Here is a 55,721-nt window from a genome sequence, read left to right on the forward strand (position 1 = left end):
AAGTCCTTTGCCGAACCGCTGACGGTGCATGCCAACCGCGACCAGATCGCACACCGCTTCGACGCCATCGCGGTGGACAACGCCGGGCGCGTCTTCGTCAGCTGGATCGACAAGCGCGACGTGGTTGCCGCCGAGGCGCGCAAGCAGCCGTACGCCGGCGCCGCGGTCTACTACGCGGTCTCGGCCGACCAGGGCAAGACCTTCCAGGCCGACTACAAGATCGCCGACCAGTCGTGCGAATGCTGCCGCATCGCGCTGTCGCCCACGCCTGACGGCAAGATGCTGGCGCTGTGGCGCCATGTATTCCCGCCCAACGCGCGCGACCACGCGCTGGCGCTGCTGGGCACCGACGGCAGGGCCACGCCGATGCAGCGCGCCACCTTCGACGACTGGCGCATCGACGCCTGCCCGCACCACGGCCCCGGCGCTTCGGTGGCGCCCGATGGCACGGTGCATATGGTCTGGTTCAACGTGCGCGAAGGCAAGCCCACGGTCTCGGTGGGGCGCTGGAAGGACGGCAAGCTGCTGGCACAGCGCCCGCTGGACGACCCGCGCGCGCAGCATGCCGATATCGTCGCGCTGAAGGACAACGAGATCGCGGTGACCTGGAAATCGTTCGACGGCCAGCAGACACGCCTGTCGGCGATGTTGTCGCAAGACGGCGGCAAGACCTGGCAGACGCGCAAGCTTGCCGGCACGGAGCGCGACTCGGACCAGCCGCACTTGCTGCAGCATGCGGGCCGCGCCTACGTGCTGTGGCGTACCGAGGCCGAGGGCTTCCAGGTGTTCCCGCTGGGCAAGGAGGGCGCATGATGCCATCCCGCCGCAAGCTGCTCGCCGCTGCCGTCCTGACCCTGGCGATGACTGCCGCCAATGCCGGCAGTGCGCCGGCCGAGCGCGTCGCCGTGTTCGCATCGGCCAGCGCCACCCAGCTGGCAGCCAGCCAGCAGGGCAAGCCCTTTGTGCTGGTGGTGTGGTCGCTCGACTGCGTCTATTGCAAGCGCAACTTCGACGCCATCGGCAAGCTGCGCGCGCAGCACCGGGACCTGCGCGTCGTCACGCTGGCGACGGACAACCCCGACGCGCTGCCACAGGTGCAGCAACTGCTCCAGCGCGTCAGGCTGACGCGCAACGCGTGGGTGTTCGGGCACGAGCCGCAGGAGCGGTTGCGCTATGCGGTCGATCCGGACTGGATGGGCGAGATGCCGCGCACCTACTTCTATCGCGCCGATGGCCAGCGGCAGGGCGTGTCCGGCGTGATCAGCGACGCCGACTGGGGCAAGCACCTGCGCTGGGCCGGCATCGCCGGCTGAGGCTGCGCCGGGAGCGGCTGCCCGTTCAATCCGGCTTGATCCCCGCGCGCGCAATGATCGGCTTCCAACGCTGCTGTTCCTGCGCGATAAAGCGCGAGAACTCCGCCGGCGTGTCGCCCACCACAATCGCCGCATCCGCGCTCAGGCGCTCGACCGACGACTTGCTCTTCACAGCTTTCACGGTGGCGTCCGCCAGCTTGTCGGCGGCCGCCTGGGGCAGAGACGCCGGTGCCAGCAGGCCATACCATTGCGTCATTTCGAAGCCGGGATAGCCTTGTTCGGCAACCGTCGGCACGTCAGGCAGCTGGGGAATGCGCTGGGTCGTGCCGGTGGCGATGCAGCGCAACTTGCCGGCCTTGATGAACTGGATGATCGCCGGTGCGCCGACGGCGGCCGCGTCCAGCCGCCCCGACAGCAGGTCGGTGATCTGCGGGCCGCTGCCGCGATACGGCACATGGGTGATGAAGGTGCCGGTCGCGGCCTTCAGGTATTCAAAGGCCAGGTGGCCGGCGCTGCCGTTGCCGGCCGAACCGTAGTTCAGCTTGCCGGGTTTGCTCTTGGCTAGCGCCACGAACTCCTTCAGGTTCTTCGCGGGCACGTCGGGGTGGACCACATACAGGCTCGGCACCTTCGACAGCAGCGAGATCGCGCGGAAATCCTTGATGGGGTCGTAGGGCAGCTTCGGGAAGATAAACGGATTGACCGCCAGCGTGCCGATATGGCCGAGGATCAGCGTGTGGTTGTCATCGGCGCGCGCGACTTCGCCCATCGCGATATTGCCGGCCGCGCCGGGCTTGTTCTCGACGAAGACTGACACGCCAAGCAGCTTGGTCAGCTCCGCCGCGGTGGAGCGCGCCACGATCTCCGAGCTGCCGCCCGGCGCGAACGGCACCACCAGCCGGATCGGCTTGGCCGGCCAGGCCTGGGCACGCGCCAGCGTTGGCGCCAGCGCGCACGCGCCCAGCGCGGCGGTGGTCTTGAGCAGATGGCGGCGAAGGGGATTGATCGAGGTCATGTTTTTCTCCTGAAGGTTCTGTAGCTGGGCCGTGGTGGGGCAGGGGCGGTGCTGGCGGGTGCTATTCGGGCTTGATGTTGCCGTCCCGGATGACCTTGGCCCATAGCCGGGTCTGCCCGTCGATGAATTGCCGTGCCTGTGCTGGCGGCGCAGCCACGACCTCGCCGCCCAGCTCGGCCACGCGTTGCCGGATCTCGGGGCTGGTCATGACTTTCTGCAGGGCGTCAGCGAGCTTCGCTGCGATCGGGTCCGGCGTTGCGGCGGGCAGGAAAGCCGCGTTCCATTCATAGACCTCGTAGCTCGCCACGCCGGCTTCCTGCATGGTGGGCACGGACGGCAATGCCTGGGTGCGGGCATGGCTGGTCACTGCCAGCGGCTTGAGCTTGCCGGCCTTGATGTGCTGCAGGCTCGACGCCACGTTGGCAAAGAACAGCGGCACCTGGCCGGCGATGACATCGGTCATGGCGGGGCCGCCGCCCTTGTAGGGCACATGCAGTAGGTCGACTCCCGCGCGCTGCTCGAACAGCACGCCCGCCAGATGCTGCGCCGAGCCATTGCCCGAGGACGCAAAGGCGACCGAGCCTGGCTTTTGCCTGGCCATGGCCATGACGTCGCTGACCTTGCTGGCAGGGAAGCTCGCCGTGGCCACCAGCACATTGGGATAGCGCGCCAGCACGCCGACCGGCCGGAAGGCCTTGTCCGGATCGTAGGGCAGGCGCGGATAGAGGCTGGGATTCACCGCATACGAGGAGGCATCGACCATCATCGTGTAGCCGTCCGGCGCCGCCTTGGCGACATAGGCTGCACCGATCTGCCCACCGGCACCCGGGCGGTTCTCGACGATCACGGTCTGGCCCAGCTCGCGCCCGAGACCCGGGGCGATCAGCCGTGCCATCAGGTCCGCGCCGCCGCCCGGCGGATACGTCACCACGATCGTGATGGGGCGTGCCGGCCAGGCCGCGGCGGTGTCGGCGGCCTGCACCAGCGTGGTGGTGGTGATCATGGCAGCGATCGTGGCGGCGATCGCGTGGCGTGCGTGCATGGGTCTGTCTCCTCGGGTGCGGTCCGTCAGCGGACGTCCGCGGTATAGCGAAAGGCAAAGGCGTCGCCCCGCGTCAGCCGGTATTCGATGCAGCTGCCGCCCAGGTCGAAGGCATGCCGGGTCACGACCGCGCACGGGTGCGCATCCGGCAAGTCCAGCAAGGCGGCCTCGTCTGCTGCTAGCGTGCGGAAGGTCACTTCATCAACGGCGCGATGGACCGTAATGCCGCAGGCGCTGCCCAGCAGCGGGTAGAGCAGGTCGCCCCATTGCACCGGCGGGAGTTGCTGCAGGGCCTCGCAGCGCGGCAGCGGCAGCCAGATCGATTCCAGCAGCCGGGGCGTGTCATCCAGCCAGCGGCGGCGTGAAATTGCCAGCCCGCGTGCACCCGTCGGCAGCCCGAAGCGGGTTGCCATGGCCTTGTCCAGGCGCACGGCGCGGCACGACAGGATTTCCGAGCGCGGCACCGCCGGCGCGCCATCGGCGCCGCCGAAGCGGAAAAACCGCATCAGGCTGGCCCCGCTCAGTCCCTTGCGCACGAAGGTGCCCTTGCCCTGCACGCGCTCCAGCAGGCCCTGCTGGACCAGCACGGCGATGGCCTGCCGGATGGTGCCCAGCGCGATGCCGAACTCCTTGGCCAGCGCGCCTTCCGCAGGAATGGCGCTGCCGGGCGCCCACGCGCCCGAAACGATCCTTGCCTGCAGTTCCGCCGCAATCTGGCCGTAGCGGCTCAGGCCCGCGGCGGTGGTTGTAGTCTGGAGCAGCGCGTTGTCTGGCATGCCGAACCCGTGCTAAATTGATGTCAATGCCGATGTCCTCTAGAGGACTAGAATACTGACGCGGGTTCGGATGCCATATCCGGATATACCCGCGCCACTGAGCCGCGCCACGGAGGGACTGACTGATGAGCAAGCGCGCATTGCCGCTGGTGGATACCCACTTCCACGTCTTCGATGCCGGAGTGGCCGCGCCATCGGCCCGCTACCGGCCGCCCTATGCCGCCGACCTGAAGGGCTGGCACGTCCGGCTTGCAGAACTCGGAGAGCTGTATGGGGTAGTGGTGCAGCCCAGCTTTCTCGGCACCGACAATGCGGCGCTGCTGGCCGCGCTGCAGGCCATGCCCGGGCGCTTGCGCGGCGTCGCGGTGGTCGACCCGGAAGTGACGGACCAGGAACTGGCCACATTGCACGGCGCCGGCGTGCGGGGCATCCGCCTGAACCTGTATGGCGATCCGGACTGGCAGCGCATTGCCACCGCGCCGTGGCGCGGGCTGTTCTCCCGGATCGCCGGGCTGGGCTGGCATGTCGAACTCCATACCAGCAACGGCGATGGCGCCATGGTGCTGGCGCAGCTTGACGCGGCCCTTGGCGATGCCGGCGCGCCGGTCGTGCTTGACCACTTTGGCCGGCCCGGCCCCGCAGGAACCGCGGATGCGATCTTCGACGTGGCCACTGCCGTGCGCGCGCGCCGCCAGGTCTGGGTGAAGATCAGCGCGCCGTACCGGCTTGCATCCCCTCAGGACTGGCACGGGCTTGCGCAGCGATGGCGCGAAGTCGTGGGCGATGACCGCTTGCTGTGGGGCAGCGACTGGCCATGGACCAATCACGAGGCGCCGGCTCGGGTCGACGAGTGCCGGATGCTTGCCGCATGGCCGGGACAAGGGGCGTCCGGTGACAGCGAGGAGGCCGGCGCGGCCTTGTCCGCTGCGCTCCGGTGGCGCAACGCCGCAGCGTTGTACGGGTTTGCGGTGAAGGGATAGCGGGCGACTTGCGCCGCCGGCGTCAGTCCAGCGCGAGCACCCCGGGAATCGCCTCCACCAGCAAATCGATCGTCACCCTCAGCTTGTGCGGCAGGAAACGGGTGCGCGGCCACACCAGGTGCAGCGGGGTCCGGATGACGGAGGCTTGCGGCAGTACGCGCACCAGCGTGCCCTGGTCCAGCGGCTGCCGCACCAGCCACAACGGGACATTGACCAGGCCCGCGCCACGTATGGCTGCGGCGGCGATGGTGTCGATATCGTCAAAGCCGAGACGGTGCGCCAGTTCCGGCCGCGCGATATTGCCGTCGGGACCGGCAAGTGACCAGGGCACGGACTCGCCGCCATGCATGTAGACGAGGCAGCGGTGCGAGGCCAGGTCGGCAATGCTGGCCGGCGTGCCATGCTTGCGCAGGTACCCGGGCGCGGCGCAGAGCACCATCGCCTGCATGCCCAGCGGACGTGCCACCAGCATGTCGCTGTCCGGCAGGCGTCCGCTGCGGATGGCCAGGTCGATGCCGTCGTCAGCAAAGTCGACCAGCCGGTCGGTGAAATTCCCTTCCAGCCGCAACTCCGGATGACGGTCCGCCAGCTCCAGCAGCAGCGGCGCCACATGGTGGCGGCCGAACACCACCGGGGCGCTCACGCGAACCCGGCCGGCCGCTTCCCTGCGCCCGGCTTCGAGCATGAGCTGGGCGGCATCCAGGTCTTCCAGCGCCTGGGCACAGCGTTCATAAAAGGCCTGGCCGTCGTCGGTCAGCGCCAGGCTGCGCGTGGTGCGCACGAACAGGCGCGTGCCGACGCGTGCCTCAAGCCGGGCGATGGCCTTGCCGATGGCCGAGCGCGTCAGCCCCAGGCGCGCCGCGGCCTGGGCAAAGCTGCCGGCCTCCGCGGCGGCCACGAAGGCGGAGATCCCGGCCAGCCGGTCATGGGTAATTGGTTCCATAGGATCTACATGGGAAGGACATCGATTGCCCAATGGATCTGTCAGGGAATCAGTATAGTGGGTTCACCGTTTTCAACAGACCGGAGTACCCCATGACGTCCTCCATGCAACGCTGGCAACTGTCCGCTTTCGGCCGCAACAACCTGCGTCGCGTCGACGCGCCCATTCCCGTGCCCGGTCCCGGCGAGGTGCTCGTGCGGGTCCATGCAGTGGCCCTGAACTACCGCGACCTGCTGATCATCCAGGACGGCATGGGCATGCCCGTGCAGCCGCCGCTGGTTCCCGGGTCGGACATGCGCGGCGAGGTGGTGGCGATTGGCGAAGGTGTAGCCGACTTTGCCCCTGGCGACGCCGTGATCAGCACCTTCTTCACCGGCTGGCTCGATGGCGTTCAGCCGCGCCGCAGCATGCCGCTGGGCGTGCCTGGTCCCGGCATGCTTTCGGAGTACGTGGTGCTGGCAGAAGATTCGCTGATGTCGGCCCCGCGCACGCTCGACGCCGCGCAGGCCAGCACCCTGACCTGCGCCGGCCTGACGGCCTGGCAAGCCCTGGCCGAGGCCACGGTGACGCGGCCCGGCGACACCGTCGTGGTGATCGGCACCGGCGGCGTGGCCCTGTTTGCCGTGCAGATCGCCCGCGCACAGGGTGCGCGCGTGATCGTGGTGTCCGGCAGCGACGACAAGCTGGCGCGCGTGCAGGAGCTGGGCGCGGCGCATGGCGTCCATCGCGGCCGCACCGCTGACTGGCCGGCTGCCGTGCGCGAGCTGACCGGCGGCCGCGGTGCCGACCATATGCTGGAACTGGCTGGCGGAGACAACTTCGGCCGGTCGCTGGCCGCGCTGGCGCAGGGCGGCCGGATCTCGGTGATCGGCAACCTTCAGGGCGATGAGCTGCGCGCCAGCGTCTATCCGGTGCTGCATGGCCGCGTGACCGTGCAGGGGATCGGCGTGTCGCACCGGCGCGCGCTGCAGGACCTGGTGCGTGCCGTGGACTGGCTGGGGCTGCGCCCGGTGATCGAGCGCGAGTATGACTTCGGGGACTTGCCCGCGGCGCTCGACCACCTGGAACGCGGGGCCTTCGGCAAGGTGGTGGTGCGGCTGCGCTGAGGCGCGGGCCGGACTGCTATTTGCGAGCCTTGCCGCGCGCGCTCTTTTTGGCCGCGGCGGCGCGCGCCGCTTCTTTCTCGGCCGCCGCCGCTGCGCCCAACTGCTCCAGCCAGGACATGCCCTCGACATAGGACAGGAAATGCCGCAGGTATTCCGGCGAGGTCTCGCGCATCAGCGACAGCGAACGATGCACGAGATGGTCGGTATTGAGCGGCCCGGCATTCTCCGGCACGCGTTCCAGCGACAGGCGGAAGTGCTGCTCGACGCTGACCCTGGCCCAGGTTTCGCGGAAGTAGTCGGCCAGGGCATCGACCAGCGGCGCGTTGGACTGGGGGGCGTGTGCCGGCACCGGCGCGGGCGACCGTGCATCGTTCGAGGCGACCGCGACGGCGGGCCTGGCGCGCGCGGTGATGTCGTGCACGAGTGCGCCAAGCGCGCTGGCTGTCGGGCTGGACGTTGGCGTGGACGGCGCGCCACCATCGGCAATATCGCTATCGTTGCCTGTGTACCGCTGCACGATGGCTGCATACGCGGCGGCCAGACCTCGCAGGCGCTCATCCAGCAAGCCCCGCACCGCGCCACTGTGTCCGGCGCAGCGACGGGCCAGCGCCTCCATCAGGCGGAAGCGCACGGGATCGGCCTGGTCGGCGCCGCTGGCCTGCCAGGCGTCCAGTTGCGCGCGGATATCGGCTGCCACGTCGAGGCTAGCCATGCGGCTTCACCGTGCCCGCGGTCACGCGCGGCACCGGCGAGATCTCCACGCGCCGGTTCTTCGCGCGGCCCTCGGCATCGGCATTCGGTGTCACAGGCTGCTGCGAACCGAAGGCGGCCGAGAACACCGAGGTGGGCGGGATGCCGGCATCGATCAGGGTGCGGGTCACGGTCAGCGCGCGCTGCGCCGACAGCTCCCAGTTGTCGGCAAAGCGGCGATTGCCTTCGCGCACCTGCTGGTCGTCGGTAAAGCCGCTCACCATCAGGATCTCGTCGCGGCTGCGCAGGTAGGCTGACAACGGTTGCGCCAGGCTTTTCAGCAGATCGCGGCCGTCAGGTTGCAGCTGGTCTGAGTTGAGCGCAAACAGCACGTTGCCGCTGATGCCGATGCGCCCGTTCACCAGCGTCACGCGGCCGGCCGCCAGCGGCCCCGCCAGCGCCTTTTCCAGCGTCTCGCGGCGCTGTGCTTCCTCCTGCCGCTGCTTCACCTCGGCTTCCAGCCTGGCCGACAGTTCCATCTGCACGCCGATGACCCCCAGCAGGACCAGCACGAACGCGCCCAGCAGGACCGACATCAGGTCGCCAAAGACCGCCCACGCGGGAACGGTCGGCTCAACGCCGGCGTCAAGGTCCTCTCTCATGCCGCCTCTGCGCTGGGCGCTTGCTGGCCGGCGCGCTGCTGCAGGTCCTCAAGGATCTGCTTTTGCGACAGCATGCTCAGGTCGACGACTTCGCGCGCCTGCGCCACGTAGTAGGCCAGTTGCTCGTCGCTGCGCGTCATCGACTTGTCCAGCGCGACCTCGATGCGCTGCAGGTGGTCGATCAGCTTGCCGTTGGATTCGCTGAACAGCTGCACCGCCACGCCAAAGGCCTCGCCCAGGCTCGCGACTTCGACCGCGCTGCCGGTGACCTGCGCGGCGATGTCGGTGAGCTTGCCGGTTTCGGATTCGACCTTGTCGGTAAAGCGCGTGCCGACGCGGTCCAGCAGGTCCGCCGTGGTGGCGACCAGGGTGTCGACCACGCTGCGCTGCTCAGTGGAGGCATGATTCACGGCATCGAGCAGCGTGCCCAGCGTTTCCAGCATGCGGCTGCGTTCTTCCAGCATGGCGTTGTCGCGCGCCATGCCGTCGGTGAGCTTCTCGCGCAGTTCCGCGATGACCTCCGCGGCGGCCTTGGGCGCTTCGGATGCGGCCTGCATCAGGTGGGCAACTTCGGCGATGGTGCCGGTGGCCTGGGCCTGCGCCTGGGCTGCCATGTCGCGCGCGGTGACGGCCAGCGTCTCGCAGATTTCCTGCTGGCGGCTGACGGTGTGTGCGCTGGCCTGTTCCCATTCCTGGCGCAGCGATGCGGCCATGGTGCCGAGCGTATCGGTCCAGGCAGCCATGCGTTGCGCGTCCTGCGATGCCAGTTCCGCCTGCAATGTGGTGGCGGCCTTGGGTGCCTCGGCCGCGGCTTGCACCAGGCGGTCGATTTCGGCGAGGGTGGTGCTGGCATGCGCCTGCGTCTCGGTCGAGATCGCGCGCGCGGTCTGCGCCAGCGCCTCGCAGATCTCCTGCTGGCGGGTGGCGGCGTGCGTGCTGGCCTGTTCCCACTGCTGGCGCAGCGTGGCGGCGATGGTGCCGAGCGTATCGGTCCAGCTGGCAAAGCGCTGTTCATCGCGCGCAGCCAGCTCGGCCTGCAGCGCAACGGCCGCCTTCGGGGCGTCCGCTGCAGCCTGCACCAGACGGTCGATCTCAGCGAGGGTGCGACTGGCATGCGCCTGGGTCTGGGTCGAGATGTCGCGCACGCTCTGCGCCAGCGTCGTGCTGATCTCGTCCTGGCGGCTTACCGTATGCGCGTTCAGCTGTTCCCACTCCTGGCGCAACGCGGCCGTCATAGTGCCGAGCGTATCGGTCCAGGCGGCGAAGCGCTGTGCATCGCGCGAAGCCAGTTCCGCCTGCAGCGCGACGGCCGCCTTCGGCGCGTCCGACGCGGCTTGCACCAGGCGGTCGATTTCCGCGAGGGTCTGGCTGGCATGCGCCTGGGTCTGGGCCGAGATCTCGCGCACGCTCTGCGCCAGCGTCGTGCTGATCTCGTCCTGGCGGCTTACCGTATGCGCGTTCAGTTGCTCCCACTCCTGCCGCAACGCGGCCGTCATGGTGCCGAGCGTGTCGGTCCAGGCGGCGAAGCGCTGTGCATCGCGCGAAGCCAGTTCCGCCTGCAGCGCGACGGCCGCCTTCGGCGCGTCCGAAGCGGCTTGCACCAAGCGGTCGATCTCCGCAAGGGTCTGGCTGGCATGCGCCTGGGTCTGGGCCGAGATCTCGCGCACGCTCTGCGCCAGCGTCGTGCTGATCTCGTCCTGGCGGCTTACCGTGTGGGCGTTCAGTTGCTCCAACTCCTGGCGCAAGCCAGCCGTCATGGTGCCGAGAGTATCGGCCCAGGCCGACAGGCGCTGCGCGTCGTGCGCGGCCAGTTGCGTCTGCAGCCCGGCATGCGACTCGCCCACGGTGCGCACCAGTGTCGCAGCCTGTTCGCCGATCGCGACCGCGGCGGCCGTCAGGGCCTGCTGGTTGTCGCTGGCGAGCTTCTCGCCGGTACGCTCCTGGCGCGACAGCGCCTCGCGCCATGCGTCGGCAGCGCTGGCGGCAGCCGTGTCGAGACGGGTGGCGACACCGTCCAGCAGCCCGGCCGAACGTTGTTCGAAGGTCTGGGCAAAGCCCTCGAGGGACGTGCGCAGGTCCGCTGCCAGTGCCTCGCTCGCGCGTTGATGCCCGGCCAGCGCCTGGTTCCACGTATCCGCGACGCCCGCGGTGGCGCTCTCGAAGCGGCTCGATACCCCATCCAGATGCTGTTGCACGGCGTGGGTCACGGTGTCGCGCAAGGCCGTGGTTTCGCGTGCCAGGCCCGCCATGGTCGCGTCCACCGCAGGCTGGATCGCTGCGCTTGAGGCGCGGGCGCTGTCGGCAATGCTGTCCTTCAGCGATTGCTCCACCGAAGACGCCAGGCGCGTGTAGACCACTTCGGTCTTGCCGTGGAAGGCGTCCTGGCTGGCGGCCAGGCGCTCGGTCAGGGCCTGGTTCTGTTCCGCCATCGTGGTCATCATGGCCTGCATGCGCTCGACCAGTGCCGGCATCACGTCGGCTTGGCGCTGCAGCAGCCGGAACGCTTCATCACGCTGGTGGCCGCGCGAGTAGGGGCGCAGCGTGGTGGCGATGCGGGCGTCCAGCGCCTGCGCGGCCTGGATCCGCTCGCCCCGGCACAATGCCGACAACAGCCCCAGCATCGCGGACGTGGCCACGCCCGCGACCGAGGTGCCGAACGCAAAGCCCAGGCCCTTGACCGGTGCGGCCAGCGAGGCGCGGATGGCCTGCAGGTCGGTGGCGGTCTCCAGCGCGATGCCGGTGCCGCGCAGGGTCGCCACCATGCCCAGGAACGTGCCCAGCATGCCCAGCAGCACCAGCAGCCCGACCAGGTAGGGTGTCAGCGCGGGGCCGGGCAGGCCGACGCGCTCGCCTTCCACGCGCAGGCGGGCGCTGTCGCGCAGGCTGGGATGCAGCCGTTCCAGCCAGCTGCCAAGGCTGGCCGGCGCTTCGGACAGGCTGGCGACGGCTTGCGCCAGCGTGGCGGTGGCCTGCCGGTAGCGGTACAGCTCAAACGCCCCCGCCAGGTAGCAGCCGCCGATCAGCAGCGTCACGGCCAGCGCCAGGAAGTTCGTGCCTGCATAGCCGGCGGCGATCCAGCACACGATGGCCAGGCCCGCCAGGAAAGCGACAATATGGGTAAGGTATCGGGTCATGATGTTCTGGTTAGCTGTCTTGCAGCGCCGCCAGCAAGCCTTCAAGGGGCTGCCAGCGGATGTCGAGTTCGGCGAGCAATACGCTCTGCATATCCTTGCGGAATACCCCCAGCCATGCACCGGGCCTGGCCGTTGCGGGCTGTCCCGCGGCTTGGGCTTCGGCCAGCGCCGCGGCTTCGGCCTGGCGCAGGCGCTGGAAATGCGGCTCCAGCATCGTCGGCAAGGCGCCCAGCAGGCTCTGTTCGCGCGCGCCCAGCACGCGCTCCATCACGGCATCGACCATGGCCAGCTTGGCCATGCCGGGTGCGTGGCCGGACAACGCGCCGCGCAGGCGCCCGCGCAGGTCGCCGATCGCGGTCTCCATGGTCTGTTGCAGCGTCAGGTAGCGCTGGCGATAGACCGCGTAGTCGACCTGCGCATCCACGGGGTCGGGCAGCGCGGACGGCCGGGCCGGCCCGCGCCGCTTGCCGGCAAGCGTGGTGTCTTCCACGATGGCATCGGCAAGCGCGGCGCGCACGCGCGCGCATTCCCGTGCCTCAGTGCTGTCGGCAGCACGTGCGGCAGGCGGCGCTGCCGGCGCATTGGCCTTCAGCGCCGATGACAGCGCGATCGCATCCGCCCAGCCAAGCCATTGGCTCAGCTGGCTCGAGAGCGAGCTCGCAGGAGGAGGGGCATCGGCGTCAGTCAGGCGAGCCAGCAGGCGGACGAGCGTCGGGCCGCTGAAACCTGTGCGCCGGGGCACTTGTAACATTGCGCCGGATTCGAAAAATCCAGCAGTTTACACGCCCGGGCGGCGGCGCGGCCGATATCGGCCAGCGCTTGACTACCCGCATTTGAGGCATTGCCCTGCGCATGGACGGCAGGCAGTTGGTGTGCCGCCGGTGCGCCTACGGCGGTAGGGTGCCAATTGCAGGCATTCCGATGCAACATCAGTCCCCCTGTGAAACGCGATTTCAAGGGGAAGACATGAAGACCAAACTGCATCGCCTGAAAGTCCTGAGCGCAGTCCTCTGCGTGACCCTGGCCGCCTGCGGCGGGGGCGGTGACGGCAACGGCGGCGGCAGCGGCTCGTCGGGCGGCACTGGCAACAGCGGCAATACCAGCGGCACTGGTGGCACGGGTGGTACTGGTGGCACGGGCGGCACCGGCGGCAGCACCGCCACCAGGACGGTGATGTTCGAGGCCACGCCCGTGACCGGGACCAGCGCCGAGTTCCTGACCCAGCTGAATGGGCAGGGTGCACGTGGCTTCCGTTTCGTCAGCGGCTTCTATTTCCTCGGGAACCCGGCAGGTTCCGAGCAGAAAGGCGTCTACGTCAAGGACGCGCAGACAACCTATAGCTATGAGCTGCCGCAGGAACCGGGCGGCGCCGATGTCCAGGCGTGGGTCACCGCGTACGAGGCCTGGCTGAACAGCCATGGCGCGCGTGGCTTCGTCTGGGGCGGGCCCTACATGGTGGGCGGCCAGATCCATGCGCTGATGCGCAAGGACAACGGGTCGTCGTCGACTTTCTCGTACAAGGTTGTGGTGGTGGACACCAATGCCAGCCTGTCGGCCTTTGTGCAGAACCAGGCCAACCCGTTGGGCGCGGACGGCTACTACCTGGCGGTCCCCGCGTACCTGGGCCCGTTCGGCGTGAGCAGCACCGTAGCCATCTTCCGCAAGGACCTGCAGGGCAGCGCCCGCTATGGCTATGAGGTCCTGTCCAATCCGGCCAGCGACGGCGATCTCGTCGCCCAGATCAACACGGAGGGTGTGCGCGGCTATCGGTTCAAGGTGCCGTTCGTCAGCGGCGGCACGCAGGTCAACCTCTATGAGAAGGACCTGTCGCAGTCCAGCACCTTCCGCTTCTACGACTTCGCGTCGCAGCAGACCAGCGCGGGCTTCCTGACCCAGGCCAACGCCGAAGGGCAGAAGGGCTCTAGCCTGATGGGCGCCTATGGGTTGCCGAGCGGCACCATCCGGGACTTCTACTTCGAGCCGGCCAACTGCACCGGCTTCCTCTGCGATACGCGCAGCCTGTTCGGCCTGTAAGCGCCTGGCGCCGGGGTTTTCCCCCGGCACCGGCGTGCCCATGTGCAGTCAAGGTAATACAATCCACCTGACCAGGCGACGAGACCAATCGACAAGACCATACGCGCGAACCGGGGTGGGAAATCAATGACACGAAGTCAAGGCGCCGCAGAGAACAACAACGACGACAACATCGACGACAGCGGGTGCCGTAACTATGCCATCGTGGTGGATGACCACCCGCTGATGGCGCGCGGCATTGCCGGCTACCTTGCGGCGCATTGCGGGTTTGACGCTGCCCTGCATGCAGCCGATGCGAAGGAGTGCGCGGCGTTGACGGAGCGGGAGGGATGCCCGGCGCTGCTGGTGGTGGATTTCTGGCTGCCGGACGGCACCGCTGTCGGGGTGCTGCGTGAAGCCGCGGCGCGCCTGCCCGCCTGCAAGCTGCTGGTGATGAGCGCCGACGACGATGCGCGCGTTTGCATCAAGGCGCGCGAGGCCGGCGCGCACGGCTTTATCCTGAAGAACGAGCCCCCGGAGGTCTTCGCCACGGCGGTAGCGTCGCTGCGCCGGGGGCGGCGCTGGTTCCAGCAGGCGGGGCCGCCGTCGGCGCGGCGCGAGTTGCCGCTGGAGCCCAGCGAACTGGGCCTGACCGCGCGCCAGGCCGAGGTGCTTGGCATGATGCTGCGCGGCCTGCCGAACAAGCGCATCGCCCTGACCCTGTCGGTGTCGGAGCAGACCGTCAAGGAGCACGTCACCGCGATCCTCGGCAAGCTCGGCGTGCGCAACCGGATCGAGGCCATCGCCCTGCTGCACGGCCGCAGGCTGGAATCTTGAAGAAGGCCCTCGCCCGGCTGCTGGGCTTGTCGCGCCCGGATGCGGATGCCGACATCAGCCCGCGCGCGCGCGCGCGGCTGCTGGACATGACGTTCGGGCGCCTGGTGTTCAGCGTCAATGCGATTCCGTTCGTAGGGTTGCCTTTCGTCATTTGGCTGTATGTCCAGCAGCTGGACGGCGGCGCGCTGCTGGCCTGGACGCTGGGGTATGGCGTCGCGGCGGTGTGGATGCAGTTGCGGTTCCGTCGCTACAAGCAAGAGCGGGAAGACGATGACGCCCTGGTCCGGCGCTGGTTGCCGTTTGTGCAGCACGTGGCGCTGGTGCACGGCTTCTGCCTGTCGCTGGCCGCCGTCCTGACGGCCAGCCTGGGGGGCTTCGACTTCAAGCTGCTGCTGTATATCAGTATCGCCGCCATCGTGGCGGCCAATGCCACGCACCAGACGCCGATCCTCGGTGTATTCCAGCGCTTCTTCGTTGCCTGCTGGACCTTGCAGATCGTCAACACCCCGCGCAGCTTCCCCGAGCACTGGCCGTTCGTGCTGCCGCTGGCGCTGCTGTATGCGCTGGCCATCTACCGGCACGCGCTGATCGCCAACCAGTTTTTCCGGCAGCAGGTCCGGCTGGAGGATGACGGCATCCGCCTGGCCGAGCGCTACCGGCTGGCCAAGGAAGAGGCCGAGAAGGCCCTGCACGCCAAGAACCTGTTTCTCACCACCGCCAGCCACGACTTGCGCCAGCCCGTGCATGCCATGGGCTTCCTGATCGAAGCCATTGCGCGGCGCAACCGCGACCCGGCCCTGATCCCGCCGCTGGAAGACCTGCGGCGCAGCGTGCGCTCGGTGCACCTGATGTTCAATTCACTGCTCGATCTCTCCAGGATCGAAGGCGGCATTGCCAGCCCGCGCAATACCGCGGTGGCGTTTGCGCCGTTGGTCGAAGAGGTGGCGTCGCTGTTCCGGGAAGAGGCGCGCAGCCGCGGCCTGGACCTGCGCGTGCGCCTGCCCGCAGGCGCCGCCGCGGTGCTGGCCGATCCCGCACTGCTGCGCCAGTCGCTGGTCAACCTTGTGCACAACGCGCTGCGCTATACGAAGCGCGGCGGGGTGCTGGTGTCCGCGCGGCGGCGCGGCAGCCACTGGCTGCTGGAGGTCTGGGACACCGGCGTGGGAATTGCTAGCGAAGAGAAGGGGCGGGTCTACTCGCCGTTCTATCGCAACGAACATGCGTGGCGCATCGACAGCGCGGGCCATGGCCTGGGCCTGGCCGTGGTGGCGCGCTGCGCCACGCTGATGGGCGCCACCTACGGACTGGACTCGGTGGAGCGCCGCGGCTCCAGGTTCTGGCTGCGCTTTCCTGAAGCGAAGCCGCTGGCCCCGACGGCGATCGAACCGGTCTACGAGCCCGATGGCCTGTCGGCTTCCACCCTGCTGCAGGGCGTCTGCCTGATCGTCGAGGACGACCCGCTGGTGACCGCTGCGTGGACCAGCCTGATGGAGGCCTGGGGCGTGCAGGCGGCGTGCGCGGCGTCGGGGCAGGAAGCCCTGGCACTGGTCGATGCCGGCCTGCAGCCCCAGGCGATCCTGTGCGACCAGCGCCTGCGCTCCGGCGAGAGCGGCTTCGAGGTGCTCAAAGCGCTGTTCGAACGCTGCCCGGACGCAAGCGGCGCCATGGTCAGCGGCGAGTTCGATTCCGAGGCGCTCATGCAGGCCGAGCGCGAAGGCTACCTGGTCCTGCACAAGCCGCTGGAGCCATCGCAGCTGCATGCCTTGCTGTTCCAATGGCTCTGTGCTGCCTGACAGCATAGATGGATGGTTCTGCCTGCGGCTGTGGTGCCACTCAGGCATCTCTGGGGCGAAAGAAGTGTCCAGGTCGACTTTATTCAGATCACCTGAAGAATTTATTTAGTTCACTTTTTTCCACCTCTCAGCGACAGTCTAGCGACCGCAGATCGCGATACTGGAAAGAGAGGGCCCCATGTCTATCTCAAACCGCGCTGTCGCTGCCTCCATGCTGGCCGTTTCCATGTTGGCGGGCCTGGCCGGATGCCATAGCCCGTCGGCCGCGGCGTTGGCTGCGGCGTCGGCTGTCACGTCGCGCCCCGACCCGGCCGCGGTGTCGGAACAGGACATCAACGATGCCTACGTCTACCTGCTGGGCCGGCTGCTAGTCCTGCGCCAGCAGCAAATCGACTTCCAGAAGGAAGGCTTCCAGTGGAACCGGATCATTCATCGCGACGTCGGCGGTGTGTCGTGGGCCAACCCCAATCTGGATGTCGCCTACAGCGAGGCCTGGGTTGCAGTCGACGAAAAGACCTGCACGGTCTTCAGCGTGCCGGCCATCAAGGGGCGCTACTACACCATTCAGTTCCTGAACGGCTGGGGCGAAACCGTCGCCAATATCAACGAGCGCAACTATCCGGACCATCCAAGCGGCGAATTCGCGATGTGCCTGAAGGGCGCCACTGCGGCACTTTCGCCCAACGCCAGGCGCATCGACCTGCCGGCCAAGACCTCACGGGTGCTGGCCCGGGTGGAAATCGGTGCAGACAAGAAGCAGGCCATTGCGCTGCAGCATCAGATCACGACGCGGATCACTGGCACGCCGACGATTGCCCCGGTGCCTGCCACGCCCGCCTTCAGCAATGACAAGCTCCCCGGTGTCGAGGCCTTTGACTCGGCGGTCGTTGCGCTTCGCTCGGAGCCGGACATCAATCCGGGCATGGAGCCCATCCAGGCCAAGGTGCGCGCCGTGAGTGCCGCGGTGGCCAGCAGCCCCGCCGAACGCGCGCGGGTGGACAAGATCATCCGCGAGAAGACGCTGCCGGCGTTCTTCCAGTCGTTCTCCACCGCAGGTACCGTCAGGAACGGCTGGAACCGGCCCGCTACCATTGGCAAGTACGGCAGCGACTACCAGACCCGCACCCGCATCGACCTGGGCGGGATCTGGGCCAACAGCACGGATGAGGTCGTCTATTTCAAGACGGATACAGACGGGACCGGCACCAAGCTCGACGGCGGCAATGTCTACACCATCACCTTCCCGAAGGGCGAGCTGCCTGCCCGCCACGTCAAATACTTCTGGTCGGTGATCGCGGTGGATTCCAGGAACTTCCGCGTGATCCCGAATGCGAAGAACCGGTTCCTGATCAACAAACAGTCCAGGCTGAGCTATGGCACGGACGATTCGCTGACGCTGTACTTCGGGCCTGCCCGTCCGAAGGACGCGCCTGACGGCAACTGGCTGCCCACGCCCAAGGGAAAGAACTACAACCTGACGTTCCGTCTCTATGGGCCGGACCAGCCGGTCCTGTCCGGGGAGTGGTTCCCGGCGCCGCTGGTCAAGCGCAACTGAGCTGCAGGTGCGGACCTGGCGTCCCGTCCCGCAAACATACGGGACAGGACACTAATCCCCCGACACCTCGCAAAACCGCAGCCGGTTCCCGAACGGATCGGCCACCTGCAGCATCCGCCCCCAGCCCACATCCTCAACGCCGGGCCTGGCGTAAGGATAGGCCTTGGCAGACAGCTCCCGCTGCAGCGCATCGATATCCTCCACTGTCACGAACACCGTCGATCCGGGCGTGGCGTCGCCATGGTGCTCGCTCAGGTGCAGCGTCAGGCCGCTGCGCCTGACCTGCGCGTACAGCGGCAAGCCGTCCTCAAACCGATGCTCCCAGTCGAGCGTGAAGCCGAGGAAGTCCAGGTAGAACTCCTTGGCCTTGTCGACCGAGAAGATCCGGAGGATGGGGATGCCGGCAGACAGGTTCATTGTTTTCTGTTCGGTAGTTGCGCAGGAGTGCCAGATCATAACGCCGGCCAGCGGTGATTCGCGCAGCCGGCGCATAAGCATTCGCGACAATCTTCGTTGGCTTTGTGCGGGCCCATGACTAATCTGGCGCTCCTGATGAAATCCCGGAGTACCGTCATGAACCCGACCCACGACTCACGCCGCCGCCTGCTTCTGGCCGCAGCGGGCGCGGCAACTGCCGCCAGTGCGCTGCCAGGCGTCAGCTGGGGGCAGGGCCAGACCGCGCTGCGCATCGGCTACCAGAAGTCCTCCACGCTGATGATCCTGCTGAAATCGCGGCAGACGCTGGAGAAGGCGCTGCCGGCCAAGGGTGTGGCGGTGCAGTGGTACGAATTCACCTCGGGCTTGCCGCTGCTTGAAGCGCTGAACCTCGGCAATATCGACCTGAGCGCCGACGTGGCCGATGCGGTGCCGCCGTTTGCGCTGGCTGCGGGTGCCGCGCTGACCTACTACGCCAGCGAGACGCCTTCGCCGCAGGCACAGGCCATTGTCGTGCGCGGCGATTCGCCGATCCGCGAGGTGGCGCAACTCAAGGGGCAGCGGGTGGCGTTTGCCAAGGGCGCAGGCGCGCACTACCTGGTGCTGGAAGCGCTGGCGCGCGCGGGTCTGTCGATCCGCGATATTGAACCGGCATACCTGAGCCCGGCCGACGCGCGCGCGGCGTTCGAGCGCGGCAGCGTGGCCGCATGGGTGATCTGGGATCCGTTCCTCGCGGCGGTGCAGCGCCAGGCCAATGCGCGCGTGCTGCGCGATGGCGAGGGGCTGGCCAGCTATCGGCGCTTCTACCTGGCGGCGACGCCGTTCGCGCGCGCGCATGCCGAGGTGCTTGAGGTCGTGTTCGATGCGTTGCGCGACGCGGGCGACTGGGTCAAGCGCAATCCGGCCGAGGCAGCGCGCTGGCACGCGCCGCTGATCGGCCTGGATGCGGCCACGGTGGAAGCCGCGAATGCGCGGCGCAGCTACGCGGTGCGCACGGTCGACGCTGCCGCGCTGGCCGAGCAGCAGCGCATCGCCGATGCCTTCACCGCGCCGCAGATCCTGCCGCGCAAGGTAACGATCTCGGCGTCGCCGGTCTGGCGCAAGGCGTAGCCGGCGGGGCGCCGGCTACGCTTACGCGACTTGCTTCGCACAATCCGCCCGGGGGCTCAACGCGAGCCCCGGGGCATGCCGCATCAAACCACTCCCATCTCCGGATCGCTGACCGCGTCCTCGCCGGTCTCCATCCGCCCCGCAAAGCGCCGCGCGAACGACGGGCTGGCCTCGCAGGTCACGACGAAGTCGTACCAGTTGCCGCTGTCGGCCACCGGCCATTCCAGCGTTTCCACCTTGCCCCGCTTCACCCTTTGCGTCCACGGGCCGTCGTCGCGGTAGGCCAGCGCCGTGACGGTGAAGGTCACGTCGGCATCGCTGTCGTTATGCAGCTTCACCTGGATCGTGGGCTTCTTGCACGGGTTGTAGCAGACCTGGATTTCCGTCGACGTGGTCACCGCTTCGTTGATGTCGCCGGAGAACGCGCGGTGATAGCCGTTGGGCCCCAGCACCCACAGGTCGTACTTGCCGCCGTCGGCATTAATGTCCCACGCATCGTCCAGCGTCTTCCCGGCTTCAACCACGTAGCGGCGCGGAATGCGGTCGAGGTGCAGCTTGTCATAGACGTGGAACAGCGCGCCGGCCTGGTTGGTGCTGGCGTTGGCGAACAGCAGGCGCACGGCCTTGGATGCGGCATCGACGCGTGCACTGGTATGCAGTTCGTATGGCAGCTTGCGCGACGGACGCGTGCCGGTGTCCTGCTCCGGCAGCGCGGGCGTGGCCGGCACCGGGATCGCCGGCTGGGTCTGCTGCCAGGCGGTCAGGCTGGTGGCGTCGGCACGGGTGGTGCGGCCGGCCAGCGTGGGCAGGGTCTCGGTGTTGGGCGTGGCAAAGTTGAAGGCGCTGGTCAGGTCGCCGCAGATGGCACGACGGTAGGCACTGATCTGCGGCTCCATCACGCCGAAGCGCGCCTCCAGGAAGCGCAGCACCGAGGTGTGGTCGAACACTTCAGAGTTGACCCAGCCGCCGCGGCTCCACGGCGACACCACCCACATCGGCACGCGCGGGCCGGGGCCGAAGGGCTTGCCGTCCTGCGGCGGCTGCTTGGCCGTGGCGGGCTGGAAGTTGAAGTACTCGTACGCCATCTGCGCGTCGTCGAGGGTCGACTTGCCGGCTAGCGTACCGTCCAGGTTGCGCGACGGCGCGGTCGGCGGCGGGCTGTGGTCGAAGAAGCCGTCGTTCTCGTCGAAGTTAATCAGCAGCACGGTCTTGCTCCAGACCTCGGGCGATGCCGTCAGCGCGTCCAGGATGGCCTGCACGTACCAGCCGCCCTTGGCCGGGCTGGACGGGCCGGGGTGCTCGCTGAACTCGGCCGGCGGGATGATCCACGACACCTCAGGGAGCGTGCCGTTGAGCACGTCGTCACGCAGCGACTGCAGGAAGCCGCCGTCGGGCATGGTGTTGCAGAAGCCCTTGGCCAGCGGGCTGTACTGGTCGTCGATGTCCGGGTTGTAGGGCGGGTTGACGCCGGTGCCGGCGGTGTTGGAGAGCTTGCGCCCGACGGGCATCTTCTCCATCTCTGCGCGCCAGTACCGAAAGCTCATCATCTGGTTGCAGCCATAGTTGTCCGGCACGTTCTGGTAGACCTTCCAGCCCACGCCGGCGGCCTGCAGGCGGTCGGCGTAGGTCTTCCAGGTCCAGCCTTCGGTGGAGGGGCCCACATCCGCGCCCGCGTTGAACTCGTTAATCATCACCGCGACGTTGTCGCCGGTGGGACCATTGCTGCCGGTCCAGTAGAACAGGCGGTTGGGGATGGTGCCGGTGTGCATCGCGCAGTGGTAGGCATCGCACAACGTGAAGGCGTCAGCCAGCGCGCGCTGGAACGGGATCTCGGCGTCATCGTAGTAGCCCATCGACAGCGTCTTCTTGGCCACCGGCCAGCGGTCCATGCGGCCGTGGTCCCACGCGGCCTGCGCATCGGGCCAGGTGTGCGGCGTGCCGCCGGCACGCTGCGCGTTGCCCTGGGTTTCGTCGAGATGGTAGGGCGTCAGGAGATTGCCGTTGGCATCGGTCTGGTAGAACGCGTTCTTGCCATTGGGCAACGGGATCGCGAAGCGGTCACCGTAGCCGCGCACGCCCTTGAAGGTGCCGAAGTAGTTGTCGAACGAGCGGTTCTCCAGCATCACCATCACGACGTGCTTGACGTCCTGGATGGTGCCGGTGGCGTTGTTGGCCTCGATGGCGATCGCGCGGCGGATGCTGGGCGGAAAGCTGGCCAGCACCGCGGCGGCGGCGCCGGTGCCGAGGCTGGTCTTCAGGAACTGTCTTTTTGACGGGTTGAAGGTCATGGCTGTGGCTGGGTCGGTCTGTCGCTGGATCGAAAAAGGGCCCGCATCACGGGGCGCAACGCGTGGTGCAGGTGCCGGGCCGGTCAGGCTTGCCTGGCTGGTCCGGCTTGTTGCCATTGGCGGCGGTGGGCTGGAGGGTGCTGCCGCTCGCGCCCGGCGAGTCGTCGCCGCCGCAGGCGGTAAGCATCAGTGCGAGGGTGAGGGTGCCGGCCGCCAGCCATGGCCGGGCGGAACGCGACAGCAATGAAGGTCTCATTTGTGCATGCCCTGTAGTCGTTGAGGGGGATAACGATTGCCGAGCCCATGCGCCGACATCGGATGCAGGCCCATGGACGTCCGCCGCGCGGACGACAAGTGCGGGGAACTGGCCGGTTCGGGTGCGCTTGGCCTTGGCTTGTCGTGACAGTGAGCGATTGTTGATTGGTCAAATGTCAGATGTTTGACATCAAACACATTTGGCGATTTGGTTTTGTAACCAAAAGTGTCGCGCCGGTCATGTCGCCACGATCACGCTGCGCCGCCCGGAGGTGGCAAACCGCCTCGGGCCGGATGACCTGGCCGAGCCAACGGCATGTCGATGCCGTGAACGACAGCGACGTGCGCGTGCTGCGCCTGCGCGGCACCGGCAAGTACTTCTGCAGCGGCTTCGATATCGGCAGGCTCGCGGCCGGGCAGCGCGGTGCCGGCTTCGAGACCCTGGTCAACGCGGTGGAAGACTGCCGCGCGGTGACCATTGCCGAGATCCACGGCGGCGTCTATGGCGGCGGCACGGACCTGGCGCTGGCGTGCGATTTCCGGCTTGGCACCGCTGCGGTGGACATGTTCATGCCCGCGGCGCGGCTGGGGCTGCATTTCTACCAGCGCGGCATGGAACGCTATATCAGCCGGCTGGGCCTGAACCACGCCAAGCCCCTGTTCCTGACTGCGGAGCGCATCGACGCCGACGAGATGCTCCGCCGCGGCTTCCTGACCGAGCTGCTGCCGGCCGAGCGCCTGCGCGAGCGCGCCGACCAGCTCAGCGACACGGTGGCCGGGCTTGCACCGCTGGGGGTGCAAGGCATGAAGCGGCACCTGAACGCGATCGGGCGCGGCGCGCTGGATACTGAGGCGCTGGCTGGCGACATCAGCCGGGCTACCCAGTCGCAGGACATCCGCGAAGGCGCGCTGGCCTGGAAGGAAAAGCGCAGGCCGCAGTTCACCGGCACCTGATGCAGCTTACTGTCCCTGCCGCATCACCCATTCCACCACCCGCGCCAGGAACGGTGACGTGTCGCCTTCGCGATAGCTCATGATGACCGGCGACACGAAGCCCGGCGCGTCGATCGGGCAGTAGCGCACGTCGTCGCGATGCAGCCGCTGGATCGACGCTGGCACCAGCGTGATGCCTATGCCGGCCGCCACCAGCCCCAGCGCGGTCTGCAGTTCGTTGGCCTCCTGCGCCACACGCAATTGCAGGCCCTGCGCGCGGAACAGCGACAGCAGGTGGTCGGCATAGCTGGGCCGCGGCCGGGCCGGGTAAAGAATGAACGGCTGCGCCGCCAGCGCCTGTGGCGTCAGCGCCTTGCGGCGGGGCGCGGGCAGGCGTGCGGGCAGCGCTGCCACCAGTGGCTCGGCCATCACCACCTGCTGGCGGATGGCGGGATCATTCAGCGTGATGCGGCCGAAGCCCAGGTCGATGCGGCCGGCCTTGAGCGCCTCGATCTGCTCGACGGTGATCATCTCTGCCAGTCCTACCTCTACCTGCTGGTCGTGCCGGTCTGATTCACGCAGTTCGCGGATCAGTTCCGGCAGCACGCCATACAGCACCGACGGCACGAAGCCGATGCCGAACCAGCGCTTGTCCTGCCGCCCGATGCGGCGCGTGCCTTCGATGGTTTCTTCCAGCCGCTGCGTCAGCTGGGTGGACTGCTCCAGCAGGAAGCGGCCCGCCTCGGTCAGCCGCAGCCCGCGGCCGACGCGGTCGAACAGTGCCACGCCCACTTCCTCTTCCAACTGGCGGATCTGGCGCGACAGCGGCGGCTGCGCCATATGCAGCCGCTCGGCGGCGCGGGTGACGTTGAGTTCCTGGGCCACGACCTGGAAATAACGCAGGTGCCGGAGTTCCATTGGTGTCCTGCTCCCATACCTGTAGGGTATCGATTGAGACATCATCGGTCTTGGACGCCGGCAAAGTCAAGCCGCATACTTGACTTCAATTATCAATTTGCATCGACAAGGTATGACCACGACTATCACTTCAGTGGAAGCCATCCTGGTGGACCTGCCCACCATCCGGGCACACCAGCTGGCCATGGCCACCATGCAGCAGCAGACGCTGGTGATCGTGCGGCTGCGCTGCAGCGACGGCGTGGAGGGCATCGGCGAGGCCACCACCATCGGCGGCCTGTCCTATGGCGACGAAAGCCCGGAAGGCATCAAGCTGACCATCGACACCTACCTGGCCCCTGCGCTGGCCGGCCAGGATGCCACCAACGTGCATGGCGCGATGGCGCGCCTGGGCAAGGTCGCGCGCGGCAACCGCTTCGCCAAGTCCGCGCTGGAGACCGCGTTGCTGGATGCGCAGGGCAAGCGCCTGGGCGTGCCGCTGGCCACGCTGCTGGGGGGCGCGGTGCGGTCGACACTGCCGGTGCTGTGGACGCTTGCCAGCGGCGACACCGCCCGCGACATTGCCGAGGCCGAGCAACTGCTGGCCGAGCGCCGCCACCATACCTTCAAGCTGAAGATCGGCCGGCGCAGCGTGCGCGACGACGTGGCCCATGTGGCCGCGATCAAGCGCGCGCTGGGCGACCGGGCGCGCGTCACCGTCGACGTCAACCAGGCCTGGAACGAGGCCGACGCCGCCACCGGCATCGCCATGCTGGAAGCCGCGGGCATCGACCTGATCGAGCAGCCGACTCCGCGCGAGCAGCGCATGGCGCTGGCCCGGCTGGCCGCGCGCTTCGTGGTGCCGATCATGGCAGATGAAGCGGTGTGCGGCCCGGAAGACGCGATGGAACTGGCGCGCATCGGCGGTGCCGACGTGTTCGCGCTGAAGATCGCCAAGGCCGGCGGCATCTTCGGCATGCTGCGCACCGCCGCGGTGGGCGACGCCGCCGGCATCGCGCTGTACGGCGGCACCATGCTGGAGGGCAGCGTCGGCACCATTGCCGCGGCGCATGGCTTCTGCACGCTGCCGCAGCTGGCCTGGGGCACCGAGCTGTTCGGACCGCTGCTGCTCAAGGACGATATCGTGCAGCAGCGCCCCGAGTACCGCGACTTCAGCCTGCACCTGCCCGAAGGCCCCGGCCTGGGGCTGGCGCTGGACGAAGACAAGCTGGCGCACTACCGGCGCGGCTGAACTGGCAGGCAACTTCCCCGCATGACACGCCATATGCGCGGGGCGCATCAAGCAGTGAGGAGACTATGAAAACGTTATTCCAGCGGCTGGCAAGCACCGGCCGCGCAGGGGCGCTGGCACTGGCTGCCGGCCTGTCGTTCGCCGCGCCGGCCGCGCACGCGGCCTATCCCGACCATCCGATCCGCTGGATCGTGCCGTTCCCCGCGGGCGGTGCCATGGACAACATCGCGCGCACGCTGGGCGAAGACATGTCGCGCACGCTGGGCCAGGCCATCGTGGTCGAGAACCGGCCGGGCGCCGGCGGCAATATCGGCGCCGAACTGGTGGCGCGCGCGCCCGCCGACGGCTACACGCTGATCATCGTCGCCAACGGCATGGCCGTGAACCCGGCGCTGTACGGCCGGCTGAGCTACGACCCGGTCAAGGACTTCGCGCCGGTGTCGCTGCTGGCGGTGGTGCCCAACGTGCTGGTGGCCAGCAAGGCGCGGCGCCAGGAAAGCACCGTCAAGGATGTGGTGGCGCACGCCAAGGCGGCGCCGGGCAAGTACACCTATGCCTCCGCGGGCAACGGCACCTCGATCCACCTGGCGGGCGAGCTGTTCACCTCGATGGCTGGCGTCGACATGCTGCATATCCCCTACAAGGGCAGCGGCCCGGCGATGACGGACCTGCTGGGCGGCCAGGTCGACTACATGTTCGACAGCATCACCTCGGCCAGGCCGCATATCGAATCGGGCAAGCTGACGGCGATCGCGGTCACCACCAGCAAGCGCTCCAGTGCGCTGCCCAATGTGCCGACGGTGGCCGAAGCCGGCCTGCCGGGCTATGAACTGTCGCCGTGGTTCGCGGCCTTCGTGCCGGCGAAGACGCCGCAGCCGGTCATCGACACGCTCAACCGCGCCATGCTCGAGGCGCTGCGCAAGCCTGCGGTGCAGAAGCGGCTGGCGCAAATCGGCGCCGAGCCGATCGGCAGTTCGCCGGCGGTGCTGCGCGAGCACCTGGCGAAGGAAACCGAGAAGTGGGGTGTGCTGATCCGCCAGCGGGGTATCCGGGCGGATTGAGCGGCCTGGACCAGCGCGGTTCATAGGGGGAGTCCCCCCGAGATGCTCCGGGGGAATGTCATTACCCAGCCCCCCGTCTCCCTGGCACATAATGTGCGTAAGATGCCAGCCGAAAGGCACACTCGAGCGGATCACCCGCCGGCACTGAGGGGAGACAATGAGCAGTTCAACCGACAAGTTCTCGGCCACCATGCGCGATGGCCTGGCCGATCTTGCCCGCCGCCTGCGCTTTGCCATGGAGGAGGGCGCGATCTGGCTGGACGAGCAGCGCATGATCCTGATCCATACCGCCGCCCTGGGCGCGCTGCGCAAGGAACTGGTGGACACCCTGGGCATGGAGCGCGCGCGCGGCCTGTTCACCCGCATGGGCTTCCATTCGGGCATGCGCGATGCGGAGGTCGCGCGCAAGCTGCGCGCCGGCCACAGCGACTTCGGCCAGCTGGAGATCGGGCCCTGCCTGCATACCATCGAGGGGGTGGTGCGGGTCACGCCGGTCAAGGTCGACATCGATATCGCCGCCGGCATCTACGATGGCGAGTTCCTGTGGGAAGACTCCTTCGAGGGCGACGTCCACCGCCAGCTGTTCGGCATCGTCGACGAGCCTGCCTGCTGGATGCAGATCGGCTACGCCACCGGCTACACCTCGGCGCTGATGGGGCGCACCATCCTGTACCGCGAGGTCGAGTGCATCGCCTGCGGGCACCCGCACTGCCGCATCATCGGCAAGCCGGTGGAAGCCTGGGAAGACGGCGCGCAGGCACTGGCGCTGTACCAGCCCGATCCCGTGATCGAAACCATCATCGCCCTGCAGAGCGAGGTCGAGCACCTGCGCGCGCTGCAGGGCACCCCGGCCACGCCGGCCGACCTGGTCGGCACCTCGCCAGGCTTTCGCGCCGCCTGGAGCCTGCTGCAACGCGCCGCGGCCAGCAACGTGACGGTGCTGCTGCTGGGCGAGACCGGCGTGGGCAAGGAGCGGTTCGCGCAGGCATTGCACAGCGTGAGCGGGCGTGCCGACAAGCCCTTCATTGCCGTGAACTGCGCGGCGATTCCCGACGAGCTGATTGAGTCCGAGCTGTTCGGCGTGGAAAAGGGCGCCTTCACCGGCGCCAGCCAGTCGCGCCCCGGGCGCTTCGAGCGCGCGCACGGCGGCACCCTGTTCCTGGACGAGCTGGGCGAACTCTCCGCCTCGGCCCAGTCCAAGCTGCTGCGCGTGCTGCAGGAAGGCGAGGTCGAGCGCGTGGGCGGCACCGGCACGCGAAAGGTGGACGTGCGGCTGGTGGCCGCCACCAATGTCGACCTGGCCGAAGCCGTGAAGCAGGGCACTTTCCGCAAGGACCTGTACTACCGCCTCAATGTCTATCCGGTCACGATCCCGCCGCTGCGCGAGCGCCTGGACGATATCCGGCCGCTGGCCGAGCGCTTCGTGGCCCGCTACGGCGCGCGCCACGGCAAGCGCATCGTCGGCATCACCGACCGCGCGCTGGCCGAGCTGCGCCACTATGACTGGCCCGGCAACGTGCGCGAACTGGAGAACGTGATCGAGCGCGGCGTGATCCTGGCCAGCCAGGGCGGCCAGATCACCGCCGACCACCTGTTCCTGCCAGGCACCGTGGCACCGGTGGTGGATACCGCGCCGCGGCTGGGGGCGGGCGGCACCTTGCCAGACCTGCGCGAAGCCGCGGTCCATGCGCTGCTGGACCAGATGTCCGAGCAGCAGCTGGCGCTGGGCGAAGTCGAGACCGTGCTGATGGAGGCGGCCATGCAGCGCGCCGACGGCAATATGAGCCAGGCGGCGCGGTTGCTGGGTATTACGCGGCCGCAGCTGGCGTATCGGTGGAAGATGCGCGGCACGCGCGGGGGTAACGGCCACGGCAACGGTAACTGAGGCCGCTTCCAGGCTTCAAATGCCGAGGGTGTGCTCCCCTCTCGCGCAAGCGGGAGAGGGGAGCACACTCGCGTGGATCAAGCGCGTTCACACGATCCCCTGCGCCACCCATCTCCTCCGCTTCTCCCGGCCCCTCGCATTTCTCCACTTGATCATTTGATGCAGCCCCTCCGGGCCGCGCATCGGCCCGAAGTTGCCCGATGCTGCACCGCGCCAACGATTTTTCCCTGTCAGATCAAGTCTTCTCAACTAGGTTGCCCACGCACGCTGCTGCGCCGCAGGGCAATCCCATCCGCATCTGCTCGCTGCCCGCAAACGCCCGCCCGGCGCGGCTTTTGATCATTTGATCAAGGCCTGCGCGCAGCTTCATCAATTCATCGATGCGTTTCGCGCGGACCTTTCCGGGTTAACGCGCACGCTCGCCACCGCCAATTCCCCGCAACCCTTGTCCCACAACGCTTCGCGCTCGCTGGCACGGTCTTCGCAATAAGGCCTGCGTCCAGCCAACGCAATGGAGCGCGCCATGAACACCCCGTCGGTTCCCCTGTTCGAAGCCACGCCGCGCTATGTGCGGGTCGAGGGCCGCACCCCAGAAGGGTTTGTTCAGTTCGCCTTCAGCGTGGCCGACCCTGAGCTCAACGTCGAACTGATCATGCCGGAGCCGATGTTCGAAGCCTTCTGCTGCGTCAACCGCGTGCGCTTCCTGCCCCCGCTGGAAGCAGCGCCGCAGCCGCAAGCCGACGACTGACGCCGCAGCCACCGCATCACAAAGAGAGAAGGGATACAGGAGACCAAACGATGCAAGTCGATATCAAGACCCAGCAGATCCAGCCGCTGCGCCAGACCTACGGCCATGTCGCGCGCCGCTTCGGCGACAAGCCGGCGTCGCGCTACCAGGAGGCGACCTACGACGTGCAGTCGGAGGTGAACTTCCACTACCGCCCCACCTGGGACCCCAGCTTCGAGCTGTATGACAAGCGCCGCACGGCGATCGTGATGCAGGACTGGTACGCGCTGAAGGACCCGCGCCAGTTCTACTACGGCGCCTACGTTACCGCGCGCGGGCGCCAGCAGGATGCAACGGAGAAGAGCTTTGCCTTTGTCGAGAAGCGCGGGCTGCTGCAGGCGCTGCCGGCCGAATGGCAGGAACGCCTGGCCACAGGCCTGCTGCCGCTGCGCCATGTGGAGTGGGGCGCCAACATGAACAACTTCTACTGCGCCGACTATGGCTGGGGCACGGCCATCACGCAGGCCTGCACCTATTGCGCGATGGACCGCCTGGGTATCGCCCAATACCTGTCGCGCATCGGCATGCTGCTGGACGGCAATACCGGCGTGGCGCTGGAGCGGGCCAGGGTGGCGTGGCTGGAGAGCGCCGCATGGCAGCCGCTGCGCCGCTTTGTCGAGCATACCTTTGTCACCGAGGACTGGTTCGAGACCTTCATCGCCCAGAACCTGGTGCTCGACGGGCTGCTCTACCCGCTGGTCTACCAGCATGCCGACGCGGTGATCGCGCGCGCCTGCGGCACCGGGCTGGCGGTGCTGACCGAATTCATGAACGACTGGCGCGACGAGCACGCACGCTGGGTCGATGCCGTGATCCAGGCCGCCGCGGCCGAGTCCGAGGCCAACCGCGTGCTGCTGTCTGGCTGGGCGCGCGCCGCCTGCGCCGAGGTGGCGCAGGCGCTGGTGCCGGTGGCCGATGCGCTCACCGGCGAGGACGGCGCGCAGATGGTGGCGCTGTGCCGCGAGCAGTTCGAAGTCCGCCTGGGCAAGCTCGGCCTGGCTGCCTGATCCGCCCACAACGAACCCCACGGAGACACGCCATGTCAGCCACCCCAGCCAACGTCTACATCGCGCTGCAGAACAACGACGACACCCGACCCATCATCGACGCCATCACCGAGGCCAACCCGCATGCGGTGGTGTCGCAGTTTCCCGCCATGGTCAAGATTGACGCCCCCGGCCACCTGACCATCGTGCGCGAACTGGTGGCCGGCAAGCTCGGCCGCGACTGGGACCTGCAGGAGATCCACCTGAACCTCATCTCGCTGTGCGGAAACATCGACGAAGACGAAGACGCCTTCACGCTGCGCTGGAATGCCTGACACCGCAGCGGCACACAGAACATCACGGAGACATCATGGACGCACGCAAGAAGCTCAACCTGCGCGAGAAGTACGCCTCGATGACGCGGGACCTGGCCTGGGAAACGACCTACGAGCCGATGGACAAGGTCTTCCCGTTCGACAAGTACGAGGGCATCCGCATCCACGACTGGGACAAATGGGAAGACCCGTTCCGCATGACCATGGATGCCTACTGGAAATACCAGTCGGAGAAGGAGCGCAAGCTGTACGCGATCATCGACTCGTTCGTGCAGAACAACGGCCACCTGAACGTATCCGATCCGCGCTACCTGAACGCGCTGCGGCTGTTCCTGACCGGCGTGACGCCGCTGGAATACGCTGCCCACCGCGGCTACGCGCACCTGGGCCGGCATTTCCGCGGCGCCGGCGCGCGCGTGGCGGCGCAGATGCAGTCGGTCGACGAACTGCGCCACGCCCAGACCCAGCTGCACACGCTGTCGGTCTACAACAAGTACTTCCACGGCTTTGGCGAATGGCGCCATATGCACGACCGGGTCTGGTACCTGTCGGTGCCCAAGTCCTACTTCGAGGACGCGATGAGCGCGGGGCCGTTCGAGTTCATCACCGCGATCTCGTTCTCGTTCGAGTATGTGCTGACCAACCTGCTGTTCATGCCGTTCATGTCGGGCGCCGCCTACAACGGCGACATGGCCACGGTGACCTTCGGCTTCTCCGCACAGTCCGACGAGTCGCGCCACATGACGCTGGGCCTGGAAGTGGTCAAGTTCCTGTGCGAGCAGGACCCCGGCAATATCCCGATCCTGCAGAAGTGGCTGGACAAGTGGTTCTGGCGCGGCTTCCGCCTGCTCACGCTGGTCGGCATGATGATGGACTACATGCTGCCCAAGCGCGTGATGTCGTGGGCCGAGGCCTGGGAGATGTACTTCGAGCAGGCGGGCGGGGCGCTGTTCAAGGACCTGGAGCGCTACGGCCTGCGCATGCCCAAGTACCACGAAGTGGCCACCAAGACCAAGGACCGCATCACGCACGAGGCCTGGGCCACCTTCTACAACTACGCGGGCGCGGCCGGCTTCCACACCTGGGTGCCCAAGGCGGACGAGATGGCGTGGCTGGCCGAGAAGTACCCGCAGACCTTCGAGCGCTACTACAAGCCGCGCCTGGACCACTGGCAGGAGCGCCAGCAGGCCGGCGACCGTTTCTACAACGCCACGCTGCCGATGCTGTGCCAGACCTGCCAGATCCCGATGGTGTTCTCGGAGCCGGACGATCCCACCCAGACCTGCTACCGCGAAAGCAGCTACCACGGCATGAAGTTCCATTTCTGCTCGGACGGCTGCAAGGACATCTTCGACGACGAGCCCGCCAAGTACGCGCAGGCCTGGCTGCCGGTGCACCAGATCTACCAGGGCAACTGCGGCGGCGCCACGCTGGAGGACGTGCTCAAGTGGTACCGGCTGAACCCGGGCGCTGACAACCTGGACTTCGATGGCTCGCAGGACCAGCGCAACTGGAACGCGTGGAAGGGCATCGGTCCTGCCGCCGACGCCGCCTGAAGCGGCCCCATCAAAAGACAAGGAGACAACCATGCCCGTCGTATCCATCGGCGACTACGCCTTCGAGGCGGCCGACCGCGAGGCCGTGTTCCACGGCAACCGCCTGCTCTATATCGGCTGGGACGGCCACCTGCTGTTCTGCGCCCCGCATTGCTTACCGTTCCCGCCGTCGATGCCGCTGCGCGAGGTGGTGGACAAGGTGCTGCCCGGCGTCTACGGCTACCACCCCGACTTTGCCCGCATCGACTGGGGCCAGGTGCAGTGGCTGCGCGGCGGCCAGCCCTGGCAGCCCGACCTGCACCGCTCGCTGGAAGAGAACGGCCTGGGCCACAAGGACGTGTTCCGCTTCCGCACGCCGGGGCTGGACGGCATCGGCGGCAGCCGCAGTTGAGGCGCACGGGCGAACGCACCACCGGAAGGAGACCAAGATGTATTCGCTGACCATTGAACCGATCGGGCAGACCATCCCCATCGCTCCCGGGCAGACCGTGCTGGACGCCTGCCTGCGCAACGGCGTGTGGCTGCCCCATGCCTGTTGCCACGGCCTGTGCGCCACCTGCAAGGTGCAGGTGGTGGACGGCGAGGTCGAGCAGGGCGAGGCCTCCAGCTTCGCGCTGATGGACTTCGAGCGCGACAACGGCCAGTGCCTGGCCTGCTGCGCGACTGCGCAGTCGGACCTGGTGATCGAGGCCGACATTGAGGAAGATGCCGATGCGCTGGGCCTGCCGCTGGCCGACTATCGCGCCGAAGTTGTCGAGACGCGCGCCCTGACGCCCACCATCCTGGGCATCTGGCTGCGTGTGAAGGATGGCGGACGCACGGCATTCCAGGCCGGTCAGTACGTCAACCTGACCGTGCCGGGCTGCGATCAGCCGCGCGCGTTCTCGCTGGCCAACGCGCCGGGCGACGAGCTGGTCGAGCTGCACGTGCGCCGTGTGCCGGACGGGCAGGCCACTGGCTACCTGCACGACCAACTGGCGGTCGGCGATGAACTGTCGTTCTCAGCGCCCTATGGCCGCTTCTTCGTGCGCAAGTCGGCGCAGGTGCCGATGCTGTTCCTGGCGGGCGGCTCCGGCCTGTCCAGCCCGCGCGCGATGATCCTGGACCTGCTGGCCGCCGGCGAGACCCTGCCGATCACGCTGGTGCAGGGCGCACGCAACCGCGGCGAGCTGTACTACGGCGCCGAGTTCCAGGCGCTGGCGCAGGCCCACCCCAACTTCCGCTACGTGCCCGCGCTGTCGGACGAACCCGCCGACAGCGGCTGGAGCGGCGCGCGCGGCTACGTGCATGACGTGCTTCAGCAGCTCTACGCGCAGGACGGCAATGCCGACTTCCGCGGCCACAAGGCCTACCTGTGCGGGCCGCCGCCGATGATCGAGGCCTGCATCCGCACGCTGATGCAGGGCCGGCTGTTCGAGGCGGATATCCACACCGAGAAGTTCCTGTCCGCGGCCGATGCGCAGAACAGCGCGCGCAGTCCGCTGTTCAAGATCTGAGGAGGCCGGCCATGCATACCGTCGAGATCGCCGGCAGCGGGCTGCGCTACCCCTGCGCGCCGGAGCAGAACCTGCTGCGGGCCATGGAAGTGCTGGGCCAGCGCGGCATACCCGCCGGCTGCCGCGGCGGCGGCTGCGGCGTGTGCAAGGTCCGCATCGAGGCCGGCGACTACCACGCCGGCAAGATGAGCCGCGCCTGCCTGTCCGAAGCGGAGCAGCGCGACGGACTGGTGCTGGCCTGCAAGACCTACCCGGACAGCGATATCCGCCTGCGGCCGGTGGCCCTGCTGCAGCGCTGCCTGGAAAAGCAGCGGCAGCGCGAACAGGGCCGGTAGCAAGCGAACGAAGCACAAGCAAGGAAGGTGGCACCCACACAACGCCACCCCACCACACCAGGAGACCCACCATGGCATTGACAGGCGTATTGCGACCGGGGCACGTAGCCCTGCGCGTGCTGGAGCTGGAACCGGCGCTGAAACACTACACCGAGGTACTCGGCTTGATCGAAACCGCGCGCGATGCGCAGGGCCGGGTGTTCCTGAAGGCATGGGACGAGCACGACCACCACAGCGTGGTGCTGCGCGAGGCCGATAGTCCGGGCATGGACTACATGGGCTTCCGCGTCGACAGCGGCCACACGCTGGAGCGGCTGGCGCAGGAGGTGGAGCGATCCGGCCTGGCCATCGACTGCCAGTGGATCTCCGCCGGCGAGCACCCGCATACCGGCGCGCGCTTTCGCTTCACCATCCCCACCGGCCATGCGATCGAGCTCTTTGCCGACAAGGACAAGCCCGGCTGCAGGACCGGCGACCTCAACCCCGACCCCTGGCCGGACGACCTGCGCGGCATGGCGCCCAGCCGCTTCGACCACTGCCTGCTGTATGGCGATGATGTCGACGGCACCGTCAGGCTGTTCCGCGACGTGCTGGGCTTTTCCCTGGCCGAGCAGGTCGTGGCCGGCCCCGATGGCGAGATGCTGATCGGCGCCTTCCTGACCTGCTCGAACAAGGCGCACGACATCGCCTTTATCCGGCACCCGGAGAAGAACCGCTTCCACCATGCCTCGTTCCTGCTCGACAACTGGGGCGAGGTGCTGAAGGCGGCCGACATCATCTCCAAGAAGGATGTCTCGCTCGACATCGGCCCGACCCGCCACGGCATCACGCGCGGCGCGACGATCTACTTCTTCGATCCCTCGGGCAATCGCAACGAGGTCTTCTCCGGCGGCTATATCCACTACCCGGACAAGCCCACCATTACCTGGACCGACAACGAGCTGGGGCGCGCGATCTTCTATCACGACAGGAAGCTGAACGAAGCGTTTTTGAATGTGCTGACCTGAGCGCGAACACTCGCCTCCCGCTGATTTGCCCCCTCTCCCGCAAGCGGGAGAAGGAGCACCCAAACGATGAGCGGAGGATCGCAGTGCGCGATTGCTTCAACACCAGAGAACCAATATGAAAGACTTCAAGAACTTCATCAACGGCGAGTGGGTCGGCACCGCGCGGACCTTCGAGAACCGCAACCCGACCGACAACAGCCTGATCGGCCACGTGCACGAGGCCGGGCGGGCCGAGGTCGACGCCGCGGTGCAGGCCGCGCGCAGCGCGCTGCAGGGGCCGTGGGGCCGCATGACGGTGGCGCAGCGGGTCGAGCTGCTGCACGCGGTGGCTGACGGCATCAACCGCCACTTCGACGAATTCGTGCAGGCGGAGATCGCCGATACCGGCAAGCCCTTCGGGCTGGCCAGCCATATCGACATCCCGCGCGGCGCGGCCAACTTCAAGGTCTTTGCGGACCTGATCCGCAACGTGCCGACCGAAAGCTTTGCCATGGACACGCCCGATGGCGGCAAGGCCATCAACTACGCGGTGCGCAGCCCGCGCGGCGTGATCGGCGTGGTGTGCCCGTGGAACCTGCCACTGCTGCTGATGACGTGGAAGGTCGGGCCGGCGCTGGCCTGCGGCAATACGGTGGTGGTCAAGCCCTCGGAGGAGACCCCCGCCACCGCGACGCTGCTGGGCGAGGTGATGAACGAGGCCGGCGTGCCGCCCGGCGTCTACAACGTGGTGCATGGCTTTGGCCCGGATTCGGCCGGCGCCTTCCTGACCGCGCACCCGCAGGTCAACGGCATCACCTTCACCGGCGAGACCCGCACCGGCGAGGCCATCATGAAGGACGCGGCCAATGGCGTGCGGCCGGTGTCGTTCGAGCTGGGCGGCAAGAACGCGGGCATTGTGTTCGCCGATGCGGACTTCGACAAGGCCGTGGCCGGCATCACGCGCTCGGCGTTCGAGAACAGCGGGCAGGTGTGCCTGGGCACCGAGCGTGTCTATGTGCAGCGGCCGATCTTCGAGCGCTTTGTCGCCGCGCTGAAGGCGAAGGCCGAGGGCCTGAAGCTGGGGCGGCCCACCGAGCTCGGCGTGAACATGGGCCCACTGGTGTCGCACGAGCATCGCGACAAGGTGCTGTCCTACTACCGCAAGGCCGCCGAGGCCGGCGCCACCGTGGTCACCGGGGGCGGCGTGCCGCAGATGCCGGGGGCGCTGGCCGAAGGCGCCTGGGTGCAGCCCACCATCTGGACCGGCCTGCCGGAAAGCGCCGCCGTGATCCGCGAGGAGATCTTCGGGCCCTGCTGCCATATCGCCCCGTTCGACACCGAAGAGGAAGTCATCGCGCTGGCCAATGACACCCCGTACGGCCTGGCCGCCACGGTCTGGACCGGCGACCTCGGCACCGCGCACCGCATGGGCAGCGCGCTGGACGTTGGCATCTGCTGGATCAATGCCTGGTTCCTGCGCGACCTGCGCACCGCCTTTGGCGGCGCCAGGCAGTCCGGCATCGGCCGCGAGGGCGGTGTCCATTCGCTCGAGTTCTACACCGAGCTGCGCAACGTCTGCGTCCGCCTGTGAGGTCCCATCATGCATAGCGAACTTATCCTTGAGATCGGCGCCGGCCTGCACCATGCGCTGGCCTCCCGTCGCCCGGTGGCGCCGCTGACCGAATCGTGGCCGGAGTTGAGCATCGACGATGCCTACCGCATCCAGCTGGCGATGGTGCAGCACCGGCTCGATGCCGGCGAGCGCGTGGTCGGCAAGAAGATCGGCGTGACCAGCCGCGTGGTGATGGACATGCTCGACGTGCGCCAGCCCGACTTTGGCCACCTGCTGTCCGGCATGGTCTACCCCGACGGCGCGGCGATTCCCGCCGACACCCTGATCGCGCCCAAGGCCGAGGGTGAAATCGCCTTCGTGCTGAAGGAAGACCTGGAAGGGCCGGGCGTGACCAATGCCGACGTGCTGCGCGCCACCGCCTACGTGCTGCCTTGCTTCGAGATCGTCGACTCGCGCATCCGCGACTGGAAGATCCGCATCCAGGACACGGTGGCTGACAACGCATCGTCAGGCGTATTCGTGCTGGGCGACGCCGCGGTGGACCCGCGCAGCGTGGACCTGGGCACGGTCGGCATGACGCTGGAGAAAAACGGCGAGATCGTCGCCACCGGCGCCGGCGCGGCCGCGCTCGGGCATCCCGTCAACGCGGTGGCATGGCTGGCCAATACGCTTGGCCGGCTGGGCATTGGCCTGAAGCGGGGCGAGGTGATCCTGTCCGGCTCTCTTGCCGCGATGGTGCCCGTAACCGCTGGCGACCAGTTGCGCATCAGCCTGGGCGGTATCGGCTCGGCCGGCGTGCGCTTTGTCTGAGCCCGACCCCTTTTCCAATTCAGCGCAGGACAAGCCATGAACCTGACACAAGACACCATTGCCCGGCTCGCCGAGCACCTGGAGAACGCCGAGCTGCAGCGCGAGGCGGTGCGCAAGATCACCGATGAATACCCGGACATGGACTGGGACGACGCCTACGCCATCCAGGACGCCATCCGCGCGCGCAAGGAGGCGCGCGGCACCCGTATCGCCGGGCTCAAGATGGGCCTGACTTCGTTCGCCAAGATGCGCCAGATGGGCGTGAGCGACCCGGTGTACGGCTTCCTCACCGACTATGGCGCCTGCATGGACGGGGCCGCCATCGATACCGGCACGCTGATCCACCCCAAGGTGGAGGCCGAGATTGCCTTCGTGCTGAAGGCCCCGCTCAAGGGGCCTGGCTGCCATATCGGCGACGTGCTGGCCGCGACGGACTTCGTGGTGCCGGCGGTGGAGGTGATCGACTCGCGCTACGAGAACTTCCGCTTCGACCTGAAGAGCGTGATTGCCGACAACACTTCGTCGGCGCGCTTCGTCGTGGGCGGCACGCACCGCGGCGCCGAGGGGCTGGACCTGAAGAACCTGGGCGTTGTGCTTGAGAAGAACGGCGAGGTGGTGGCCACGGCGGCCGGCGCGGCGGTGCTGGGGCATCCGGCCAACAGCGTCGCCATGCTGGCCAACATGCTGGGGGCGCGCGGGCGCGAGCTGCCGGCGGGCACGTTCATCATGACCGGCGGCGTGACCGAGGCCATCGCGGTGGCGGCCGGCGACAACATCACCGTTCGCTACCAGCACCTGGGCACGGTATCGATGCGCTTCACCTGAACCGCGCACCAAGGAGACACACCATGCCAATCATGCAGGTCTTCCTGATCGAAGGCCGTACCGACGAACAGAAGGCGCGCCTGATCCGCGCCCTCACCGATGCCGCGGTCGAAGCGGTGGGCGCGCCGGTGGAAACCGTGCGCGTGATGATCACCGAGGTGCCGAAGGCGCAGTTCGGCATCGGCGGCAAGACCGCCAGGGAACTGGGCCGCTGACGCCCACGCGAAAAAGGACAACGACATGGACATGAAAGCAAGCGGCCGCCACAAGGTGGCCATCATCGGCTCCGGCAATATCGGCACCGACCTGATGATCAAGGTGATGCGCCACGGCCGGAGCCTGGAGATGGGCGCCATGGTGGGCATCGATGCCGCGTCGGACGGGCTGGCCCGCGCCGAGCGCCTGGGCGTGCCGACCACGGCCGAGGGCATCGACGGGCTGGTCGGCATGCCGGGCTTCGGCGATATCCGCATCGTCTTCGATGCCACCTCGGCCGGCGCCCATGCGTACCACAACCGCGTGCTGCAGCAGCACGGCGTGCGCGTGATCGACCTGACGCCGGCGTCGATCGGCCCGTACGTGGTGCCCGTGGTCAACCTGGACCAGCACCTGGACGCCCCCAACATCAATATGGTCACCTGCGGCGGCCAGGCCACCATTCCCATGGTGGCGGCGGTGTCGCGCGTGGCCAACGTGCACTACGCCGAGATCGTGGCGTCGATATCGAGCAGGTCGGCCGGGCCCGGCACGCGCGCCAATATCGACGAGTTCACCGAGACCACCAGCCAGGCGCTGTGCTCGGTGGGCGGCGCCGCGCGCGGCAAGGCCATCATCGTGCTCAACCCGGCGGAACCGCCGCTGATGATGCGCGACACGGTCTTCACCTTGTCGGAGGACGGTGATGAAGCGGAAATCGCGGCGAGCGTCGAAGCGATGGCGCAGGCAGTGCAGGGTTACGTACCGGGTTACCGGCTCAAGCAGCGCGTACAGTTCGAGCGTATCGCTGCGTCGGCGCCATTGAATATCCCCGGCCTGGGACCGATGAGCGGGATCAAGACCTCGATCTTCCTGGAAGTGGAGGGCGCCGCCCATTACCTGCCGGCCTATGCCGGCAACCTCGACATCATGACCAGCGCCGCACTGGCCTGCGCCGAGCGCCTGGCCGAGGCCCGGCTGTCCGCATGAGCCGCAGGGAGACAAAGATGACCGCACAACCTATCAGGAAGCTCTACATCTCCGACGTGACGCTGCGCGACGGCAGCCACGCCATCCGCCACCAGTACAGCCTGGACCACGTACGCCGCATCGCGGCCGCGCTCGACGCCGCGCGCGTGGATTCGATCGAGGTCGCGCACGGCGACGGGCTGTCGGGCTCCAGCTTCAACTATGGCTTTGGCGCCCATACCGACCTGGAATGGATCGCCGCCGTGGCCGAGACCGTGCGCCATGCCCGCGTGGCCACGCTGCTGCTGCCGGGCGTGGGCACCGTGCACGACCTGCGCGCCGCCTATGATGCCGGCGCGCGCGTGGTGCGCGTGGCCACGCACTGCACCGAAGCCGATGTCTCGCGCCAGCACATCGAATATGCGCGCGAACTCGGCATGGACACCGTCGGCTTCCTGATGATGAGCCACATGACCACGCCCGCGGCGCTGGCGCAGCAGGCGAAGCTGATGGAAAGCTACGGCGCCCAGTGCGTCTATGTGGTCGATTCCGGCGGCGCGCTGGGCATGCAGGACGTGCGCGAGCGCTTCCGCGCCTTCAAGGACGTGCTCAAGCCGGAAACCCAGACCGGCATGCACGCCCATCACAACCTGAGCCTGGGCGTGGCCAATTCCATCGTCGCGGCGGAAGAGGGCTGTGACCGCGTCGACGCCAGCCTGGCCGGCATGGGTGCCGGCGCCGGCAACGCCCCGCTGGAAGTCTTTATCGCCGCCGCCGAACGCCTGGGCTGGCAGCACGGCTGCGACCTCTACACGCTGATGGATGCCGCCGACGACATCGTGCGCCCGCTGCAGGACCGCCCGGTGCGCGTTGACCGCGAGACCCTGGCGCTGGGCTACGCGGGGGTCTATTCCAGCTTCCTGCGCCATGCCGAGGCCGCCGCGGCGCGCTACGGCCTGGGCACGGTCGACATCCTGGTCGAGCTGGGCCGGCGGCGCATGGTGGGCGGGCAGGAAGACATGATCGTGGATGTGGCGCTGGACTTGCTGGCGCGGCGCAGTGCGCAGGCGGAGCAGGGTGTGTCGTCGGCGGCGGTGGCCTGACCGTCGGCAGGCGCGGTCGGGGCGAGGCTCAGCACCTCGGCCGCGCCAGCGAGCGAAAATCGATCGCATCCGTGCTCACCGCGGCAATCTTCGGCCCGAAGCTCCTGATATTCGACAATGTCGCATTGTGATGCTCGCGAATGCGGGCCGCGTCGGCGTGCGGCTTGTCGTGCGTCGTGTGCGCGTCCGCGGCGATGGTCACCCCGTAGCCATTGGCTGCCGCGCGGCGCACTGTGGTGTCAACGCAGAACTCGGTGGCATAGCCGCACACGACCACATGCTTCACATCATGTTCAGCAAGGACCGTCTGGAGTTCAGTGCGCAGAAAGCTGTCGGGGGTGCGCTTGCCGATCCGGTAGTCACCCGGTTCGACCTGAAGTCCGGCGGACAGTTGCCACGCCGTTGAACCGTGCCGCAGGGCGTCCTCATTCTCGTGCTGGATGAAGATGACCGGCACGGCCGCCTGACGGGCTCGTGTACTCAGGGTGTTGATATTGGTGGCAACCGCGGCGGCATCGCCTGGCAACGGTGCGGAATCGAGCAGGCCGGCCTGGAAATCGATGATGAGCAGTGCGCAATTCATGTTGTGCTCCCGTGAAGGTGGTCGACTGTAGCTTGCCGGCGCTACGGCTGCACCCGCAATGCCAGGAACGTCCCGTTCGGCTGGAACAGCTTCAGTGCGTCCACGGCCTCTTGCGCCGGCGCGCGAAACTCCACGCGCCAGCCGGGCAGCTCCGCGATCTCGAAGGTCTGGCCCTCGGACGGCAGCAGGTGGTAGCGGGGTTGCCCCGTGATGGTCATGAGCAGGTGCCCGGCCGCATCCAGCGCGACTTCGATGCGCTGCACGCTGTGCCGGTACTCGCCGGCGCAGCGCGCGCGGAAGGCGGCCGTGGTCGCGTCGCCGCTTGCCATGCGGTGGAAGACAATATCGTCGACCAGCGGCTCCAGCGGTGCCGCAATGCTGTCGATGGTGCCTTCCCGGTTAAGAGGAAGGTGAGGGCCAGGTTGTCGGGATGGATTTCGGCGGGCTTTTCGGCCGTGCTGAACACATCGTAGTGACGATGGGCGAGCTGGCCGGACATGCCGCGCCAGCGCCAGGAGAGTGCATCGCCATCCGCACCGATGGTGACTTGCCCGTAGGCGGGGTGCGAGTAGTCGCCTGCGTAATCGTGCAGCGGATGGCTGGGGCTGGTGCCGGTATGCTGCCGCGCTTGCCGTGCCGCCTGGTTGATCTGCAGTTGTGCGAGCATTTCGTGGCGCCGGGCCTGCATGCAGGTGAACCAGTCGATGGGCGGATGCCCGCACAACTGGTCCAGAGCCGCATAGGTCAGCAGCGCGGTCACCGCGCTGGGTGCCCGGTTGGTCAGCACCGCAATGCCGATACGCCTGGATGGCATCAGCGTCATCAGCGCCGCCCAGCCCAGCCAGCTGCCGGAGTGCGAGACCGTGCGCTCGCCGCGGTATTGCTCGACCGTGAGGCCAAGGCCGTAATGCTGATCGCCGACCTCCGGGAACTCCGACATGCCGATATGCACGCCCGGCGTCATCATGTCGCGCACGATCGCCGGCGATAGCAGCGCACGCCCGCCAACCTTGCCTTCATCCAGCAGGCAGCGCATCCATTTCGCCAGGTCCTCTACCGAGGTGGCGAGGCCACCGGCCGGCTTCACAATGGACGACAGGCTGGCTCGCAGGCGTTCGTCGCCAACCATCGTATGCGGGTGCGCGTGGTCGGGAGCGGCGGCCAGGGCCTCGGCGGAGAAACCGAAGCGTGAGAAGCCCAGCGGCCGCAGCAGGCGCTCCCCGGTGAAGTCCTCCCAGCGCTGGCCGCTGAGGCGCTCGGCCACATGGCCGGCGATTACGTAGCCAAGGTTCTGGTACTGCCAGCGTTCGCGCAGGTCACGGCTGGGCGCCAGGTAGCGCAGCCGTGCCAGCAGTTCGCTGGTATCAAGGTCGCCCGGTGTATGGAGCCAGTCGTGGCGCGGCATGCCGCTGTGGTGGCAGAGCAGGTCGCGCACCGTGATGCGCTCGGTGGTGACGGCATCGTGCAGCCGGAATCCCGGGATGAGGTCGCGCACGGGCGTGGTCCAGTTAAGCTTGCGCTCGTCCACCAGCAGGCCCAGGCCGGCGGCGGTGAAGGACTTGGTGATCGAGCACAGCATGAACTGCGTGGCGGTTGTCACCGGTGCTGATCCGACGCTGTCACGGACCCCGTAGCCCCGCATCAGGACGGGCTCGCCGTCGCGGATCACGGCCAGCGCAAGCCCGGGGATCTTCCAATCGGCCATCGACTCTTCGACCAGTGCATCGAATCCGTTCAGCATGAGGCGTTCCTGGGGGCATGGGCTCCGTATGCTGCCATGTCCTGGCGACGCAGTCGCCGCTTGCTCAAAGTGACTGTGCCTGGTTCGCGACATCTCCAGCGTTGTCACTGGCACATTTGTGATTATTGGTGCACTCCAGGCAGCCATTCCTCCTGCTGGCCAGGCCATGCCCCGCTCTCGTAGGGATCAGTTCGGCCCGTCGCAACCGTTAGCCAGCGCAATAAAGAGCACGGATACGCCAGAAAATCGCCAGGGCAAAGTACCCCGGCCGGATCGCGGACGCCGAGCCGACCAGCAGGAACGGGCGCGCAGTGTTGCATGCAGCAGTCGGGCATGCAGGGTTGGATTCAAAACAAACGAAGCGCATACGTCTTATTGGACGGTGAGGGGAGTGATCATGAATTTCAGGAGTCTGTCTATCCGCACGCGGCTGCTGGCCGGGTTCGGCACGCTGGCGGGCATGGTGCTGGTGGTGTCCGCGTATTCGCTGCATGCGCTCGGCGATGCGACCGCAGGTTTCAATGATTACCTGAACGGGCTGAATGCCCGCGCGGACATGGCCGCGCAAGTGCGCAGCGCGGTGGACCGGCGGGCCATCGCGGCGCGCAACCTGGTGCTGGTGACCGATGCGGCGGAACTGGAGCGCGAGAAGGCCGATGCCTTGCGCGCGCACCAGGACGTGCAGACCCGCCTGGCGCGGCTCAATGAGATGGTGCGCCAGCCCGGCATCAGCGATGAGGCGCGCAAGCTGGTGGAGGAGGTGGCGAAGGTCGAGGCGCAGTATGGCCCGGTCGCCACCGGCATCGTCGGCCTGGCGGTGGAGCGCAAGATCGAGGAAGCCGTCTCCCGTATCGACAAGCACTGCCGCCCGCTGCTGGCGGCGCTGATCAAGGCGACCGACGCCTATGCGGAGTTCACCAAGACGCGCCAGAAGGAGATGGAGCGCAGGCTGGAGGCGGATTATGAGCGCCAGCGCAACCTGCTGATCCTGAATTCCCTGGTATCGGCAGCGATCGCTGTCGTTGGCGGGTTGCTGGTCACGCGTGCCATCACTCGGCCGATCCAGCGCGCCGTGGACGTGGCCGGCACCGTGGCCAGCGGCGACCTGGGCGCACGTATCGAGGTGGATCGCGATGACGAGACCGGTCGCCTGCTTGCCGCGCTGCGCGACATGAACGAGCGCCTCACCGCCACCGTCACCCAGGTGCGTGCAGGCAGCGGCAATATTGCCGTGAGCACCAGCGAGATCGCGCGCGGCAACGCTGACCTGAGCAGCCGCACCGAGGAACAGGCGGCGTCGCTGGAAGAAACCGCGGCGAGCATGGAAGAGCTGACCGAGACCGTGCGCCTGAATACCGACAACGCCCGCCAGGCCAGCGAGCTGGCGCGCAGCGCGGCCGACGTGGCGCAGCGCGGCAGCGCCACGGTGCAGCGCGTGGTCGGCACGATGCAGGACATCAGTGCCAGTTCGTCCAAGATCGCCGAGATTACCGGCATCATCGAAGGCATTGCCTTCCAGACCAACATCCTGGCGCTGAACGCGGCGGTGGAGGCGGCGCGTGCCGGTGAGCAGGGCCGCGGCTTTGCCGTGGTGGCCAGCGAGGTGCGCGGCCTGGCGCAGCGCTCCTCGAGCGCGGCCGAGGAGATCAAGGACCTGATCGAGGCGTCGGGACGCCAGGTGCACGACGGTGCGTCGCTGGCATCAGAGGCGGGCCAGACCATGGCCGAGGTGACCCAGGCGGTGGCGCGCGTGACCGGCATCGTGGAAGAGATTGCCACGGCGTCCGCCGAACAGACCCGCGGCATCGAGCAGGTCAACCAGGCCATCGCGCAGATCGACCAGGTGACGCAGCAGAACGCGTCGCTGGTGAACGAAGCTGCCAACGCGTCGCGCGCGCTGGAAGAGCAGGGCCGCGAACTCACTGAGGTGGTGGCGTTCTTCCGCCTGCCGGGCGAAGGCGGCGCCTCGCACCTGGGTGCCGATACGCTGGCCACGCAGCGGCGCGCGGCGCACAGGCTGGCCGCGGCATAGCGCCACGCCGAGGCGGCGTGGCTGCAAGATGGCCCCGGGGCGGGTAAACTGGCCGGTCCCAGCCTCCTTGCCATCGCCATGACCGCCCTGCCTATCTCCTTCGACGACGTCGCCGCCGCCCACGAACGCATCCGCGCGGCGGCCCACCGCACCCCGGTGCTGACCTCCGCCACCGCGGACGCGGCCACCGGCGCGCAGCTGTTCTTCAAAGCCGAGAACTTCCAGCGCATCGGCGCCTTCAAGTTCCGCGGCGCCTACAACGCCATCGCCCAGTTCACGCCGCAGCAGAAGGCGGGCGGCGTGCTGGCGTTCTCTTCCGGCAACCATGCCCAGGCGATCGCGCTGTCGGCCCGGTTGCTGGGCGTGCAGGCGGTGATCGTGATGCCGCAGGACGCCCCCGCGATCAAGATCGAAGCCACGCGCGGCTATGGCGCCGAAGTGGTGCTGTATGACCGCTACCAGGACGATCGCGAGGCGCTGGGCCGGCGCATCGCCGCCGAGCGCGGCATGACGCTGATTCCGCCGTATGACCATCCGCATGTGATGGCGGGGCAGGGCACGGCCGCCAAGGAGCTGTTCGAGGAAACCGGCCCGCTGGACATGCTGGTGGTGTGCCTGGGCGGCGGCGGGCTGCTTTCTGGCTGCGCGGTGGCGGCCCAGGCGATGTCGCCCGGCTGCGCCGTGTACGGCGTCGAACCTGAGGCCGGCAACGATGGCCAGCGCAGCCTGCGCAGCGGCGAAATCGTCCGCATCGACACCCCGCGCACCATCGCCGACGGCGCGCAGACGCCGTTTCTGGGCAACCACACCTTTGCCGTGATCCGCGAGCTGGTGATGGACATCGCCACGGTGTCGGATGCCGAACTGGTCGACACCATGAAGTTCTTCGCCGGGCGCATGAAGATCGTGGTCGAGCCCACCGGCTGCCTGGCTGCCGCCGCGGTGCTGCACGGCAAGCTGGATGTGAAGGGCAAGCGCGTGGGGGTCATCATCTCGGGCGGCAATGTCGACCTGGGCGCCTTTGGCAGCTTCCTGCTGGGTTGAGTCGGGCGGCAGGGAATCCTGGACTGGCCCCGGCCGTCTAACCTGCAATCCGCGACGACAATGCCAGGAGTGGCCATGACGGACAAGCGCCACTATGACGTGCTGGACACCGGCGCCGGCAAGCCGGTCAAGCTGTGGACGCGCGGCGTCCCGGTGGAAAGCGCTGCCCGCGAGCAACTGCTGAACACGGCGCGGATGCCGTTTATCTTCCGCCATCTCGCGGTGATGCCGGATGTACATCTGGGCAAGGGCTCGACCATCGGCTCGGTGATCCCGACCGTGGGCGCGGTGATTCCCGCCGCGGTGGGCGTGGACATCGGCTGCGGCATGATGGCCGTGAAGACTTCGCTCACCGCCGCTGACCTGCCCGACAACCTCGGGCCGCTGCGCAGCGCGATCGAGCACGCCGTTCCGCACGGCCGCACCGCGCAAGGCGGACGGCGCGACCAGGGTGCCTGGGGCTCGGCCCCGGCGCCCGTTGACGCGGCATGGGCCGAAATGGCGCCGGGCTTTCGTCGCATCACCGACAAGTATCCGCACCTGGCGCGTACCAACCATCGCAATCACCTGGGCACGCTCGGCACCGGCAATCACTTTATCGAGGTGTGCCTGGACGAGGCCCAGTCAGTCTGGTTCATGCTGCACAGCGGCTCGCGCGGCGTCGGCAATGCCATCGGCACGACCTTCATTTCGCTGGCGCAGCAGGACATGCGCAAGCACCTCGCCAACCTGCCGGACCGCGACCTGGCCTACCTGGTCGAAGGCTCCGAGCATTATGAGGACTACATCTTCGCCGTGTCGTGGGCTCAGGCCTACGCGCGCCGCAACCGCGAGCTGATGATGGAGGCGGTGCTGGCAGCGGCGCAGCGCGTGCTGCGCAGGCCGTTCCAGGCGCGGCTGGAGGCGGTCAACTGCCATCACAACTACGTGCAGAAGGAACACCACTTCGGCGCCGAGGTGCTGGTCACGCGCAAGGGCGCGGTCAGCGCGCGCGTGGGCGAGCTGGGCATCATCCCGGGATCGATGGGCGCGCGCTCGTTCATCGTGCGCGGCAAGGGCAACCCGGAATCGTTCTGCTCATGCAGCCACGGCGCGGGCCGCACCATGAGCCGCAGCGAGGCCAAGCGCCGCTTCACCGTGGCCGATCAGGTGCATGCGACCGAGGGGGTCGAATGCCGCAAGGACGCCGCCGTGATCGACGAGATCCCGATGGCGTACAAGGACATCGACGCGGTGATGGCGGCGCAGGCTGACCTGGTGGAGATCGTGCACACGTTGCGGCAGGTGGTGTGCGTGAAGGGGTGAGTGGGCCGGTGCCCCAGGGGGGTCAGTCGACGAGCAGATTGATTTTCGTCGCGAATTTCTGCCAGCGATCGATGTCGGAACTCACCAGCTTCTGGAATTCAGCGGGCGTGCTTGTCGTCGTGGCAAAGCCGAGCTGCGTCAGCGATGCCTTGATCTCAGGCCTGGCGATGGCCCTGGCGATTTCCGTGTTCAGCCTTTGCACGATCTCGGGCGGCGTATTTGCCGGGGCGAGGATGCCGAACCACTGGTCGACGTCATAGCCGGCCACGCCAAGCTCGCTGACAGTTGGTACGTCGGGCAGGAACGGCGAGCGCGCCTTCGAGGTGACGGCCAGCGCGCGCAGCTTGTTGCTTTTCAGGTAGGGGATGGTGTTGGTCAGCGTGTTGACACTGACATCGGCCTGGTTGCCGAGCACGTCGGCGATGGCGGGAGCGCAACCCTTGTACGGCACGTGCAGCATATCCATCTTTGCCGAGACCTTCAGCAATTCGCCGGCCAGATGCTGCGGGGTGCCGTTACCGCACGACGCGTAGCTGGGGGGTGAGCCGCTCCTGCCGGCCGCCAGCAGGTCGCTGAAGGTGCGGAGCTTCGAGTGCGATGGCACGGCGATCACCGATGGCACCGACGCGAAGGTGATGACGGCGCTGAAATCGGACTTGGGATTGAACTGCAGCTTCTTGAAGACGCTCGGGTTGATGGCAAAGCTGCTGTTGACGATGAGCAGTGTATAGCCGTCGGCAGGGCTCTTGGCGACGAACTCGGCGCCAATATTGCCGCTGGCGCCGGGCCGGTTGTCGACGACCACGGGCTGCCCCAGCGACTTGCTGAGGTCATTCCCAATCAGGCGCGCAAGGGAATCGGTCCCCCCTCCGGCCGGGAACGTTACCACCACGCGGATCGGCTTTTGCGGGAAGGTACTGGCGATATTGGCTTCGGCGCGCCCGGGCAGGGTGCCCAGGCTGCCTGCGACAAACAGGAGCGATGCCAGACTTCTGACGACGGATAGGGGTCTCATTGATATGCCTCGTCGGTTAGGGTGAAGGAAGCGGAAAAGCCGGTCAATCGGGGTCTATACGCACCGCCTGGCAGTACTCGCCGCCAGCGCGCGCCAGTGCCGCAGCCGCCTCAAGCGCTTCCGCGGAGCCGGCGTGGATACGGTAGAGGGGTTGCCCTGGCGCTACCTTTGCACCGATCGTGCACAGCATGTCGACGCCTGCACCGCCATCGCGCGGCGCCCCGGCGGCGCGCGCCACGCCGGAAATCTGCAGGCCATCGATGCCCGTGACCCGGCCCTGCGTGGCGGCGGGAACGACCTGCGTATGCGTACCCGGCGCCACTGGATCGGCGCGAGCGCCCTGCGCAGCGGCGATGCGATCGAACGCGGCTCTGGCCTTGCCTTCATGCAGCAGCGCGGTCGCAATTTGCATGCCGTGTTCGGGGGAGTCCACGCGGGGATCGAATGCGATGATTTCGCCGGCAAAGCGCAGGGCCTTTTCACGCAGGTCGGCGGGTGCATCGGGCGCGTTGTCGAGCACGAGGCGGACGTCGCGCACTTCCAGTGCGGGGCCGATGCCGCGCCCGATCGGGCGGCTGCCGTCAGTGACCAGTGCGCGTACGTGCAGGCCCAGTCCCTTGCCGACGTGTTCGAACAGCGCGCCCAGCGCCTCGGCGTCGGCGCGCGTTGCCAGCTTGGTTTGCGGCCCATAGGGCAGGTCGACGATGACGTGGGTGGCGCCGGCGGTGTACTTCTTCGACAGGATCGACGCCACTGACCAGCGCCGCGAATCCAAGCGCAGCGGCCGCGTGATGGCGTTCATCACATCGTCGACCACGGAATGGTTCAGCCGTCCGTTCCAGGCAATGCATGCGCGCGCTTGGGCCACGCATCGGCGCACGTCTTCATGCGCCAGGTCGACCCGTGCGATGGTCTCCATGGCATCGGCGGTGCCGGCGGCAGAGGTGATCGCGCGCGACGATGTCTTGGGCATCGCCAGCCCGTAGGCGGCGACGATCGGCACCACGATCAGCGTGATGCGGCTGCCGGGAACGCCCCCCATCGAATGCTTGTCGACGACTACCGGTTCGTCCCAGTCGATGCGGGGTGTGAAGGCGGTACGCGCGCGTGCCAGTGCCACCACTTCCTCGTCTGTGAGCGTGCGGGTGGCGGCAACGAGGAACTCGGTCAACTCTGCCTCGGTGTACCGCCCGGCGATGGCGTCCTGCAGCACGGCGACGTAGGCAGCTTCGTCGAGCGGATCGCCGCGCAGCTTGGCCATCAGGTTGGTTCGGCTGGCCGGCCGTTCGGCGGCGGATGCCCCGGTGCCGTTGCGCAAGGCTTCGACAAAGCGTGCCGTGCCCGCTTCCAGCGTGCTGTCGTTCGACACCGTGATACACGGGACGTGTGGCGGCACCGGAGCCCCTGCGCGTGCCACGCGGCTGGCAACCTGGTCGCCAGATTCCCGCCCGCGCGCGGCAATGCGCTGCGCAAGCACGTCATGCGGTGCCGTCACCACGATCACGACGAAGCGGGGCAGGCGGGCCGCAAGTTCGGCGATGACGCCTCGCGAGCCATTGGCCACGACGTTGCGGCCGCGTTCGAGTTCGAGCATCAGGGAGCGGGGCAATCCGTAGCACAGGTCGTGCGCGTCCCAGGTCACCAAGAACTCTCCGCTTCGCTGGCGCCGCGCGAACTCGGCCTCCGTGACACCTTCGTGCGCTTCGCCAGCAGAGCCGTCAGGGCGGGTAATGACGCGCCGCGCAAAAACGTAATCGTCATCGAGCGCGGCACGTGCACCGTCGATCAGGGAGTCCTTGCCAGCGCCACTGGGCCCCACAACAAAGAAGAATGTGCCGGTCGCCTTCATGAGAATTACCTTAGATGTCGAAGTTATGTGGCTATGCTAGCACCGGCCAAGGGGGTGTCAAGATAAGTTCGATGTCTAAGTTAATGCAAGCAACGAGCCAGCGCCCGCAAATCCAGTGTGTACGCGGGATTCGCGGGCTTATAGGGGAAAACACGGGGAGCAGGGTGCGCGGTGACGGTGCCCCGTGCATGGGTTGCGGGCATGGTGCACTGATGGAGTGAACGCTACATGGAGAGGCGTTGCCGATGAAGCGGTGGTGTCGGCGTGCCAGCGCCGGAGGCGCTATCATGTGCGCTGTCGCTGGCGCCGGGCCGTCCGGTGCCGCATGCATACGCTCTACTTTCCCTCACGACTATGGCCACAAAGAAGCCGGATGCTCCGGTCCCGATCACGCCTGCGGATGAAGCCGATGAAGAACGGCTTGCCCACCTGGTGAAGGATGCCGCCCGGGCCTATATCCGGGCGCTGCAGTTGCGCCTGGCGGAGCATTCGGTTTCGTATGGGCACTGGACCATCCTGCGCATCCTGTGGCGCCATGACGGCGTGTCGCAGCGAGAGTTGAGTGAACGGGCCGGCGTGACCGAGCCGACGACGTTTGCGGCAGTCAAGGCGCTGGAGGCGCTGGGCTACGTGGAACGCACGCATCTTCCCGGCAACAAGAAGAAGGTGCATGTGTTCCTGAGCAAGACCGGACGCGCGCTGCGCCGCAAGCTTGAACCGCTGGCGACCGAGGTGAACGAACTCAGCGTGGAAGGTGTGAGCGAAGAAGACGTGCTGACCACGCGTCGCGTGCTGATCACGATTGCGAAGCGGCTGGTCGCCGACGAAGTCGCGTCGGCAGAACATGGGCGGCGGGTCCCGTCCACACAGGAGGTAGGGCGCCTGCTCTCGGATCTGTAGACGACCCGCAACGGAAAAGACCCTCGCCGGGCGAGACCGGCAAGGGTGAATGCCTTGGGTAGAAGGCGTGAATCGGTCAGAGCGATTGGGGTGAGCGATTGGGGGGCTGTTCCCCCCGGTGTCAGGCTTCGTCGAGCCCGATGTCGACGGCAGGGGCGGACTGGGTGATCTTGCTCGTGGAGATGTAGTCCACGCCCGTTTCCGCCACGGCCCGGATCGTTTCCAGGCGGATGCCGCCTGAGGCCTCGACCTTGGTCCGGCCATTGACGATCTGCACGGCTTCCTTCATGTCGGGCACCGACATGTTGTCCAGCATGATCACGTCGACACCGGCTGCCAGGGCTTCGTGCACCTGTTCCAGCCGGTCGCATTCCACTTCCAGCTTGGTCAGCACGGGCAGCTTGCGGCGCACGCGTGCCACGGCGGCAGCGATACTGCCGCACACGGCGATGTGGTTGTCCTTGATCATCACGCCGTTGTCCAGGCTCAGCCGGTGGTTCAGGCCGCCGCCGCAGGTCACCGCGTGCTTTTCCAGCGCTCGCAGGCCCGGCGTGGTCTTGCGGCTGTCGATCAGGCGCGCCCTGGTATGGGCGATGGCCTGGGCATAGGTTGCCGTATGGTTGGCGATGCCGCACAGCCGCTGCATGATGTTCAGCGCGGTGCGCTCGGCCGTCAGGACGCTGCGTGCATTGCCGCTCACGTTAAGCAGCACCGCGCCTTTTTCAACCTTGTCGCCGTCGGCGACGCGCACATCGACCGACAGCGTCGGATCGTAGCGCGCGAAGATGCGTGCCGCCACGTCGATGCCGGCGATGAGCATCGGCTCGCGGGCGTTCATGCAGAAGGTGCCGGTCTCTCCCGGTTCAATCATGGTCTGGACGGTCAAGTCGCAGATGCCGATGTCTTCGGTCAGCCAGAGATCGATCAGCTTGTCGGTGGCGAAAATGTCGTACATGAAGGGCTCCTGAACGGTGGTTGCGGTACCTCATAAATCTTAGAGATCGAAGTACATGGCGCAATACTAGCCCTTCCGTGCGCCATGTCAAGTAATATTCGAGATCTAAGATAAAGCGCAAACCTACCGCGCAAACTGCCCCAGCACCGTCCCGACCGCCTCCAGCCCCGCCTCGATCATGTGCTGCATGTAGGTGCCCATCTGCGGCATCACCAGCATCAGCACCAGCAGCCCGCCCGACAGCGTGACCGGGAAGCCGACCGCAAAGATCGACAGTTGCGGCGAGGCGCGGTTCAGGATGCCCATCGCCAGGTTCAGCGTCAGCAGCGCCGCGATCATCGGCAGCGCCAGCAGCAGGCCGGACGAGAACACCATGCCGCCGGCGCGGGCCACGGCCATGGCGCCGCCGGCGGACAGCGGCGTGCCGCCGATGGGCAGGCCGTTGAAGCTGTCGACCAGCGTGCCCAGCATCAGCAGGTGGCCGTCCAGCGCCAGGAACAGCAGCATCGCGATCAGATTCAGGAAGCGCGACAGCACCATGGTCTGGCCGCCTGCGGCGCGGTCGAAGAACGAGGCAAAGGACAGGCCCATCTGCAGGCCGATGATTTCGCCGGCCTGCTGCACGGTGGCAAAGACCAGCCGCATGGCGAAGCCGGTGGCCAGGCCGATGCCGATCTCGTTGAGAATAATCATCAGACCGCCGAAGGAGTACACCGGCACCACCGGCAGCTGCGCGATGGTGGGCGACACCACCATCGCAATCATCGCCGACAGTGCGATCTTGGCGCGCCGCGGGATGGTGGACTCACCGAACAGCGGCGCGGTGCCGATCAGGGCCAGGAGCCGGAAAAAGGGCCACAGGAACGCCACGAGCCAGCTGTAGAGCTGGGCTGAGGTGAATTCGACCACGGCGGGGAGTCAGCGGGCAGGGAGGGCGAGGGGGTGACGACAGCGAGCGCGGCCGCAGTCAGTGCGCCAGCGCGGGAATGCTCTGGAACACTTCGCGCATGTAGTCGACCATGGAGTTGATCATCCACGGCCCGGCCAGCACCATGGTGGCGAACAGCGCGATCAGCTTGGGGATGAAGCTCAGCGTCATCTCGTTGATCTGCGTCGCGGCCTGGAACAGGCTGACCACCAGGCCGGCGGCCAGCGCCACCAGCAGCAGCGGGGCGGCCAGCAGCAGGGTCATCTTCATCGCCTGGGTGGCGATGGTCATTACGGTCTCGGGTGTCATGGCTCGGAGTCTGCGGTGTGTGGCGGGAGCTGGGGCTGCCTCAGTTCATGAAGCTCTGTGCCAGCGAACCCAGCAGCAGCTGCCAGCCGTCGACCAGCACGAACAGCATCAGCTTGAACGGCAGCGAGATGGTGGCCGGCGGCACCATCATCATCCCCATCGCCATCAGCACGCTGGCAACGACCAGGTCGATGATCAGGAACGGGATGAAGATGGTGAAGCCGATCTGGAACGCGGTCTTCAGCTCGCTGGTGACGAAGGCCGGCACCAGGATGCTGAGCGGCACTTCCTCGGGGCCCTGCATCTCCGGCGCCTTGGTCATCTGCGCGAACATGGCCAGGTCTTTCTCGCGGGTCTGGCGCAGCATGAAGGCCTTGAGCGGCTCCGCGGCCTTGGCCGCGGCGGCCTCCAGGCTGATCTTGTTTTCCGACAGCGGCTTGTAGGCGTCGTTGTAGACGCGGTCGAACACCGGTGCCATCACGAAGAAGGTCAGGAACAGCGACAGGCCCACCAGCACCTGGTTGGGCGGCGAGCTGGCGGTGCCCAGTGCGCTGCGCAGCAGGCCCAGCACGATGATGACGCGGGTGAAGCCGGTCATCATCAGCATCGCCGCCGGCAGGAACGACAGCGAGGTCAGCAGCAGCAGCGTCTGCACCGGCAGCGACCAGATCTGGCCGCCGCCCGGGGCGGGCTTGCTGACGACGCCGGGCAGTGTCTGGGCCCAGGCCTGTGCGGGCACCAGCGCGGCAACGGCCAGCATCAGCGCGAGCAGGGACAGCAGCGGGCCCGGCAGCGGGCGCCGCAGCGCGGCACGCGGGAAATTCATGACTTGAGGTGATCCTGCATCGAGCGCAGCAGCTTTTCGGCAAAGGTGCCGCCACCCGGCTGTTGCGAAGGGCCTGCACCGCCGGTGGCGGCGAGGGGATTGGCTGCGGTGGTGCCCGCAGGCAGGGTATGCAGCGGCCGGATTTCGCCGGGGCTCACGCCCAGTACCAGCCAGGTATCGCCCACCTCGACCAGCACCAGGCGCTGGCGTGCGCCCAGCATGGTGCTGCCGACCACCTTCATCGCGCCGCCGGTGGCGTGACGCACCAGGCCGGCGCGCCGGGCCACCCAGGCCATGCCCAGGATCAGCGCGACGATGGCGAACAGCCCCAGCCCGGCCTGCGCCAGGCTGGCCGCGCCGCTGATGGCCGGCACATGCGTGCCGTCGGCGGCCATGGCGGCCCCCGGCAGCGCCGCAAGCACGGCCAGGCTGGCGCGCGTCTGTATGGTCATTTGTTCAGCTTCCGGATGCGTTCGGACGGCGTGATGATGTCCGTCAGGCGGATGCCGAACTTGTCGTTCACCACCACCACCTCGCCCTGCGCGATCAGGTAGCCGTTGACCAGCACGTCCATCGGCTCGCCGGCCAGGCCGTCCAGCTCCACCACCGAGCCCTGCGCCAGCTGCAGCAGGTTCTTGATGGGCACCTTGGTGCGGCCCAGTTCCACGGTCAGCTGCACCGGGATATCGAGAATCATCTCGATATCGTTGCGGAAGCCGCTCGGCGCTTCCTTCGCCAGCGGCTGGAACACGGTGGCGGCGGCCGGGGTGGCCGCGGGTTGGGCCGCCGGTGCGGCAGCTGCGGGGGTTGCGGCGGATGTGGCGCTGGTCTGCTCGGCCAGCGCGCTGGCCCAGTCGTCCATCGGATCGACGGGCTTGTCCTCGATGCCGTCACTCATAATCGCTGTCCTCGGTGTCCAGGTGGGAATCGCCGTCCTGGTGATTGATCATTCGTTCTACCCGCAGCGCGTACTGGCCGTTCATCGTGCCGAAGCCGCATTGCATGACGGGCACGCCGTCCACCTTGCCAAATACCTTCTCCGGCAGCTCGATCGGCAGCACGTCGCCGGCGCGCATCGCCAGCACTTCGGCCACGGTGCTTTGCAGGTGCGCGAACTCGGCCACCAGCTCCACCTCGGCCGCGCGCAGCTGCGTGGACAGTTGCGTGACCCAGCCCTTGTCGACTTCCTTCTCATCCTGCAGCGGATTCATCAGCAGGTCTTTGAGCGGCTCGATCATCGAGTACGGCAGGCAGACATGAAGCTGCCCGCCGACGGCGCCCAGTTCGATATGGAAGGCGGTGGTCACCACGGCCTCGTTGTGGGTGGCGACGTTGGCAAACTTGGGGTGCATCTCCGAGCGGATGTACTCAGTCTCGATCGGGTGCACGGTGCGCCAGGCGTTGCCGTAGCTGGCCAGCGTCAGCTCCAGCATGCGCTGGATGATGCGCTGCTCGGTCTGGGTGAAGTCGCGGCCTTCCACGCGGGTGTGGAAGCGGCCGTCGCCGCCGAACAGGTTGTCCACCACCAGAAACACCAGGTTCGGGTCGTAGACGAACAGCGCCGTGCCGCGCAGCGGCTTCAGGTGGACCAGGTTCAGGTTGGTCGGCATCGGCAGGTTGCGCGCGAAGTCGCCGAATTTCTCGATCCTGATGCTGCCTACGGTGATGTCAGCGCCGCGGCGAATGAAATTGAACAGCGCCGTGCGCATCGAGCGCGCAAAACGCTCGTTGATGATCTCCAGCGTGTGCAGGCGGCCGCGGATGATGCGTTCCTGCGTGGCCAGGTTGTAGGGGCGCACACCGCCCTCGTCGAGCGCAGGCTCGCTGGCCTTGGGCGTATCGGCTTCGCCGGATACGCCCTTGAGCAGCTCGTCGACCTCGTCTTGCGAGAGGAACTTGTCGTAGGCCATCTAGTGTCCTGCCCCTTGTGCGGCGTTATGGATGAATCCGGTGCGGCCCTGGCTTGCGCTTACTGCACCACGAAAGAGGTGAAGAGCACGTCCAGCACCCGCTGCGCCGGCAGGCCGCTGGCAAACGGCTTGCTGATGGTGTCGCGGATGTCGTCGGCCAGCTTGCGCTTGCCTTCGACGGTGGCCAGGTCGGCCGGCTGCCTGGCCGACAGCAGCAGCAGGATGCGGCTGCGTGCCTCGGGCAGGTACTGCGCCAAGCGTGCCTGGGTTTCGGCATCGGCCACCTTCAGCGACAGGCCGGTGTGCAGGAAGCGGTCGCCGTCGTCGCTGCGCAGGTTGACGGTGAACGCGTCCAGCGGCACGAAGATCGGCGGCGGTACGACCGGGGCGGCG

55 protein-coding genes and 1 pseudogene (2 of these 56 cut by a window edge) are annotated in these 55,721 nt (G+C 67.5%); 31 read left to right on the forward strand and 25 right to left on the reverse strand.

What is annotated here, in order from left to right; genetic code table 11:
- Window positions 1-813 carry the 3' portion of a sialidase family protein gene (locus tag KB879_RS20020; protein WP_211979662.1) on the forward strand. Its footprint begins 408 nt before the window's first position, so 813 of the gene's 1,221 nt are visible here — the last part of the coding sequence; its start codon lies off the left edge, out of view; it ends in the stop codon at window positions 811-813.
- A complete protein-coding gene (locus tag KB879_RS20025; RefSeq protein ID WP_114136060.1) occupies window positions 810-1,313 on the forward strand; it encodes a hypothetical protein in 504 nt (167 codons plus the stop codon). Before KB879_RS20020 ends, KB879_RS20025 begins: the two co-directional genes overlap by 4 nt.
- A gap of 25 nt (window positions 1,314-1,338) precedes the next feature.
- Here the strand turns inward: KB879_RS20025 and KB879_RS20030 are convergent, their stop codons facing one another.
- The 3 genes from KB879_RS20030 to KB879_RS20040 form a co-directional block, all read right to left on the reverse strand.
- Window positions 1,339-2,328 (reverse strand): tripartite tricarboxylate transporter substrate binding protein, encoded by a 990-nt coding sequence (locus tag KB879_RS20030; protein WP_035828322.1) that lies wholly within the window; start codon window positions 2,326-2,328, stop codon window positions 1,339-1,341.
- A gap of 61 nt (window positions 2,329-2,389) precedes the next feature.
- Window positions 2,390-3,370 (reverse strand): tripartite tricarboxylate transporter substrate binding protein, encoded by a 981-nt coding sequence (locus tag KB879_RS20035; RefSeq protein WP_013952159.1) that lies wholly within the window; start codon window positions 3,368-3,370, stop codon window positions 2,390-2,392.
- A 26-nt stretch (window positions 3,371-3,396) separates the two neighbouring features.
- Window positions 3,397-4,146 carry a GntR family transcriptional regulator gene (locus tag KB879_RS20040; protein ID WP_035828325.1) on the reverse strand — a complete coding sequence of 250 codons (750 nt, stop codon included), beginning with the start codon at window positions 4,144-4,146 and terminating at the stop codon, window positions 3,397-3,399.
- 125 nt (window positions 4,147-4,271) lie between these two features.
- Between KB879_RS20040 and KB879_RS20045 the strand changes: the two genes are divergently transcribed.
- The gene (locus KB879_RS20045) at window positions 4,272-5,126 is read left to right on the forward strand and encodes an amidohydrolase (protein ID WP_211979663.1); all 855 of its coding nucleotides are present in this window, start codon (window positions 4,272-4,274) and stop codon (window positions 5,124-5,126) included.
- Between the two features lie 22 nt (window positions 5,127-5,148).
- On the opposite strand, the gene KB879_RS20050 is transcribed toward KB879_RS20045, so the two are convergent.
- Complete coding sequence (locus tag KB879_RS20050; RefSeq protein ID WP_211979664.1) at window positions 5,149-6,069, reverse strand: LysR family transcriptional regulator; 921 nt, start codon at window positions 6,067-6,069, stop codon at window positions 5,149-5,151.
- Window positions 6,070-6,161: 92 nt separating this feature from the next.
- On the opposite strand from KB879_RS20050, the gene KB879_RS20055 reads away from it, so the two are divergent.
- A complete protein-coding gene (locus tag KB879_RS20055; RefSeq protein ID WP_211979665.1) occupies window positions 6,162-7,175 on the forward strand; it encodes an NAD(P)-dependent alcohol dehydrogenase in 1,014 nt (337 codons plus the stop codon).
- Window positions 7,176-7,191: 16 nt separating this feature from the next.
- Here KB879_RS20055 and KB879_RS20060 read toward each other — a convergent pair whose 3' ends face one another.
- From KB879_RS20060 to KB879_RS20075, 4 genes are read right to left on the reverse strand one after another with little or no spacing between them, the layout of a single operon-like run.
- Entirely contained in the window at window positions 7,192-7,887 is a 696-nt protein-coding gene (locus KB879_RS20060; protein ID WP_013952164.1) for a DUF2894 domain-containing protein, read from the reverse strand.
- Window positions 7,880-8,527, reverse strand: a complete 648-nt coding sequence (locus KB879_RS20065; protein WP_013952165.1) for an OmpA family protein — start codon at window positions 8,525-8,527, stop codon at window positions 7,880-7,882. The genes KB879_RS20060 and KB879_RS20065 overlap by 8 nt, the downstream gene beginning before the upstream one ends.
- On the reverse strand, window positions 8,524-11,661 hold the full coding sequence (locus KB879_RS20070; RefSeq protein WP_211979666.1) for a DUF802 domain-containing protein: 3,138 nt from the start codon (window positions 11,659-11,661) through the stop codon (window positions 8,524-8,526). The genes KB879_RS20065 and KB879_RS20070 overlap by 4 nt, the downstream gene beginning before the upstream one ends.
- 10 nt (window positions 11,662-11,671) lie before the next feature.
- The gene (locus tag KB879_RS20075) at window positions 11,672-12,412 is read right to left on the reverse strand and encodes a DUF3348 domain-containing protein (RefSeq protein ID WP_013952167.1); all 741 of its coding nucleotides are present in this window, start codon (window positions 12,410-12,412) and stop codon (window positions 11,672-11,674) included.
- Window positions 12,413-12,627: 215 nt separating this feature from the next.
- On the opposite strand from KB879_RS20075, the gene KB879_RS20080 reads away from it, so the two are divergent.
- The 4 genes from KB879_RS20080 to KB879_RS20095 all read left to right on the forward strand — a co-directional run bounded on the left by KB879_RS20080 (window position 12,628) and on the right by KB879_RS20095 (window position 17,859).
- Complete coding sequence (locus KB879_RS20080) at window positions 12,628-13,695, forward strand: hypothetical protein (protein ID WP_211979667.1); 1,068 nt, start codon at window positions 12,628-12,630, stop codon at window positions 13,693-13,695.
- Window positions 13,696-13,821: 126 nt separating this feature from the next.
- A complete protein-coding gene (locus KB879_RS20085) occupies window positions 13,822-14,511 on the forward strand; it encodes a response regulator transcription factor (RefSeq protein ID WP_013952169.1) in 690 nt (229 codons plus the stop codon).
- Entirely contained in the window at window positions 14,508-16,304 is a 1,797-nt protein-coding gene (locus KB879_RS20090; protein ID WP_013952170.1) for a hybrid sensor histidine kinase/response regulator, read from the forward strand. The genes KB879_RS20085 and KB879_RS20090 overlap by 4 nt, the downstream gene beginning before the upstream one ends.
- Window positions 16,305-16,482: 178 nt before the next feature.
- Window positions 16,483-17,859 carry a DUF1214 domain-containing protein gene (locus KB879_RS20095; RefSeq protein ID WP_013952171.1) on the forward strand — a complete coding sequence of 459 codons (1,377 nt, stop codon included), beginning with the start codon at window positions 16,483-16,485 and terminating at the stop codon, window positions 17,857-17,859.
- Window positions 17,860-17,910: 51 nt separating this feature from the next.
- Here KB879_RS20095 and KB879_RS20100 read toward each other — a convergent pair whose 3' ends face one another.
- Window positions 17,911-18,276, reverse strand: a complete 366-nt coding sequence (locus KB879_RS20100; RefSeq protein ID WP_035816304.1) for a glyoxalase superfamily protein — start codon at window positions 18,274-18,276, stop codon at window positions 17,911-17,913.
- A gap of 156 nt (window positions 18,277-18,432) precedes the next feature.
- On the opposite strand from KB879_RS20100, the gene KB879_RS20105 reads away from it, so the two are divergent.
- The gene (locus KB879_RS20105) at window positions 18,433-19,404 is read left to right on the forward strand and encodes an aliphatic sulfonate ABC transporter substrate-binding protein (protein ID WP_211979668.1); all 972 of its coding nucleotides are present in this window, start codon (window positions 18,433-18,435) and stop codon (window positions 19,402-19,404) included.
- Window positions 19,405-19,487: 83 nt separating this feature from the next.
- Here KB879_RS20105 and KB879_RS20110 read toward each other — a convergent pair whose 3' ends face one another.
- Window positions 19,488-21,692 (reverse strand): phosphocholine-specific phospholipase C, encoded by a 2,205-nt coding sequence (locus KB879_RS20110; RefSeq protein ID WP_211979669.1) that lies wholly within the window; start codon window positions 21,690-21,692, stop codon window positions 19,488-19,490.
- A 46-nt stretch (window positions 21,693-21,738) separates the two neighbouring features.
- On the reverse strand, window positions 21,739-21,936 hold the full coding sequence (locus KB879_RS20115; RefSeq protein ID WP_148271645.1) for a hypothetical protein: 198 nt from the start codon (window positions 21,934-21,936) through the stop codon (window positions 21,739-21,741).
- A gap of 211 nt (window positions 21,937-22,147) precedes the next feature.
- On the opposite strand from KB879_RS20115, the pseudogene KB879_RS20120 reads away from it, so the two are divergent.
- Window positions 22,148-22,901 (forward strand): annotated as a pseudogene (locus KB879_RS20120) (enoyl-CoA hydratase/isomerase family protein).
- A gap of 6 nt (window positions 22,902-22,907) precedes the next feature.
- On the opposite strand, the gene KB879_RS20125 reads toward KB879_RS20120, so the two are convergent.
- Complete coding sequence (locus KB879_RS20125; protein WP_211979670.1) at window positions 22,908-23,798, reverse strand: LysR family transcriptional regulator; 891 nt, start codon at window positions 23,796-23,798, stop codon at window positions 22,908-22,910.
- Window positions 23,799-23,910: 112 nt separating this feature from the next.
- Between KB879_RS20125 and KB879_RS20130 the strand changes: the two genes are divergently transcribed.
- From KB879_RS20130 to dmpG, 17 genes are all read left to right on the forward strand, one after another.
- Window positions 23,911-25,029 carry a muconate/chloromuconate family cycloisomerase gene (locus tag KB879_RS20130; RefSeq protein ID WP_013952182.1) on the forward strand — a complete coding sequence of 373 codons (1,119 nt, stop codon included), beginning with the start codon at window positions 23,911-23,913 and terminating at the stop codon, window positions 25,027-25,029.
- Window positions 25,030-25,094: 65 nt separating this feature from the next.
- The gene (locus KB879_RS20135) at window positions 25,095-26,090 is read left to right on the forward strand and encodes a tripartite tricarboxylate transporter substrate binding protein (protein WP_153953885.1); all 996 of its coding nucleotides are present in this window, start codon (window positions 25,095-25,097) and stop codon (window positions 26,088-26,090) included.
- A 157-nt stretch (window positions 26,091-26,247) separates the two neighbouring features.
- A complete protein-coding gene (gene poxR / locus KB879_RS20140) occupies window positions 26,248-27,975 on the forward strand; it encodes a phenol degradation transcriptional regulator PoxR (protein WP_013952184.1) in 1,728 nt (575 codons plus the stop codon).
- A 523-nt stretch (window positions 27,976-28,498) separates the two neighbouring features.
- A complete protein-coding gene (locus KB879_RS20145) occupies window positions 28,499-28,723 on the forward strand; it encodes a phenol hydroxylase subunit (RefSeq protein ID WP_013952185.1) in 225 nt (74 codons plus the stop codon).
- A gap of 50 nt (window positions 28,724-28,773) precedes the next feature.
- Window positions 28,774-29,769 carry an aromatic/alkene monooxygenase hydroxylase subunit beta gene (locus KB879_RS20150; protein WP_211979671.1) on the forward strand — a complete coding sequence of 332 codons (996 nt, stop codon included), beginning with the start codon at window positions 28,774-28,776 and terminating at the stop codon, window positions 29,767-29,769.
- Between the two features lie 32 nt (window positions 29,770-29,801).
- Entirely contained in the window at window positions 29,802-30,083 is a 282-nt protein-coding gene (locus KB879_RS20155; protein WP_013952187.1) for an MmoB/DmpM family protein, read from the forward strand.
- Between the two features lie 35 nt (window positions 30,084-30,118).
- Window positions 30,119-31,639, forward strand: a complete 1,521-nt coding sequence (locus KB879_RS20160; RefSeq protein ID WP_153953884.1) for an aromatic/alkene/methane monooxygenase hydroxylase/oxygenase subunit alpha — start codon at window positions 30,119-30,121, stop codon at window positions 31,637-31,639.
- A gap of 31 nt (window positions 31,640-31,670) precedes the next feature.
- Complete coding sequence (locus KB879_RS20165) at window positions 31,671-32,030, forward strand: phenol hydroxylase subunit P4 (protein ID WP_211979672.1); 360 nt, start codon at window positions 31,671-31,673, stop codon at window positions 32,028-32,030.
- A 37-nt stretch (window positions 32,031-32,067) separates the two neighbouring features.
- Complete coding sequence (locus KB879_RS20170) at window positions 32,068-33,135, forward strand: NADH:ubiquinone reductase (Na(+)-transporting) subunit F (RefSeq protein ID WP_153953882.1); 1,068 nt, start codon at window positions 32,068-32,070, stop codon at window positions 33,133-33,135.
- Between the two features lie 11 nt (window positions 33,136-33,146).
- Window positions 33,147-33,470, forward strand: coding sequence for a 2Fe-2S iron-sulfur cluster binding domain-containing protein (locus KB879_RS20175; protein ID WP_153953881.1), 324 nt, complete (start codon window positions 33,147-33,149; stop codon window positions 33,468-33,470).
- 71 nt (window positions 33,471-33,541) lie between these two features.
- Window positions 33,542-34,477, forward strand: coding sequence for a catechol 2,3-dioxygenase (locus KB879_RS20180; protein WP_153953880.1), 936 nt, complete (start codon window positions 33,542-33,544; stop codon window positions 34,475-34,477).
- Window positions 34,478-34,592: 115 nt separating this feature from the next.
- Window positions 34,593-36,047: a 2-hydroxymuconic semialdehyde dehydrogenase gene (locus KB879_RS20185; RefSeq protein WP_153953879.1), complete on the forward strand. Its 1,455-nt coding sequence runs from the start codon at window positions 34,593-34,595 to the stop codon at window positions 36,045-36,047.
- Window positions 36,048-36,056: 9 nt separating this feature from the next.
- On the forward strand, window positions 36,057-36,839 hold the full coding sequence (gene dmpE, locus KB879_RS20190; RefSeq protein ID WP_153953878.1) for a 2-oxopent-4-enoate hydratase: 783 nt from the start codon (window positions 36,057-36,059) through the stop codon (window positions 36,837-36,839).
- Window positions 36,840-36,875: 36 nt separating this feature from the next.
- Window positions 36,876-37,664, forward strand: coding sequence for a 2-oxo-3-hexenedioate decarboxylase (gene dmpH / locus KB879_RS20195; RefSeq protein WP_035816275.1), 789 nt, complete (start codon window positions 36,876-36,878; stop codon window positions 37,662-37,664).
- On the forward strand, window positions 37,661-37,879 hold the full coding sequence (locus KB879_RS20200; RefSeq protein ID WP_256449333.1) for a 2-hydroxymuconate tautomerase: 219 nt from the start codon (window positions 37,661-37,663) through the stop codon (window positions 37,877-37,879). The genes dmpH and KB879_RS20200 overlap by 4 nt, the downstream gene beginning before the upstream one ends.
- Before the next feature lie 25 nt (window positions 37,880-37,904).
- Window positions 37,905-38,849 carry an acetaldehyde dehydrogenase (acetylating) gene (locus tag KB879_RS20205; RefSeq protein ID WP_153953876.1) on the forward strand — a complete coding sequence of 315 codons (945 nt, stop codon included), beginning with the start codon at window positions 37,905-37,907 and terminating at the stop codon, window positions 38,847-38,849.
- A gap of 17 nt (window positions 38,850-38,866) precedes the next feature.
- Window positions 38,867-39,931 carry a 4-hydroxy-2-oxovalerate aldolase gene (gene dmpG / locus KB879_RS20210; RefSeq protein ID WP_211979673.1) on the forward strand — a complete coding sequence of 355 codons (1,065 nt, stop codon included), beginning with the start codon at window positions 38,867-38,869 and terminating at the stop codon, window positions 39,929-39,931.
- Window positions 39,932-39,959: 28 nt separating this feature from the next.
- On the opposite strand, the gene KB879_RS20215 is transcribed toward dmpG, so the two are convergent.
- From KB879_RS20215 to KB879_RS20220, 3 genes are read right to left on the reverse strand one after another with little or no spacing between them, the layout of a single operon-like run.
- A complete protein-coding gene (locus KB879_RS20215) occupies window positions 39,960-40,514 on the reverse strand; it encodes a cysteine hydrolase family protein (protein WP_153953874.1) in 555 nt (184 codons plus the stop codon).
- A gap of 41 nt (window positions 40,515-40,555) precedes the next feature.
- Complete coding sequence (locus KB879_RS39450; RefSeq protein WP_249221169.1) at window positions 40,556-40,732, reverse strand: hypothetical protein; 177 nt, start codon at window positions 40,730-40,732, stop codon at window positions 40,556-40,558.
- Window positions 40,729-42,255 (reverse strand): serine hydrolase, encoded by a 1,527-nt coding sequence (locus KB879_RS20220; protein ID WP_249221170.1) that lies wholly within the window; start codon window positions 42,253-42,255, stop codon window positions 40,729-40,731. Before KB879_RS20220 ends, KB879_RS39450 begins: the two co-directional genes overlap by 4 nt.
- Before the next feature lie 397 nt (window positions 42,256-42,652).
- Between KB879_RS20220 and KB879_RS20225 the strand changes: the two genes are divergently transcribed.
- From KB879_RS20225 to KB879_RS20235, 3 genes are all read left to right on the forward strand, one after another.
- Entirely contained in the window at window positions 42,653-44,287 is a 1,635-nt protein-coding gene (locus KB879_RS20225) for a methyl-accepting chemotaxis protein (RefSeq protein ID WP_211979674.1), read from the forward strand.
- Between the two features lie 78 nt (window positions 44,288-44,365).
- Window positions 44,366-45,331: a threo-3-hydroxy-L-aspartate ammonia-lyase gene (locus KB879_RS20230; protein WP_013952202.1), complete on the forward strand. Its 966-nt coding sequence runs from the start codon at window positions 44,366-44,368 to the stop codon at window positions 45,329-45,331.
- Between the two features lie 75 nt (window positions 45,332-45,406).
- Complete coding sequence (locus tag KB879_RS20235) at window positions 45,407-46,636, forward strand: RtcB family protein (RefSeq protein ID WP_013952203.1); 1,230 nt, start codon at window positions 45,407-45,409, stop codon at window positions 46,634-46,636.
- A gap of 22 nt (window positions 46,637-46,658) precedes the next feature.
- Here KB879_RS20235 and KB879_RS20240 read toward each other — a convergent pair whose 3' ends face one another.
- The gene (locus KB879_RS20240; protein WP_153953871.1) at window positions 46,659-47,651 is read right to left on the reverse strand and encodes a tripartite tricarboxylate transporter substrate binding protein; all 993 of its coding nucleotides are present in this window, start codon (window positions 47,649-47,651) and stop codon (window positions 46,659-46,661) included.
- Window positions 47,652-47,694: 43 nt separating this feature from the next.
- Window positions 47,695-49,500: a phosphonate metabolism protein/1,5-bisphosphokinase (PRPP-forming) PhnN gene (gene phnN, locus KB879_RS20245; protein WP_013952205.1), complete on the reverse strand. Its 1,806-nt coding sequence runs from the start codon at window positions 49,498-49,500 to the stop codon at window positions 47,695-47,697.
- Between the two features lie 354 nt (window positions 49,501-49,854).
- On the opposite strand from phnN, the gene KB879_RS20250 reads away from it, so the two are divergent.
- The gene (locus KB879_RS20250) at window positions 49,855-50,400 is read left to right on the forward strand and encodes a MarR family winged helix-turn-helix transcriptional regulator (protein WP_041228799.1); all 546 of its coding nucleotides are present in this window, start codon (window positions 49,855-49,857) and stop codon (window positions 50,398-50,400) included.
- A gap of 121 nt (window positions 50,401-50,521) precedes the next feature.
- Here KB879_RS20250 and nadC read toward each other — a convergent pair whose 3' ends face one another.
- From nadC to fliL, 8 genes are all read right to left on the reverse strand, one after another.
- Window positions 50,522-51,355, reverse strand: coding sequence for a carboxylating nicotinate-nucleotide diphosphorylase (gene nadC / locus KB879_RS20255; RefSeq protein WP_013952207.1), 834 nt, complete (start codon window positions 51,353-51,355; stop codon window positions 50,522-50,524).
- A 123-nt stretch (window positions 51,356-51,478) separates the two neighbouring features.
- Entirely contained in the window at window positions 51,479-52,264 is a 786-nt protein-coding gene (fliR, locus tag KB879_RS20260) for a flagellar biosynthetic protein FliR (protein WP_013952208.1), read from the reverse strand.
- 58 nt (window positions 52,265-52,322) lie between these two features.
- Window positions 52,323-52,592, reverse strand: a complete 270-nt coding sequence (gene fliQ / locus KB879_RS20265; RefSeq protein WP_010810398.1) for a flagellar biosynthesis protein FliQ — start codon at window positions 52,590-52,592, stop codon at window positions 52,323-52,325.
- A gap of 40 nt (window positions 52,593-52,632) precedes the next feature.
- Complete coding sequence (gene fliP / locus KB879_RS20270; RefSeq protein WP_371827367.1) at window positions 52,633-53,418, reverse strand: flagellar type III secretion system pore protein FliP; 786 nt, start codon at window positions 53,416-53,418, stop codon at window positions 52,633-52,635.
- The gene (gene fliO, locus KB879_RS20275) at window positions 53,415-53,870 is read right to left on the reverse strand and encodes a flagellar biosynthetic protein FliO (protein WP_013952210.1); all 456 of its coding nucleotides are present in this window, start codon (window positions 53,868-53,870) and stop codon (window positions 53,415-53,417) included. Before fliO ends, fliP begins: the two co-directional genes overlap by 4 nt.
- Complete coding sequence (fliN, locus tag KB879_RS20280) at window positions 53,867-54,316, reverse strand: flagellar motor switch protein FliN (protein WP_013952211.1); 450 nt, start codon at window positions 54,314-54,316, stop codon at window positions 53,867-53,869. Before fliN ends, fliO begins: the two co-directional genes overlap by 4 nt.
- Complete coding sequence (fliM, locus tag KB879_RS20285) at window positions 54,309-55,328, reverse strand: flagellar motor switch protein FliM (protein WP_013952212.1); 1,020 nt, start codon at window positions 55,326-55,328, stop codon at window positions 54,309-54,311. The genes fliN and fliM overlap by 8 nt, the downstream gene beginning before the upstream one ends.
- Before the next feature lie 59 nt (window positions 55,329-55,387).
- On the reverse strand, window positions 55,388-55,721 hold the 3' portion of the coding sequence (fliL, locus tag KB879_RS20290) for a flagellar basal body-associated protein FliL (RefSeq protein WP_011616679.1). The gene runs 158 nt beyond the window's last position; only the last 334 of its 492 coding nucleotides appear in the window; the start codon falls outside the window, past its right edge; the stop codon is at window positions 55,388-55,390.

This window comes from Cupriavidus sp. KK10 (assembly GCF_018223725.1).
Lineage (GTDB): Bacteria > Pseudomonadota > Gammaproteobacteria > Burkholderiales > Burkholderiaceae > Cupriavidus > Cupriavidus necator.

Bases quoted from the DNA above. Each gene is read 5' to 3' on its own strand.
- KB879_RS20060 (WP_013952164.1), bottom strand. From the start codon at position 7,887: ATGGCTAGCCTCGACGTGGCAGCCGATATCCGCGCGCAACTGGACGCC.
- KB879_RS20080 (WP_211979667.1), top strand. From the start codon at position 12,628: ATGAAGACCAAACTGCATCGCCTGAAAGTCCTGAGCGCAGTCCTCTGC.
- fliM (WP_013952212.1), bottom strand. From the start codon at position 55,328: ATGGCCTACGACAAGTTCCTCTCGCAAGACGAGGTCGACGAGCTGCTC.
- KB879_RS20105 (WP_211979668.1), top strand. From the start codon at position 18,433: ATGAACCCGACCCACGACTCACGCCGCCGCCTGCTTCTGGCCGCAGCG.
- KB879_RS20135 (WP_153953885.1), top strand. From the start codon at position 25,095: ATGAAAACGTTATTCCAGCGGCTGGCAAGCACCGGCCGCGCAGGGGCG.
- KB879_RS20125 (WP_211979670.1), bottom strand. From the start codon at position 23,798: ATGGAACTCCGGCACCTGCGTTATTTCCAGGTCGTGGCCCAGGAACTC.
- KB879_RS20075 (WP_013952167.1), bottom strand. From the start codon at position 12,412: ATGTTACAAGTGCCCCGGCGCACAGGTTTCAGCGGCCCGACGCTCGTC.
- dmpH (WP_035816275.1), top strand. From the start codon at position 36,876: ATGAACCTGACACAAGACACCATTGCCCGGCTCGCCGAGCACCTGGAG.
- KB879_RS20185 (WP_153953879.1), top strand. From the start codon at position 34,593: ATGAAAGACTTCAAGAACTTCATCAACGGCGAGTGGGTCGGCACCGCG.
- KB879_RS20085 (WP_013952169.1), top strand. From the start codon at position 13,822: ATGACACGAAGTCAAGGCGCCGCAGAGAACAACAACGACGACAACATC.
- KB879_RS20055 (WP_211979665.1), top strand. From the start codon at position 6,162: ATGACGTCCTCCATGCAACGCTGGCAACTGTCCGCTTTCGGCCGCAAC.
- KB879_RS20170 (WP_153953882.1), top strand. From the start codon at position 32,068: ATGTATTCGCTGACCATTGAACCGATCGGGCAGACCATCCCCATCGCT.
- KB879_RS20175 (WP_153953881.1), top strand. From the start codon at position 33,147: ATGCATACCGTCGAGATCGCCGGCAGCGGGCTGCGCTACCCCTGCGCG.
- KB879_RS20065 (WP_013952165.1), bottom strand. From the start codon at position 8,527: ATGAGAGAGGACCTTGACGCCGGCGTTGAGCCGACCGTTCCCGCGTGG.
- fliP (WP_371827367.1), bottom strand. From the start codon at position 53,418: ATGAATTTCCCGCGTGCCGCGCTGCGGCGCCCGCTGCCGGGCCCGCTG.
- fliQ (WP_010810398.1), bottom strand. From the start codon at position 52,592: ATGACACCCGAGACCGTAATGACCATCGCCACCCAGGCGATGAAGATG.
- KB879_RS20250 (WP_041228799.1), top strand. From the start codon at position 49,855: ATGGCCACAAAGAAGCCGGATGCTCCGGTCCCGATCACGCCTGCGGAT.
- KB879_RS39450 (WP_249221169.1), bottom strand. From the start codon at position 40,732: ATGACCATCACGGGGCAACCCCGCTACCACCTGCTGCCGTCCGAGGGC.
- KB879_RS20235 (WP_013952203.1), top strand. From the start codon at position 45,407: ATGACGGACAAGCGCCACTATGACGTGCTGGACACCGGCGCCGGCAAG.
- phnN (WP_013952205.1), bottom strand. From the start codon at position 49,500: ATGAAGGCGACCGGCACATTCTTCTTTGTTGTGGGGCCCAGTGGCGCT.
- KB879_RS20045 (WP_211979663.1), top strand. From the start codon at position 4,272: ATGAGCAAGCGCGCATTGCCGCTGGTGGATACCCACTTCCACGTCTTC.
- KB879_RS20155 (WP_013952187.1), top strand. From the start codon at position 29,802: ATGTCAGCCACCCCAGCCAACGTCTACATCGCGCTGCAGAACAACGAC.
- KB879_RS20095 (WP_013952171.1), top strand. From the start codon at position 16,483: ATGTCTATCTCAAACCGCGCTGTCGCTGCCTCCATGCTGGCCGTTTCC.
- KB879_RS20040 (WP_035828325.1), bottom strand. From the start codon at position 4,146: ATGCCAGACAACGCGCTGCTCCAGACTACAACCACCGCCGCGGGCCTG.
- KB879_RS20035 (WP_013952159.1), bottom strand. From the start codon at position 3,370: ATGCACGCACGCCACGCGATCGCCGCCACGATCGCTGCCATGATCACC.
- KB879_RS20030 (WP_035828322.1), bottom strand. From the start codon at position 2,328: ATGACCTCGATCAATCCCCTTCGCCGCCATCTGCTCAAGACCACCGCC.
- nadC (WP_013952207.1), bottom strand. From the start codon at position 51,355: ATGTACGACATTTTCGCCACCGACAAGCTGATCGATCTCTGGCTGACC.
- dmpE (WP_153953878.1), top strand. From the start codon at position 36,057: ATGCATAGCGAACTTATCCTTGAGATCGGCGCCGGCCTGCACCATGCG.
- KB879_RS20215 (WP_153953874.1), bottom strand. From the start codon at position 40,514: ATGAATTGCGCACTGCTCATCATCGATTTCCAGGCCGGCCTGCTCGAT.
- KB879_RS20180 (WP_153953880.1), top strand. From the start codon at position 33,542: ATGGCATTGACAGGCGTATTGCGACCGGGGCACGTAGCCCTGCGCGTG.
- dmpG (WP_211979673.1), top strand. From the start codon at position 38,867: ATGACCGCACAACCTATCAGGAAGCTCTACATCTCCGACGTGACGCTG.
- fliO (WP_013952210.1), bottom strand. From the start codon at position 53,870: ATGACCATACAGACGCGCGCCAGCCTGGCCGTGCTTGCGGCGCTGCCG.
- KB879_RS20150 (WP_211979671.1), top strand. From the start codon at position 28,774: ATGCAAGTCGATATCAAGACCCAGCAGATCCAGCCGCTGCGCCAGACC.
- KB879_RS20225 (WP_211979674.1), top strand. From the start codon at position 42,653: ATGAATTTCAGGAGTCTGTCTATCCGCACGCGGCTGCTGGCCGGGTTC.
- KB879_RS20070 (WP_211979666.1), bottom strand. From the start codon at position 11,661: ATGACCCGATACCTTACCCATATTGTCGCTTTCCTGGCGGGCCTGGCC.
- KB879_RS20145 (WP_013952185.1), top strand. From the start codon at position 28,499: ATGAACACCCCGTCGGTTCCCCTGTTCGAAGCCACGCCGCGCTATGTG.
- KB879_RS20205 (WP_153953876.1), top strand. From the start codon at position 37,905: ATGGACATGAAAGCAAGCGGCCGCCACAAGGTGGCCATCATCGGCTCC.
- KB879_RS20100 (WP_035816304.1), bottom strand. From the start codon at position 18,276: ATGAACCTGTCTGCCGGCATCCCCATCCTCCGGATCTTCTCGGTCGAC.
- poxR (WP_013952184.1), top strand. From the start codon at position 26,248: ATGAGCAGTTCAACCGACAAGTTCTCGGCCACCATGCGCGATGGCCTG.
- KB879_RS20220 (WP_249221170.1), bottom strand. From the start codon at position 42,255: ATGCTGAACGGATTCGATGCACTGGTCGAAGAGTCGATGGCCGATTGG.
- KB879_RS20050 (WP_211979664.1), bottom strand. From the start codon at position 6,069: ATGGAACCAATTACCCATGACCGGCTGGCCGGGATCTCCGCCTTCGTG.
- KB879_RS20025 (WP_114136060.1), top strand. From the start codon at position 810: ATGATGCCATCCCGCCGCAAGCTGCTCGCCGCTGCCGTCCTGACCCTG.
- fliN (WP_013952211.1), bottom strand. From the start codon at position 54,316: ATGAGTGACGGCATCGAGGACAAGCCCGTCGATCCGATGGACGACTGG.
- KB879_RS20165 (WP_211979672.1), top strand. From the start codon at position 31,671: ATGCCCGTCGTATCCATCGGCGACTACGCCTTCGAGGCGGCCGACCGC.
- KB879_RS20110 (WP_211979669.1), bottom strand. From the start codon at position 21,692: ATGACCTTCAACCCGTCAAAAAGACAGTTCCTGAAGACCAGCCTCGGC.
- KB879_RS20230 (WP_013952202.1), top strand. From the start codon at position 44,366: ATGACCGCCCTGCCTATCTCCTTCGACGACGTCGCCGCCGCCCACGAA.
- KB879_RS20130 (WP_013952182.1), top strand. From the start codon at position 23,911: ATGACCACGACTATCACTTCAGTGGAAGCCATCCTGGTGGACCTGCCC.
- KB879_RS20160 (WP_153953884.1), top strand. From the start codon at position 30,119: ATGGACGCACGCAAGAAGCTCAACCTGCGCGAGAAGTACGCCTCGATG.
- KB879_RS20240 (WP_153953871.1), bottom strand. From the start codon at position 47,651: ATGAGACCCCTATCCGTCGTCAGAAGTCTGGCATCGCTCCTGTTTGTC.